Origin of the sequence: Janthinobacterium sp. UMAB-56, assembly GCF_900095265.1 — a bacterium.
Lineage (GTDB): Bacteria > Pseudomonadota > Gammaproteobacteria > Burkholderiales > Burkholderiaceae_D > Janthinobacterium.
This window is the reverse complement of the sequence record NZ_LT607652.1, coordinates 415,822-473,492: the sequence shown is the minus strand read 5'-3', so window position 1 is coordinate 473,492 and position 57,671 is coordinate 415,822. Positions and strand designations below refer to the sequence as shown.

Annotated in this window: 46 protein-coding genes (1 of these 46 running past the window's edge); 20 read left to right on the top strand and 26 right to left on the bottom strand. The window is 61.7% G+C overall.

Annotated features, from left to right (window positions below):
• From K0F85_RS05195 to K0F85_RS05175, 5 genes are all read left to right on the top strand, one after another.
• Positions 1 to 353: the 3' portion of an EAL domain-containing protein gene (locus K0F85_RS05195; RefSeq protein ID WP_257572535.1), read on the top strand. Its footprint begins 2,794 nt before the window's first position; the window shows 353 of its 3,147 coding nt (coding positions 2,795-3,147); the start codon falls outside the window, past its left edge; its stop codon occupies positions 351 to 353.
• Between the two features lie 225 nt (positions 354 to 578).
• Positions 579 to 3,263, top strand: a complete 2,685-nt coding sequence (locus K0F85_RS05190; protein WP_219114843.1) for a TonB-dependent receptor — start codon at positions 579 to 581, stop codon at positions 3,261 to 3,263.
• A 163-nt stretch (positions 3,264 to 3,426) separates the two neighbouring features.
• Entirely contained in the window at positions 3,427 to 3,711 is a 285-nt protein-coding gene (locus K0F85_RS05185) for a hypothetical protein (RefSeq protein ID WP_219114842.1), read from the top strand.
• Positions 3,712 to 3,756: 45 nt separating this feature from the next.
• A complete protein-coding gene (locus K0F85_RS05180) occupies positions 3,757 to 4,656 on the top strand; it encodes a MurR/RpiR family transcriptional regulator (RefSeq protein ID WP_219114841.1) in 900 nt (299 codons plus the stop codon).
• Between the two features lie 78 nt (positions 4,657 to 4,734).
• On the top strand, positions 4,735 to 6,057 hold the full coding sequence (locus tag K0F85_RS05175; RefSeq protein WP_219114840.1) for an aspartate aminotransferase family protein: 1,323 nt from the start codon (positions 4,735 to 4,737) through the stop codon (positions 6,055 to 6,057).
• Here the strand turns inward: K0F85_RS05175 and K0F85_RS05170 are convergent.
• From K0F85_RS05170 to tssF, 6 genes are all read right to left on the bottom strand, one after another.
• Positions 6,054 to 6,317, bottom strand: a complete 264-nt coding sequence (locus K0F85_RS05170) for a PAAR domain-containing protein (RefSeq protein WP_219114839.1) — start codon at positions 6,315 to 6,317, stop codon at positions 6,054 to 6,056. The two genes, K0F85_RS05175 and K0F85_RS05170, sit on opposite strands and share 4 nt — an antisense overlap.
• 28 nt (positions 6,318 to 6,345) lie before the next feature.
• A complete protein-coding gene (locus K0F85_RS05165; protein WP_257572534.1) occupies positions 6,346 to 7,548 on the bottom strand; it encodes a hypothetical protein in 1,203 nt (400 codons plus the stop codon).
• Between the two features lie 216 nt (positions 7,549 to 7,764).
• Positions 7,765 to 10,014 carry a DUF3274 domain-containing protein gene (locus K0F85_RS05160; protein ID WP_219114838.1) on the bottom strand — a complete coding sequence of 750 codons (2,250 nt, stop codon included), beginning with the start codon at positions 10,012 to 10,014 and terminating at the stop codon, positions 7,765 to 7,767.
• A 23-nt stretch (positions 10,015 to 10,037) separates the two neighbouring features.
• A complete protein-coding gene (locus tag K0F85_RS05155) occupies positions 10,038 to 12,782 on the bottom strand; it encodes a type VI secretion system Vgr family protein (protein WP_219114837.1) in 2,745 nt (914 codons plus the stop codon).
• 48 nt (positions 12,783 to 12,830) lie between these two features.
• Positions 12,831 to 13,859, bottom strand: a complete 1,029-nt coding sequence (gene tssG / locus K0F85_RS05150; protein ID WP_219114836.1) for a type VI secretion system baseplate subunit TssG — start codon at positions 13,857 to 13,859, stop codon at positions 12,831 to 12,833.
• Positions 13,820 to 15,661, bottom strand: a complete 1,842-nt coding sequence (tssF, locus tag K0F85_RS05145) for a type VI secretion system baseplate subunit TssF (protein WP_219114835.1) — start codon at positions 15,659 to 15,661, stop codon at positions 13,820 to 13,822. The genes tssG and tssF overlap by 40 nt, the downstream gene beginning before the upstream one ends.
• Before the next feature lie 292 nt (positions 15,662 to 15,953).
• On the opposite strand from tssF, the gene K0F85_RS05140 reads away from it, so the two are divergent.
• From K0F85_RS05140 to K0F85_RS05125, 4 genes are all read left to right on the top strand, one after another.
• Positions 15,954 to 18,194, top strand: coding sequence for a serine/threonine-protein kinase (locus K0F85_RS05140; RefSeq protein WP_219114834.1), 2,241 nt, complete (start codon positions 15,954 to 15,956; stop codon positions 18,192 to 18,194).
• Positions 18,191 to 18,751, top strand: a complete 561-nt coding sequence (locus K0F85_RS05135; protein ID WP_219114833.1) for a hypothetical protein — start codon at positions 18,191 to 18,193, stop codon at positions 18,749 to 18,751. Before K0F85_RS05140 ends, K0F85_RS05135 begins: the two co-directional genes overlap by 4 nt.
• Before the next feature lie 342 nt (positions 18,752 to 19,093).
• Positions 19,094 to 21,784, top strand: a complete 2,691-nt coding sequence (gene mutS, locus K0F85_RS05130; RefSeq protein ID WP_219114832.1) for a DNA mismatch repair protein MutS — start codon at positions 19,094 to 19,096, stop codon at positions 21,782 to 21,784.
• Entirely contained in the window at positions 21,781 to 22,824 is a 1,044-nt protein-coding gene (locus tag K0F85_RS05125; protein ID WP_219114831.1) for a hypothetical protein, read from the top strand. Before mutS ends, K0F85_RS05125 begins: the two co-directional genes overlap by 4 nt.
• Before the next feature lie 54 nt (positions 22,825 to 22,878).
• Here the strand turns inward: K0F85_RS05125 and K0F85_RS05120 are convergent, their stop codons facing one another.
• Entirely contained in the window at positions 22,879 to 23,430 is a 552-nt protein-coding gene (locus K0F85_RS05120; RefSeq protein WP_219114830.1) for a peptidylprolyl isomerase, read from the bottom strand.
• A 93-nt stretch (positions 23,431 to 23,523) separates the two neighbouring features.
• Here K0F85_RS05120 and K0F85_RS05115 point away from each other — a divergent pair, with 93 nt between their 5' ends.
• Together K0F85_RS05115 and K0F85_RS05110 are read left to right on the top strand one after the other, a co-directional pair.
• Complete coding sequence (locus K0F85_RS05115; RefSeq protein ID WP_219114829.1) at positions 23,524 to 24,645, top strand: cupin domain-containing protein; 1,122 nt, start codon at positions 23,524 to 23,526, stop codon at positions 24,643 to 24,645.
• A gap of 353 nt (positions 24,646 to 24,998) precedes the next feature.
• The gene (locus K0F85_RS05110; RefSeq protein ID WP_219114828.1) at positions 24,999 to 25,253 is read left to right on the top strand and encodes a hypothetical protein; all 255 of its coding nucleotides are present in this window, start codon (positions 24,999 to 25,001) and stop codon (positions 25,251 to 25,253) included.
• Between the two features lie 171 nt (positions 25,254 to 25,424).
• Here K0F85_RS05110 and bamC read toward each other — a convergent pair whose 3' ends face one another.
• The 8 genes from bamC to K0F85_RS05070 all read right to left on the bottom strand — a co-directional run bounded on the left by bamC (position 25,425) and on the right by K0F85_RS05070 (position 32,481).
• Positions 25,425 to 26,618, bottom strand: coding sequence for an outer membrane protein assembly factor BamC (gene bamC / locus K0F85_RS05105; RefSeq protein ID WP_219114827.1), 1,194 nt, complete (start codon positions 26,616 to 26,618; stop codon positions 25,425 to 25,427).
• Positions 26,619 to 26,699: 81 nt separating this feature from the next.
• Entirely contained in the window at positions 26,700 to 27,578 is an 879-nt protein-coding gene (gene dapA / locus K0F85_RS05100) for a 4-hydroxy-tetrahydrodipicolinate synthase (protein WP_219114826.1), read from the bottom strand.
• Between the two features lie 84 nt (positions 27,579 to 27,662).
• The gene (locus K0F85_RS05095) at positions 27,663 to 28,235 is read right to left on the bottom strand and encodes a bifunctional 2-polyprenyl-6-hydroxyphenol methylase/3-demethylubiquinol 3-O-methyltransferase UbiG (protein WP_219114825.1); all 573 of its coding nucleotides are present in this window, start codon (positions 28,233 to 28,235) and stop codon (positions 27,663 to 27,665) included.
• Positions 28,236 to 28,277: 42 nt separating this feature from the next.
• The gene (locus tag K0F85_RS05090; RefSeq protein WP_219114824.1) at positions 28,278 to 28,955 is read right to left on the bottom strand and encodes a site-2 protease family protein; all 678 of its coding nucleotides are present in this window, start codon (positions 28,953 to 28,955) and stop codon (positions 28,278 to 28,280) included.
• Between the two features lie 83 nt (positions 28,956 to 29,038).
• On the bottom strand, positions 29,039 to 29,662 hold the full coding sequence (locus tag K0F85_RS05085) for an L-threonylcarbamoyladenylate synthase (RefSeq protein WP_219114823.1): 624 nt from the start codon (positions 29,660 to 29,662) through the stop codon (positions 29,039 to 29,041).
• A 38-nt stretch (positions 29,663 to 29,700) separates the two neighbouring features.
• A complete protein-coding gene (htpX, locus tag K0F85_RS05080) occupies positions 29,701 to 30,588 on the bottom strand; it encodes a protease HtpX (protein WP_219114822.1) in 888 nt (295 codons plus the stop codon).
• A gap of 93 nt (positions 30,589 to 30,681) precedes the next feature.
• A complete protein-coding gene (locus K0F85_RS05075; RefSeq protein ID WP_219114821.1) occupies positions 30,682 to 31,515 on the bottom strand; it encodes a 3',5'-nucleoside bisphosphate phosphatase in 834 nt (277 codons plus the stop codon).
• A 90-nt stretch (positions 31,516 to 31,605) separates the two neighbouring features.
• Complete coding sequence (locus K0F85_RS05070; protein WP_219114820.1) at positions 31,606 to 32,481, bottom strand: alpha/beta fold hydrolase; 876 nt, start codon at positions 32,479 to 32,481, stop codon at positions 31,606 to 31,608.
• Between the two features lie 227 nt (positions 32,482 to 32,708).
• Here K0F85_RS05070 and K0F85_RS05065 point away from each other — a divergent pair, with 227 nt between their 5' ends.
• From K0F85_RS05065 to K0F85_RS05045, 5 genes are all read left to right on the top strand, one after another.
• Complete coding sequence (locus tag K0F85_RS05065) at positions 32,709 to 33,233, top strand: gamma carbonic anhydrase family protein (protein WP_219114819.1); 525 nt, start codon at positions 32,709 to 32,711, stop codon at positions 33,231 to 33,233.
• A 4-nt stretch (positions 33,234 to 33,237) separates the two neighbouring features.
• The gene (gene hslO / locus K0F85_RS05060; RefSeq protein WP_219114818.1) at positions 33,238 to 34,218 is read left to right on the top strand and encodes an Hsp33 family molecular chaperone HslO; all 981 of its coding nucleotides are present in this window, start codon (positions 33,238 to 33,240) and stop codon (positions 34,216 to 34,218) included.
• Positions 34,219 to 34,358: 140 nt separating this feature from the next.
• Positions 34,359 to 36,785 carry a TonB-dependent receptor gene (locus K0F85_RS05055; protein ID WP_257572530.1) on the top strand — a complete coding sequence of 809 codons (2,427 nt, stop codon included), beginning with the start codon at positions 34,359 to 34,361 and terminating at the stop codon, positions 36,783 to 36,785.
• Entirely contained in the window at positions 36,785 to 37,915 is a 1,131-nt protein-coding gene (locus tag K0F85_RS05050; RefSeq protein WP_219114817.1) for a glycerophosphodiester phosphodiesterase, read from the top strand. The genes K0F85_RS05055 and K0F85_RS05050 overlap by 1 nt, the downstream gene beginning before the upstream one ends.
• A gap of 152 nt (positions 37,916 to 38,067) precedes the next feature.
• Positions 38,068 to 38,346, top strand: coding sequence for a hypothetical protein (locus K0F85_RS05045; RefSeq protein WP_219114816.1), 279 nt, complete (start codon positions 38,068 to 38,070; stop codon positions 38,344 to 38,346).
• 344 nt (positions 38,347 to 38,690) lie between these two features.
• Here the strand turns inward: K0F85_RS05045 and ftsB are convergent, their stop codons facing one another.
• The 3 genes from ftsB to K0F85_RS05030 all read right to left on the bottom strand — a co-directional run bounded on the left by ftsB (position 38,691) and on the right by K0F85_RS05030 (position 42,152).
• Positions 38,691 to 39,014 carry a cell division protein FtsB gene (ftsB, locus tag K0F85_RS05040; RefSeq protein WP_010400534.1) on the bottom strand — a complete coding sequence of 108 codons (324 nt, stop codon included), beginning with the start codon at positions 39,012 to 39,014 and terminating at the stop codon, positions 38,691 to 38,693.
• 61 nt (positions 39,015 to 39,075) lie between these two features.
• Positions 39,076 to 40,359, bottom strand: coding sequence for a phosphopyruvate hydratase (gene eno, locus K0F85_RS05035; protein ID WP_070221437.1), 1,284 nt, complete (start codon positions 40,357 to 40,359; stop codon positions 39,076 to 39,078).
• 140 nt (positions 40,360 to 40,499) lie between these two features.
• A complete protein-coding gene (locus tag K0F85_RS05030) occupies positions 40,500 to 42,152 on the bottom strand; it encodes a CTP synthase (RefSeq protein ID WP_219114815.1) in 1,653 nt (550 codons plus the stop codon).
• Between the two features lie 244 nt (positions 42,153 to 42,396).
• Between K0F85_RS05030 and K0F85_RS05025 the strand changes: the two genes are divergently transcribed.
• Positions 42,397 to 42,804 (top strand): PRC-barrel domain-containing protein, encoded by a 408-nt coding sequence (locus K0F85_RS05025; RefSeq protein ID WP_219114814.1) that lies wholly within the window; start codon positions 42,397 to 42,399, stop codon positions 42,802 to 42,804.
• 30 nt (positions 42,805 to 42,834) lie between these two features.
• On the opposite strand, the gene K0F85_RS05020 is transcribed toward K0F85_RS05025, so the two are convergent.
• From K0F85_RS05020 to K0F85_RS05000, 5 genes are all read right to left on the bottom strand, one after another.
• Positions 42,835 to 45,090 (bottom strand): TonB-dependent receptor domain-containing protein, encoded by a 2,256-nt coding sequence (locus K0F85_RS05020; protein ID WP_219114813.1) that lies wholly within the window; start codon positions 45,088 to 45,090, stop codon positions 42,835 to 42,837.
• A 50-nt stretch (positions 45,091 to 45,140) separates the two neighbouring features.
• A complete protein-coding gene (locus tag K0F85_RS05015) occupies positions 45,141 to 45,932 on the bottom strand; it encodes an energy transducer TonB (RefSeq protein WP_219114812.1) in 792 nt (263 codons plus the stop codon).
• The gene (gene exbD / locus K0F85_RS05010) at positions 45,929 to 46,354 is read right to left on the bottom strand and encodes a TonB system transport protein ExbD (protein ID WP_219114811.1); all 426 of its coding nucleotides are present in this window, start codon (positions 46,352 to 46,354) and stop codon (positions 45,929 to 45,931) included. The genes K0F85_RS05015 and exbD overlap by 4 nt, the downstream gene beginning before the upstream one ends.
• A gap of 3 nt (positions 46,355 to 46,357) precedes the next feature.
• On the bottom strand, positions 46,358 to 47,104 hold the full coding sequence (gene exbB, locus K0F85_RS05005) for a tonB-system energizer ExbB (RefSeq protein ID WP_219114810.1): 747 nt from the start codon (positions 47,102 to 47,104) through the stop codon (positions 46,358 to 46,360).
• 118 nt (positions 47,105 to 47,222) lie between these two features.
• Positions 47,223 to 48,131 carry a ChaN family lipoprotein gene (locus tag K0F85_RS05000; protein ID WP_219114809.1) on the bottom strand — a complete coding sequence of 303 codons (909 nt, stop codon included), beginning with the start codon at positions 48,129 to 48,131 and terminating at the stop codon, positions 47,223 to 47,225.
• 184 nt (positions 48,132 to 48,315) lie between these two features.
• On the opposite strand from K0F85_RS05000, the gene K0F85_RS04995 reads away from it, so the two are divergent.
• Positions 48,316 to 49,725, top strand: coding sequence for an FAD-linked oxidase C-terminal domain-containing protein (locus K0F85_RS04995; RefSeq protein WP_219114808.1), 1,410 nt, complete (start codon positions 48,316 to 48,318; stop codon positions 49,723 to 49,725).
• A 69-nt stretch (positions 49,726 to 49,794) separates the two neighbouring features.
• Here the strand turns inward: K0F85_RS04995 and K0F85_RS04990 are convergent, their stop codons facing one another.
• Both K0F85_RS04990 and K0F85_RS04985 read right to left on the bottom strand, forming a co-directional pair.
• Complete coding sequence (locus K0F85_RS04990) at positions 49,795 to 50,268, bottom strand: GNAT family N-acetyltransferase (protein ID WP_257572529.1); 474 nt, start codon at positions 50,266 to 50,268, stop codon at positions 49,795 to 49,797.
• A gap of 39 nt (positions 50,269 to 50,307) precedes the next feature.
• On the bottom strand, positions 50,308 to 53,448 hold the full coding sequence (locus tag K0F85_RS04985) for an error-prone DNA polymerase (RefSeq protein ID WP_219114807.1): 3,141 nt from the start codon (positions 53,446 to 53,448) through the stop codon (positions 50,308 to 50,310).
• A 97-nt stretch (positions 53,449 to 53,545) separates the two neighbouring features.
• Here K0F85_RS04985 and K0F85_RS04980 point away from each other — a divergent pair, with 97 nt between their 5' ends.
• Together K0F85_RS04980 and K0F85_RS04975 are read left to right on the top strand one after the other, a co-directional pair.
• On the top strand, positions 53,546 to 54,331 hold the full coding sequence (locus tag K0F85_RS04980; protein ID WP_219114806.1) for a PhzF family phenazine biosynthesis protein: 786 nt from the start codon (positions 53,546 to 53,548) through the stop codon (positions 54,329 to 54,331).
• Positions 54,332 to 54,496: 165 nt separating this feature from the next.
• Positions 54,497 to 56,899: a TonB-dependent siderophore receptor gene (locus K0F85_RS04975; protein ID WP_219114805.1), complete on the top strand. Its 2,403-nt coding sequence runs from the start codon at positions 54,497 to 54,499 to the stop codon at positions 56,897 to 56,899.
• 74 nt (positions 56,900 to 56,973) lie between these two features.
• Here the strand turns inward: K0F85_RS04975 and K0F85_RS04970 are convergent, their stop codons facing one another.
• The gene (locus K0F85_RS04970) at positions 56,974 to 57,363 is read right to left on the bottom strand and encodes a GNAT family N-acetyltransferase (protein WP_219114804.1); all 390 of its coding nucleotides are present in this window, start codon (positions 57,361 to 57,363) and stop codon (positions 56,974 to 56,976) included.
• Positions 57,364 to 57,671: the final 308 nt, after the last annotated feature.

The window sequence follows — 57,671 nt, the reverse complement described above, 5'->3', positions numbered from 1 at the left end:
TGCACGCCATCAAGGCGCTGGGTTTTGCACTCTCCATCGACGATTTCGGCACCGGTTATTCGAGCCTGAATTACCTGTGCCGCTTCCCGCTCGACAAGCTGAAAATCGACATGAGCTTCGTGCAGGACATCCACGGTTCGCCGCAAAACCTGGCGGTGACGAAAGCCATCATCGGCCTTGGCCATGCCCTGGGCCTGACGGTCACCGCCGAGGGCGTGGAAAGCGCGGCCGATGCCGACGTGCTGCGCCACGCCGGCTGCGATGAGCTGCAGGGCTACTATTTTGCCCGCCCCATGCCGCAGGCGCAATTCCTGGCCTGGCTGGCGCAAAGCGCCGTGTCCTGCGCCGCCTGACGCCTGCTGTGGAGCGCGCGCAACGCGCGCGCCGGATTCGACAACGCGCGCTGCACCGCCAGGGCGCATGAATGCGGCAGGGATACCGGAAACGGTATTGACATCGCAAAAGAAGTCATTTGTGGGGCAAAGTCATTCCCCATACCATGTTTCTTGAGCAAGTTCCAGCTCTGGCGGCGACTGCCGCAGCGTTCTCAACATAACTAAAATACAGGTGGAGACAAGATGAAGCAATTGATGGCCCCGGGCACCCGCACGCCCAAGCAAAATACACGGTTGACCTTGAAGAGCACGGTGGCCGCGCTGGCCGGCGCCGGCCTGCTGAGCAGCGCCTCCGTCTGGGCACAACAGGCACCCGCCGTGGAGACACCTGCGGCGGAAGCGGTGGAAACGGCACCGACAACACCCGCGCAAGCGACGGCGCCAGCCGACAATGGCGGCATCGCCGTGGTCGCCGTCACGGGCGTGCGCCGCGCAGCACAGAGCGCGCAGACGATCAAGAAAAACAATGACCAGGTGGTCGACTCCATCGTCGCCGATGAAATCGGCAAATTCCCCGACAAGAACGTGGCCGAAATCCTCGGCCGCGTGACGGGCGTACAAATCCGCCGCGAAGGCGGCGAGGCGGGTTCCGTCATCATCCGCGGCTTGCCCGGCGTGGTGACCTTGCTCAATGGCCGCGAGATGTTCACGTCCGTGGGTCGCAGCCTGTACCTGGCCGACATTCCGACTGCCATGCTGCAGCGCGTGGACGTGTATAAATCGCAGGGCGCCGACATGGTCGAAGGCGGCACGGCCGGCGTGGTTGACGTACGCACCAACCGCCCGTTCGACTTCAAGGGCTACACGGCATCGGGCAATGTGCGCGCCGAGCACCGCGACAAGTCCGGCTCGACGGACCCGAACGTCAGCGGCATGGTCTCGAACCGCTGGAAGACCCAATACGGCGAATTCGGCGCCCTGCTCGGCCTGTCCTATCAGCGCAGCAAATACTATGACGAGACGATCTGGAACGCCGAACCGGTGAAGCGCCCGGAAGCGGGCAATATCACGGGCCCCGATTCGGTCGGCATGATCCCGACCGTGGGTGACCGCAAGCGCTATGCGGCCAATGCCGCCTTCCAGTGGCGCCCGAACTCGCAGGTGGAAGTGTATGCAGAAGGCATGTCGACCCTGATCAAGCACGCCTTCGACAGCCAGTTCTTCGTCGGTTCGCTGCCCTGGGGCCAGAACCCGGACATCACCCTGATTCCCGGCACCAGCCAGGCGGCCACGGTGGGCAAGATCGATGGCCCATGGTCGCCATTCACGCTCGGTTCGACCCAGGCGCGGCGCGATCGCTCGATCGGTTCACAAGGCGCCATCGGCGCGCGCTGGGATATCACGCCGCAGCTGCGCGCCACCACGGAACTGGCGCGCACGGTCAGCAACTTCGAGCGCGAATTTCCCATCCTCGACTTCCTCGCCCATCCGACCAGCATCATCGGCAGCACGAATGTCAACGGCGGCGCGCAGATCAGCTATCCCGGCTACAACATGACGGATCCGAAGAACTACACCCTGCTCGGCTTCTACGACAACCACAGCCACGACGAAGGCAGCTCCACCGACTGGCGCGCCGATGCCACCTACGACATGGACAGCACGGGCTTCTTCCGCGAATTTTCGGGCGGCGTGCGCATGGCCAAGCGCAAGGCAGAATCGATCCGCGAAAAGAATGGCCAGGGTGGGCTGACGTCGACCATGTATGCCGATGCCATCCCCGGCCTGGCATGCACCTCGCACCAGAATACGGGCAACTTCGGCCTGCAAAGCTGGCTCACGCCATGCCGCGACTTCATGCTCAACAACACGGCCGTGCTGCGCCAGCTGTTTACGGGCAGCAGCGAACGCAGCCCGGACGATCCGATGACCCACTACAAGGATGTGGAAAAAACCAACGCCGTCTACGGCAAGACGCGCATCGGTTTTGACGTGGCGCAAATACCGGTCGACGGTACGCTCGGCGTGCGCGTGGTGCAGACGAAACAGGACTTGCAGGGCAACTCCTCGCAAAATGGCGTCATCACGCCGGTGCGCGTGAACACCTCGGACACGGATGTGCTGCCCAGCATGACCCTGAAAGCCATGCTGCGCCAGGACTTGATCGCCCGTCTGACTGCCGGCAAGGCCGTGCAGCGTCCCAACTTCGCCGACTTCAATCCCGGCGTGAGCCTGGGTCAGAGCCTGGAAATGGTGCGCCCGACGGGCAGCGGCGGCAATCCCGACCTCAAACCCGTGGAAGGCAAGAACCTCGATGTGGCGCTGGAATGGTATTTCGCACAGACGGGCTCCGTCACGGCCACCGTGTTCCGCCACAACTTCAAGAATTACATTTTGACGGGTTCTGCCAAGGAAACGTATGGCGGCATCGAGTACGACATCACGCGTCCGCGCAACACCTCGAACGGCCATCTGCAAGGCATGGAAATGGCTTACCAGCAGTTCTACGACAAACTGCCCGGCTGGATGAGCGGCCTGGGTCTGCAAGCGAACGCCACCTACATGACGGGCGAGCTGGAAGAATTGAATGGCGGCGTGCATCCATTCACCGGCATGTCGAAGTGGTCGGCCAATATCGTCGGCCTGTACGAACAGGGGCCGTGGTCGGCGCGCCTGGCCTACAGCTGGCGCGACAAGTATGTCGACGACTACAACTATCGCGGCAAGGGCATCCACCTGACCGTGGCGCCCACCAAGACCCTGGACGCGTCGGTGTCGTACAAGCTCAACGCACACACCACGCTGACCCTGGACGCCAACAACCTGCTCGACTCGACCTACCGCGACTACCACGACACGCCGGACTATGTGCGCGATGTGCGGCGCTATGACAAGGTCGTCGGTTTGTCCGTCCGTTGGAGTTACTAGCCGCCCCACTTTCTTCCTTGCGAGGATTTCAGCGCCAGCCGGCAACGGTTGGCGTTTTTTTGCTTTGTGGAATCTATCCGACAGTGGAATGATCTGGCGCAAAGTGGCGCCATCGGGGCGCTTTTATGCTGGCAGCTTGACTAGCGAACCCGGCGGGGACAGCATGCGCAATGCACGGCCCATCGACACACAGTTATTTCAACCCGACATCCCGGTGCGGCTCGACATGCGCACGGCGGCGCTGGTCGAGCATGCGCTGGCCTTGCAGGAAATGGCCGGCACCGCCGCCGCCGCCCTGTTCCTGCATTGCCACGACGTGCCGCTGCCCACCGCCTTGCGCGTGCTGACGACGGGACCGCGCCGCCAGTCGGCCGGCCCGCACCTGTTTGCCCGCCTGCGTCCGCGCACGGCTGCGCTGGCGCAAGGCTTGCCGCTACCGGCGCGCTGACGAATCCTGTACCATCGCCGCAACCTATTTATCTGAGGCACGGCGATGCAGGCAGCGACACCCCACGACTCCTATGCGGCACTGATGGACCTGATCAAGGCGCGCCATGCGGAACTGAGCCCGCAATTCCAGGCCGGCGCCCGCTACCTGGCCGACCATCCGGACGAAGTGGCCGTGTCATCGATGCGCAGCATTGCCGCGCGGGCGCAGGTGCAGTCGGCCGCCCTGGTGCGCCTGGCGCAGCAACTGGGCTTTGCCGGCTGGCCGGAGCTGAAAGCCATCTTCGTGGAACGCCTGCGCGCGGGGCCAAGCGGCTACGCGGCAAAGGCCGGTGCGCTGGCCGGCAAAGAGGGGAAAGAGCGCGACCTGGTCACCGAAGTATTTGCGGTGCAGCAGCGCAACCTGGCCGCCACGGAAAGCGCCAACCACGCCGCCCTGGATGCGGCCGCCAGCCTGCTGCAGGCGGCGCCCCGCGTGCACGTGGCGGGCTTTCGCGCCGCCCACCCGATCGCCTACACCCTGCACTACCTGTATCGGCTGCTGCGCCCCAGCGTGCAGCTGCTGAGCGGCCAGGGCGGCACCCTGGAAATGGACTTGCGCGCCCTGCAGGCCGGGGAGGCCGTCGTCGTCGTCAGCTTCGCGCCGTATTCCAGCGAGACGTTGCTGGTGGCGCAGGCGGCGCGCCAGGCCGGTTGCTCGGTGGTCGCCATCAGCGACAGCGCCATGTCGCCGCTGGCCCTGCAGGCCGACGCCAGTATCGTCATCGCCGTCGACAGTCCCTCGTTCTTCCCCTCCATCGTGGCCGGCATCGCAGCCGTGGAAAGCCTGGTCGCATTGCTGGTGGCGCGCGCAGGGCCGGACGCCGTGCAAGCCATCGGCGCGGCGGAAAAGCAGTTGCGGGCGCTGGGCGCCTACGCAAAAACATCAAATGATGTAAATACATAGTAAATACATCAAACGTTGCATTGCGGCGCAGCGCATCCTATAATCGGCCATCTTCCTTGCCGACAAGAAAGCGATGCCATGAGCCATGTCTTCCACCGCAGCCTGACCGCCACTTACCCTGTCGCCACGGGCGGCGACGGCCCTTACCTGATCGACAGCGACGGCAAGCGCTACCTGGATGCCTGCGGCGGCGCCGCCGTCTCTTGCCTCGGCCATTCGGATGCCGCCGTGATCGCGGCCGTGCAGCAGCAGATTGCCACGCTGGCATACGCGCACAGCTCGTTTTTCACCACCGAGCCGATGGAGCAGCTGGCCGATTTCCTTGTCGAGCGGGCGCCTGCCGGCATCGACAGCGTGTATTTCGTCTCGGGTGGTTCGGAAGCGGTGGAAAGCGCGTTGAAAATGGCGCGCCAGTATTTCGTGGAGCGGGGCCAGCCGCAGCGCCGCCACGTCATCGCGCGCCGCCAGAGCTATCACGGCAACACCCTGGGCGCGCTGGCCACGGGCGGCAATGCCTGGCGCCGCCAGCAGTTCGAGCCGCTGCTAGTCGACGTGACGCATGTGTCGCCATGCTACGCCTGGCGCGACCAGCCAGCCCATGAAACAGATGGCGACTACGTGGCGCGCCTGGGCCAGGAGCTGGAAGACAATATCGCCGCACTGGGCGCGGACAAGGTCATGGCGTTCATTGCCGAGCCCGTTGTCGGCGCCACGGCCGGCGCCCTGCCCGCCGTCACCGGCTATTTTGCGCGCATGCGCGACATCTGCCAGCGCCACGGCATCCTCTTGATCCTCGACGAAGTCATGTGCGGAATGGGGCGCACGGGCAGCCTGTTCGCCTGCGAGCAAGAAGCCATCACGGCCGACCTGATCTGCGTCGCCAAGGGCCTGGGCGCCGGCTACCAGCCCATCGGCGCCGTGATGGTATCGAAGGACATCCGCGACACGATCCGCGCCGGCACCGGCTTCTTCCAGCATGGCCACACGTATATCGGCCACGCCACGGCCTGCGCCGCCGCCCTCGCCGTACAGCGGCAGATCGAGGAACGCGATTTATTGGCCAATGTGCGCGCCATGGGCGACTTGCTGCAAGAGCGGCTGCATGCACGTTTCGGCGACCATCCGCACGTGGGCGACATCCGCGGACGCGGCCTGTTCCTGGGCCTGGAACTAGTGCAGGAGCGCGCCAGCAAGCAGGCGTTCGACCCGTCCCGCCGCCTGCACGCGCGCATCAAGGCGCACGCCATGCAAAACGGACTGATGTGCTACCCCATGGGCGGCACCATCGACGGCCTGCACGGCGACCACATCCTGCTGGCGCCGCCCTACATCATAGCCGCCTGCCACGTCGATGAAATCGTCGACAAGCTGGGCATGGCTATCGACGCCAGCCTGCGCTAACCGCGCCCGCTGTTGCCTACGGTGGACATCAGGCTGGCGCCGCAGCTGGTCTTGTGCCCGTCAAAGGCCAGGGGTACGCCATCGATCAGCACCTGCGGATCGCCCTCGGCGATCACGCAGCGCACGTGGCCCTTGATCGGACACACGCAAGGGTCCCCCTTGCGCGCCACGGCCACGCCCAGCACCGTACTGCTCGGCGCCGCACCCACCACCTTGCCGCCATGGGTGGTGGGGTCGTTCAAACGGATCACGCCGCGCATGCTCTTCTCCTTGAATAGGTAAAACGCCTCATTGCGAAAACCCCTGGTAATACTCGCGCGCATCGTGGCGCAAGCCCCACCAGGGCAAATACGCATGGTTGCCGCTGCGCGCGCGGAACCACGGCTTGTCGGGCCGGATCGGCCGCACGACAGCGGGCGGCGCCACCACCAGCGCCACGGGGGCAAGCAGGTCGCTGGTGCCAGCCACCAGCACGGGTTTACCGAAATGGTGCGCGTAGGCGATGCCCAGCGCCACGTTCGTCAGGGCCGTACCCGCGCCCGTCTCGCCCAGCACGGCCGTCAGATTGAAGCTTTGCTTGAGAAAGTCAAATTCCGGCAATTGCAGAGTGAGCGTCTGCGCCAGCGCACCGAGTCGTGCGGACGAATCCTGCTGCGTATTGCCGGCGTCGTGGATGACGTAACCGATCCCGGTCTCCGCTTGATTGGCCTTAGCTGCAGCCTCTTCGATGGCCGCCGTCCACGCCTGCACCAGGCGCGGTGGTTCGCCCTTTTTGACTTCGAAATCGGCGACCTGTTTGGTACTCGGATAGCCTAGCCACGCCAGCGGCGCCCGCTCCGTTTTAAAGTCGGGGCCGGCCAGCACCAGCAGCACCAGGTTTTCGTTGATCTGTCTGTCCAGCGGTCTACTGGGCGCATCCCAGTTCATGGCCCAGACAGTTTCCTTGGGGTGGCTTTGCAGATAGTCGAGCGCGGCGGAAAGTGACGTAAAACCGGCGTTGGGACCGCCCGTGGTGATGCGGACGTCAGGTGGGGTGGAGCGGGTCCAGAGGGTGGGAGAGTGGATGTTGCCGATGCTAAAAGTCCTTGCAACTCTTTTGCGCACAAATGCTATCGTTTCTACCGGATCGAGCTTACCTTCTGGCAGGGCATACTCGATATGGATACCAGCCAACTCTCGCCAGCGTGACTTGTCCTCGGCTGAATGAACATTGTAAAAATATTCTGGATCAGAGTAATACACATCATGGTACAAGTTCATTAATTCATTAATGTATTTTTCATGGTATCCATCGAAAGTTTCGGTGCCTTCATTGCCTATGGCAATGGAGGCAATACTTTGCAACTTAGAGTATTTTTCAGGTTTTTCTTTTACCATGTCATCGTTCGGATTCGGTCGTGCCAAGCCGAGGGTCCAAAGTAACTGCCACTCAGTTGGATAGTCTCTACGCTGCAAAGGATTTAGCCATTGCAAACCAACGACTTGGGCCATGAATGGCCGCGCCACTGGCATAGGAGTATTTGGGGTTACAGATACCACCTTTGTGCTTGTAGGCGTACGCAAGCGTACACAGGCTGACAGAATCAAGACAATCAAAAACGTACCGAGCGCATAGAAAAGTATAGATCTAACCACGGTATAGCCTCCAAAAAATTGGAACAACTCTGCAATACACTAAAAATTCAATATCCAGCTACGAAATGGGCTTTAGTTAAATGCTCGCTCACCGGAATTGGGATGCGAATCAGGAGCAGGGTTTTCTCTCACGTCAACTATGGATGCAGGAAGACTCCACTCCCCACCAGTCTGCTGAGACCATTGAGTGATGGTCAAACCATGCAATTTCCCATCATTAAAATATTCTTCGAACAATTTAGCGGATTCAGTATTATTTAGCGCTCTCAACAACCGCCAATCCGCCGCCACCCTCAACTTGCGCAACTGCTCCGGCTTGATGCGGCACACGCCTATCGCCACGTCATACGCGAGCGCCCGCTCTGCGTGCATGGGGTTGGTCATGATCGTGGAATGGTCGGTGGCATAGGCGCCGGCCTGGCTGGACATCATTTCCTCGATCCGATTGCTGCGCCATGCTTGGTATTCGGCGTCGGGCGTGGCGTTGGGCATTTCCTGCTGGACTTTCTGGCCTGCGGGACTTTTTCCTTCCCGTACGGCTTGCGCGCGTATCACCGCGCGCTGCTCGAATCGCAGGCGCGCCTCGTCATCGGCCGTGCCCCTGGCGCTGTCCATGCGTTTGGCTACACTTTTCCCCGCCTGCCCCTGCAGGCCGCCGGGCGGAATCTCATGATTGGCAAGGTAATCGTCGCCGGCAGCGCGCTGCTTGCCCGCCTGGCGCGATTCGCCGGGCGGCGCGTAGCCTTCGTCGAATTCTTCGCTTGTCTGGCCAAAGCGCAAGGACTGCGGCTGGAAGGGCGGCAGCAGGTCGGGCGCGTTCAGTTCGATTTTCCAGTCTTTGTGGGGCGAGGCATTGCAGGGGCTTTGAGCCAGGCCCGTTGCCACGATAAACAAAGGCGCCAATCCCACCGTCAGGATGGTGGAAAAGGCGCCCTGGCTGGCCTCGACGCCTTGTTTGATGGAATACGACGCATATTTCTGCGCCGGAAACCAGAAGTCCTTGCCGCCCGGCGCAGGTTTGCGCCAGTGATCGCTCCAGTAGTGATAGCTGCCCTGTTTGCCCACCTCAAAACCCTGGGCAAACACGCGCTGCACGCACACGCCTGCGGCCCCCGTGGCCGCCAGCTCGCCGCCGTCCTTGCTATCCTTGGCCAGCGAGCCCGACAAGCCGCGCCAGCCGATGCCAGCAATGGCGACGGACGACACCACCACATCGTGCGGATTGCAATAGATGGTCACCCTGCCATATGATGATTTCTTTCCCCCGCGCGCGGCGCCGGCAATCCCGTATTGCTCGCGGTCCGCCGCAGCCGAAAAACCGTGCTGCGCGTTGGCCATGCAGCGGTCGATTTCCTCGTCTGTCTGCGCCTCGCCCAGGCTGGCGCGCTGGCCGATGATGGCAAAGAAGTTTTTCAAGGTGTCTATGCGCGCCTGCACCGTCACCCTGCCCGTGCTGCCATCCGCCGCGCGCAGATTGCTGGCCACCCAGTTCTCGGAGCCATTGCTTTTCGCTAGGCTGTACGGCGAATTGCAAATGACATAGTTGTCGGCCACGCAGGGAAAATTGTCCTGCACCTTGGGCAGGCGCGCGCCGAGAAAAGCGGCCGCCATCGCCACCATCGTGCCCTGGCTGTGGCACACGATGGTGACGGGCACGTCGGCCTGCTGCTGGCGGATGGCTTCGACCAGCCGGGCCAGACGATAGGCGGCCAGCACGAAATACGGGCGCGGCGGGCAGCTGTACACCTGCCGTTCCGGGAAGGGATTCATGTGCTGGATGGTGTTCCACAAGAACAGATCCTCGCTCAGCCCTTCCTTCCACAAGTCGGCCAGCGCGCTGCAGCCGTTGGCAAACGGGCCGCCGCCCCAGTAATCCTGTTCGTTCAGGTAGATGCCTTTGCCATACTTTTGCAGTTCTTCGCCGGAAGCCTTGTAGCCCCAGCGAAAGCGGATCACGGGAGAAAAAGTGCCGGCATCGCGGATCAAGGTGTCGGCCGACATCTCCGGATGGAGAAAGCCTTCGGCCGTGATCTCGGCGCCATAATTGACCGCTTTCAGTTCGCCGCCTTCCACGCCACGGTGCTGCAAATGATGGCAGCAACGCTTGAGACGCTCATTGAGGCCATTGCACAATCCCTCTTCCGCCGCCGCGTACCACTCGCCATCGGAATTGACGCCGTGCACGAAGATAATGACGCCGGGCAGCGGCAACTGTTGCAGCGTGTCCCGGTCGCTGCTCTGGAAATTGGCGCTGCAGGAAAATTGACCGAGGATATCGATTTCGGGGTCGTCGCACAGCGGTGGATGGGGATCGAACAACATGGTGTGGTCTCCGATGTCGGGATTCAGGAACGGCGGCGGAAGAAAAAGCCCTTCAGCCGCTGCAGATGATCGGTCGCCACCTTCGGTCCGCGCCCGTCGGCACCGCTGACGCCCGTCATGGGACTGTCGCCTTCGCGCTCGATGTGCACTTCCACGCCTTCGACGGGCAGGCCGTCGGTGGGACGCAACAAGCGCGGCACGCGGCCCAGCTCGCCCTCGCCGAAGGTGGGCAGCTCGCCTTTCATGCTGGCCGGGCCGTTCCAGTGGTGACCGTCGGTTTTGACCGTCAGCGCGCCCGGGCCGCCCAGTTCCACAGCGCCGCCGGACAGTTTCAGGTAGGCGCCGCCAGCCGTCATGAAGGTGATTTCATCCTGCGCCACGCCGACCAGGCGCGTGCCGGCCGTCAGGCGGATGTCCTTGGCGGCGTCCGCCTGCAGCAGGTCGTGCTGGCTTTGCAGCAAAAATTTACCGAAATGTGCCACCTGCACGATGCCGTCCTTGTGCGCGAACAGGGAAATGCCCTTGCCCGCGTTGACGTTGCAGCGCTGGGCCGCGCTCAGTTGCAGATGCTGCTGCGCCACCAGGTCGATATTCGTGCCTGCATTGCCGACGATGGTCTTGGGCGTGCTCAGCGCTACGCCCTCGGGCGCCGTGATGCTGACGGCGGGCTGGTCGGCGGCAATGGCCGCCCCCAGCGCCTTGCTGCCAGCCGCGTCCAGCGCCAGCGCCTGGTGCTGGGCGGCAAACTCGCCCAGGGAGGTCAACAATTCCAGGCACTCCTGCAGCACGGCGGCATGCTCGCTGCCATCGAGTTGCTTGCCGCTGGCGCCCAGCTGTTTCCAGGCCGAAATCAGCAGCGAGCGGGCCGTACGCACGCTGCCGCTGGCGTCGCTGCGCAATTCAAAGCCGTCGCCGCGCTGCTGCCCGGCGCCATCACTGCGCGGTTCGGCCAGATAGCCGAGGTTCAATTGCGTGACCGCCTGGTCGCTGGCCAGTTGCGCGCTGATCTGCGCCGGGGTGTCGTCAAAGCACAGCTGGTTGCCGCGCCCACCGCGCACTTCGCGGCTGCGCATGCCGGACAGATAACGGTTACCCGGCAAAACGCCGTGCGCGCTCAAGCCCGGCGGTGCACCCACCGCGTTGTACAGCTGGCCGACGATGATGGGCCGGTCCGGGTCGCCGCCAAGAAAATCGATCAGCACTTCCGCGCCGATGCGCGGCAAGCTCAAGGTGCCGCATTGTTTGCCGCTGCCCGGGCCATTGCCGCTCCAGCTCGATGCCACGCGCACCCAGGCTGAGTCGCGCTCCGTATCGGAAGCGCCGGAGCCGTTGGCATGCGCGTGGTCCGGCGCGCGCGTGGCGCCAAAACGCACCTTGACGCGCCCCTGCGCATCGCAATGCACTTCTTCGCCGGCAGGCCCGACGACCAGCGCGCTTTGCAGGCGGACGACGGGGAAGTCGCTGCGCGGATCAAAGGAGGGCACGATGGCGATGCCGCGCCGCACGCAGGTAAAACGGTTACGGTAGCGCAAAACCGGCGAGCCGTCCGCGCCTGTGCCTTGCTCAGACCCGGCATCGCACTGCCAGCCGCTCTGCGCAAACAGGCGTTCGACCCGGGCATCCAGGCCTGTGGGCAAATTATTGCTGGCCGCCACGCTCAAGGCCGTGACGACGAAGCTGCGCTCGGCCACCGGGTGGCTGTCGATCTCGGCATGCCCTTGCAGGCTGAACCACTGGCCCGCGCAAAAGTCGCGCACGCAGCCTTCCCCCTGGAAACACTTGCTGTCCATATCGTGGCGCGCCATCGCCAGCTGGCCCAGTTGCCGCAATGCGTCGTGGCTGGCAGCGGCCAGCGGCGGCTCCACGATATAGTCGTCGAGGCTGGCCGCCAGGCGATTCCCATTACCGCCCTGATCCACGCCGCCGTGTGACTGCGTGGCCATGAATTGCGAACTGTGCGGGTGGCCATCGTCCCAGCTGTAGCGTTCGGACTTTCCGGGTTGCAAGCGGCGCACGGCACTCCAGGCCGTCACGGCATCCCTTTCCTCGGTGGCGTCATCGCGGTGATAGCGCACCGTGCCGGCCGCGTTTTGCGCCAGACGGCCGGCGTCGTCGAATAGCAGCAGGGTATGCACGGGCACGTCCACGGCGTTCGGGCTGGCCGGTGCTCCCGCCTGGAAACACCAGGCGATGCCGCAGCGCCTGAGCAGGCGGCGGATAAAGGCGGCATCAGACTCATTATGCTGCATCGTGCATTCGCGCACGGGCAAGCTGCGCGCGGCCAGCGCCGCATCGATGGTCAAATCCAGGCTGGCCGCGAGTACGCTATTGCCCTGCCGCCATTCGTCAAACAAGAGCTGGACGATCTGCAACTCATTTTTATTGCGAAACACGCGCGTGTTGATGCGTTTTTCCATCAAGGCCAGGCCGTCGCGCAGCAGCAGCTGATAAGTGGCCAGGCCGCCATCGCTCTGCCCGGCGCTCGCTTCGGCGACGATGCCGCAGACCCTGCGCAACTGTCCCTGGTCGGTCACTATTTGCAATTCGGCTGGCACGGCGATGAACTGTTTCAGCGGCAACTGCGCCTCGGTGGCCACGCACAGTATGCGGTACTCGATCCCGCTGCAGATGGCCTCGCTGCCGCTGATGCGCTGAGGCAGCAAGATATCCTCATTGATGCCTTCCGGGTAAGCGAGGCGCAGCCGCAAGGCGCGATTGCCTGCAGTCAAGACCTTGTCCACGACCAGCCATTGCGTGTAGTCTTCCATGATTTTCTTCCTTCCAACAGTCAGCGGGGGCCATCATTCAAGGCGGTCTCAGGCGGAACCATCGAATCGAATGTCGTAATGCATGTCGTCACGCTCACGGCTCGGCAACTTGTCGGCCAAAAAGGCATCCTCCGCCAGGCTGGCGCCCATGCCCAGGATGCAGGTGTGCACGTCTTCCCGGCGCAGCACCAGGCGTATCTCAAAACTCATGCAGGGCAAGCCAAACAGCGCCAGCATCTGGCGCAGGGCCAGCGCGCCTGGCCGGCCGGGCAAAAAATCCTCGTAGACATGGCGCGCCAGCGGCCCCAGCACCAGGCGCACGCGCAAGTCGGCGCGCCGGCAGCGCTCGCCCAGCATAGCGCCCTGCCCCAGCCGTGCATGCGCGTTGGCCAGCAAGGTGCGCTCTTGCGCCGCGCGCCAAAACCAGGCGCCAATAAAACGCTGCATACGCACGGGCACGCCAAAATATTCGGCCAGCAGCGCCTGCATCACGTCGGCCGACACGGGCCGATGCCGCAACAAGGCCGCGTAATGGGCCAGCACATGCGCAGGCAAGCCATCCTCCTGCCTGGCCACCTCGGCAGGCCAGGCGCCCGCCAGTGCCAGTTGCAAGGGCAGGAAATCGCCGCCGTCGGCGTCTTGCTGGCATTCGATACGGTAGCGGGCCCAGGCTTGATAAAACAAGGCCAGCGCGCGGTGCGAGAGCATATCGAGCCAGGCACGGGCACCGCCATCGCCCGTTTGCCGCTCGTGGCGGGCGAGCGTTTCCGTGTAATGCAGCGGCAAGCTGCCATGCACGCCTAAAAAACCCAGCATGGCCGCCTGTACATGCACCTGCGTTTCGCCGTCCGCCTGCGGTTCCAGCCACAGCTGTTCGATTTCGCCCGGCGCAAACGACAGCGATGCGCTGCCGTGCAGGCGCAGGCAATCCTCAAACACCTGCTCCTGCGAAATGCCCTGCTGCATCAGCCAGGCAGACAGCAGGCGCACCGCCTGAAAGAAGCCGGTGCCGGATGGATCGGCCAGCAGGCGCGCGACTACACCAGCGTCTGGTTTCCATTGCGCGGCAGGCAGCACAGCAACTCCTTTCCAGTCTTCTGCGACAAGACGATCAGGCGGGTAAACGCGGCCAGGTGCACATACAGCCCAAGAAAACGTTCGATGACCTGGGCAAAGGCATGCAAGCCGCTGCCGACATAGGCTTCTTCATCGACGAACAGCAGGACGTCGATGCCGAAGACCAGGCTGCCGCCCGCCTCATCGTGCAGCCAGGTGCTGGCGGCGCGCTGGCGCAATCCGGTCATGCCCGCGATCTGGCGCGCCGCGCTGGCCGAACCGGGCAAGTTGTACAGCTCGAGTATTTGCTTGAAGAGCGGCAAGCCCTGTTCATTCAGCGACTGATGGTTCAGGGACAATTGCGCGATCAGCCGCCAATGCGACGCCGCGCCCGCAGGAAAGCGGCAGGCCGCGCTGGGTTTGCGCAGCAGGCGCACCGGCAAGGCGTTGGCCACGCCGTCATGGTGCAGGTCGCCCGTGGCATTGCCGAACACCAAACGGCTTGGCAAGTCGCGGTTGCTGCAGGTCAGCATGATGGAGACCGTTTGCGTCGCGTCGTGCAGCGGCTGCATGACGCCGTCGACAAAGGCGATGCGCATGTCATAACCAGGATTGCTCAACGCCATGTCTTCGTCGCGCCGCGTCACCCAATAGCGCCCCTGGCGCCCGCCCGCTTCGCCATGGCGCATCGAATAGAAGGGGTGAAACGCATCGAGTGCGCCACCGCTCTGCGTTTCACTGAGGACATGCACGCTATCGACCTTATAAATATCGTAGCAATGCGCCTGCCGCACCGATGGCAGCAGCACATGCTCGGCACTCGCGTGCGTCAGGCGAATGGGATTGGCCGCCTGGCGGAACAGGTTGACGACGGGCGTGCATCCCGTCAGCAGATGCCTGGCGGACAGGGGCCGCAAGATGCGCGCGATATCCGCATCGGCCTGCACGTCGGCCAGCAGCAGGTGCACGGTGCAGCGCCGGCAGGCCAGCGGCAACTGCGGGCATAGCGCGGCCAGGTCCAGGTCGACGAAATTGAACTTGTCCGGAAAGGCAAACCATTCGCCCAGCAAGCGGTAAGCGGGATGCGAGGCGGCCATGGCCGGCAGCAAGGCATCCTCGGCGGCAAAGCCGACCGGATGCAAGGGCACTGCGTCCAACGCCTGCCAGACGCCATCGACTTCCACATAGGCACAACGCGCACGCAGGAACAGGCTGTCGCGCAAGGTGGCGCAAAACGAAGGCTCGCCGTCGAGGAACAGGCGCAGCGCCGGCAGCGGCAGCCCGTCCAGCGTGGACGTGGCGCCCGTCGCTTCGAGCGTGATGCTGATCGCCGCCCCCAAGTCCGGCGCCAGGCGCACTGTGGGCGGCGCCGCCACGATGGACTGGAAGCGCACCTCGGACAGGCGCAGCGGCGCCACGGCGACATCGTAGGCGGTCGTGAACTTGCAGGTGACGCCCTGATGCTCGGCCGCCTGCATGAGCGTCCCGCGCAGGATCATGGACAACTCGGTTACCGTGGCCGCGTCGTTATCGATGCGGGCAATGGCGCAGGCAGGAAACGGGCGCAAATAATGAGGAAAGTTCACTTCCAGCAAGGTTTCGCTGAAAGTGCCGAAGCCATCGGCCAGGCGCTTGGCCGTGCGTGCATTGAACATGGCAAACGCCTGCAACATGCGCGCCAGGTGCGGATCGTCGGTGGTACCCAGGTCACCGCCCACGATGCCCAAGGCGCCGGCGATGGCCGGATAGCGCCAGGCAAACGCCTGATTGTGCGCATGCAAGGTGCCCAGTTCGCGCTCGTAGTATTGCAGCAACTCATCCATGCCAGCCTCCTTCGCCTGATCAGCACATGCCGGTACAGCCTCGTCTGCATTATTAAGGAAGCGGGAACGAAGAAAGTTGAGTTTGAACAAGATTGCATGCATCAGCAAGGAATGCCATCCCGGCGCTGGCATGGCAACTTTTGTTCACTCCTTGCCAATATTAATTGACTTATTCGAAACAATCGTTTTAAATCAGGAAGTTACTCAAAATCAATCATCTTGGGCACTCAAGCATCGCATTGACCCTCTCGATGCTTGACGTCCACGCTGATGCACTCTGAAGCCAAGGTATATGGAACTGCTCGACTCCCTGCGTCAGACCCCGTCGCACGACGACACGATCAGCGGGCACTATGAAGTGCGCCGCTTGCTGGGCGAAGGCGGTTTCGGCCATGTATTCGAAGCCTGGGATGCCAAGCTGTGCCGCAGCGTGGCGCTGAAGCGGCTGAAGCCGCAAGCCGACGTGCTGCATCCCGAAAAACTCATCAATGAAGCGCGCCTGGCCGCCTCGCTCAAGCATGCAGCCTTCGTGCGCATTTTCGCCATCGAGGGCCAGGGCACAAGCCAGTCCATCGTCATGGAACTGGTCGAAGGCCAAACTCTGGGGCAATTCATGCACAGCGGCAAAGCTGACCTGCAGGCCGCGCTCGACATCGCCTACCAGATCGCCGACGCCATGGACGAGGCGCACGCCATGGACCTCGTGCACGGCGACTTGAAACCGTCGAACCTGATGCTGGAGGCAAGCGGCAAGGTGCGCATCCTCGACTTCGGCCTGGCGCGCCACATCGACCCGCAAGCGACGCAAACGACCACCCTGTGCGACTTGCAGGGCACGATCGCCTACATGGCGCCCGAGCGCCTGATGGGCCGCCTGCCCGACACGCGCGGCGACGTCTACGCGCTGGGCGCCATGCTGTACGAAATGCTGGCTGGCCAGCGCCACTTCGCCCACCTGAACGGCCTGGCCCTGGCCGCCGCCCACATGCAGGCGACGGAACCGTGGCCCGACCTGCCGGACTCGGTGCCGCCCGCCATCAACGCCCTCGTGCGCGCGATGACGGCGCACGAACCGGCCGAGCGGCCACGCACCATGCGCGATGTGCGCGAGGCGCTAGGGACGCAGCGCGGCGAACCGCTCAACTTGGCCAAGCCCCTTGCGGACGAGATACCCGCGAAGGAAGAACCGCCCGCCAGCGTCTCCATCCGCCTGCCCCTACCCCGCAAGCGCACCCTGAAATGGGGCGCGGGCGTGGCGCTGCTGGCAGTACTGGCGGGATGGCAGCTACCCAATATCATTCCGGCCGTCAAATCGTTCGTCACGGGCGAGAAAGCACCTGCGCCGTATTCGGAAATGGCCAGCATGGCGGCGGGGATGGAGGCGTTGCGGGTGTTTGATCGAGATAGCAGCCAGGAACAGGCGATCAAACATTTCAGTACAGTATTGCAACACAATGCATCCAATGCGGCAGCATCAGCCGGGCTGTCGTTGGCATACGCCCTGCGCTATATAGGCAATGGCCGCGATATGGTCTGGCTGAAGCGTGCGGACGCCAGCGCCCAACAGGCAATCGCATTGGATAATCAATTAGCGCTCGCCCATGTGGCACATTCCTGGGTCCTGGAGTTCCAAGGAAAACAGGAAGATGCTCAAATTGCAGTGTCCAAGGCATTGAATCTGGATCCGCAAAACGTACTGGGCCTATACGGAAAAGCAAGGTCACTGGTCTTTACACAAAAATTTGAACTGGCAAAAAAATTACTCGATAGCGCAATAACCCTGCATCCCAAAGAGCGACTTTTTCCTATCATGCAGGGAATCATGATGTATAAGCAGGCCGATTATGCAGGTGCAGAAAAGGCATATCGAAAAAGCATTGAACTTGATCCGCAATCGGTGAACGGATATGCCTATCTAAATGCCGTACTGCTGCGTCAAGATCGCAATGACGAAGCGTTACGCGTGCTTCAACAGGGCCTGCAATTCCAGCCGCATTGGGAGTTGTACACAAATCTAGGCACGTCACTATTCGCCAAAGGCGATTATTTAGGTGCAGTGCAGGCATTTGAGAAATCGGTTGGTTCGGCCAAGGGTAATCCGGGCACCTATCAGCTATGGGCGAATCTTGCAGATGCACAACGCTGGATACCAGCGCAGGCCGCAGCGTCGCAGCGCTCGTACCGGCGGGCCATTGAATTGCTGACCCCACTCTTGGCCCTCATGCCGGAAGACGCCACCCTCAATTCACGCATGGCAATGTACCTCGCTTATGTAGGTGAAAAAAAAGCGGCAACGATGAGGATAGAAAAGGCCCTTGGCATCGCCCCAAAACTATCCGACCTACAATTTAGAGCGGCCCTGACATATGAGTTAACGGGAAACCGCGACGCAGCCTTGGCGGCATTACTAGAAGCGAGCAAGCTCGGCTACCCTATCAACCTGATCGAGTCCGCGCCCGATTTATTGAACCTCAAACGAGATGCTCGCTATCAGCAATTTATTATCCACTTGAAAAGAGACCTTAAGACATGACGCCTGTCAGCCCTTGGATGAAGTTATCCGTACATTTTGATGCAGACCAGATTACCAATCAGCTCGACTATAATTTCACTTCCTGTGACGGTACGGCCGATCCCCGCCATGGGCCCTACATGGGCGGTGTGCACTTCCAGAAAGGCCAGCATGTATACTTGGATGTCACTTGCTGCGGCTCCAAGGAAAGCGGTTTCACGTCGTTCCAGATCGTTGATTGCTGCATCATCACCGTACCGCAATTGACGCAGATTGGCCCCAAAGTACCCACGATTTATTCGCCGCCATCGCCGTTCTTGCAAGCCGTGGGCGCTACTTACCATTTACCGTTGGACTTCGAGATCCAACAGCTGTTGGGTGAACCAGATCAAGCTCCGCTGCACCGCATCCGCCAGGAATGGAAACACAACCTGGACGTAGGCTATGCTGCTGGCCGTTGGGAATTGTCTTTCGTCATGACCGTGCGCATCATGCGCGGTGAAGATGTGCAGCCAGAATTGCGCGTCTTCTCTTTCGATCCGGAAAGCTCAGTTGGCGGAACGTCGACCTACGGCTAATATTGCCTTTCCTTACATCCAAGGCACGACTCGATTCGTCATTCGGCTTTCATCGGCATTTATATCGATAGCGTGAATTCATGACGACATACCTGGCCAGTACGGCGTTCTGGCGAGAGCTAGCTTGCCATTACCTGCCGCCGGTAAGTAACCCAAGCCGCGCCCCCACCGGCGCGGCTTTTTCACATCCGCACGCAATACGCCGCCCCGCCTGCCGAAAGCGGTAAAATGACGGCCTTGGACTCAAGCATCGCCTGACAGCGCGGCCTTGAACGCACACAGCACCACACACAGCCCGGCAGGCACGCCTTTCCCTGCCGCCGGACCAACGACAAAGAACACATGACCACCGTCCCAAAAGAAATCAACGCCGCCGCGGCAAAGAAAAATTCGGCTGAAAAGCTTACTCCCATGATGCAGCAATATTTAGGCATCAAGGAAAATCACCCGACGATGTTGGTCTTCTACCGCATGGGCGATTTCTACGAGCTGTTTTTTGAGGATGCGGAAAAAGCCTCGCGCCTGCTGGGCATTACCCTGACGGCGCGCGGCGTGGCCAGCGGCAATCCCATCAAGATGTGCGGCGTGCCGTTTCATTCGCTCGATGGCTATCTGGCCAAGCTGGTCAAGCTGGGTGAGTCGGTGGCCATTTGCGAACAGATTGGCGATCCGGCCACCAGCAAGGGGCCTGTCGAGCGCAAGGTCATGCGCGTGGTCACACCCGGCACCCTGACGGATGCGGACTTGCTGCCCGAGAAGGCCGAGCGCCCGCTGCTGGCCATGTGCAGCATCACGCAGCGCAAGACGGTCACCACGGGCCTGGCCTGGCTGTCGCTGGCCAGCGGTGCCTTGAAACTGCTGGAGTTTTCCGGCGACAGCAGCACCGTGGCGGCGCGCTTGCAGCAGGAACTGGAACGCATCGTGCCGGCTGAAATCTTGAGCGGCGACAATGGCAACCTGTTTGACGACTATGCGGGCACGCACATCAACCGCGTGCCGGACTGGCATTTCGATGTAGTGGGTGGCCACAAGGCCCTGCTCGATCAACTGGGCGTGGCGACCTTGACGGGATTTGGCGCCGATGGCCTCGGCGCCGCGTTCGGCGCGGCCGGCGCGCTGCTGCGCTATGCGCAATCGACGCAGGGACGCGGTCTGCAGCATGTGCGCTCTTTGATCACGGAAACGGAAAGCGAATTCATCGGCCTGGACGCGGCCACGCGGCGCAACCTGGAGCTGACGGAAACCATCCGCGGCCAGGAATCGCCTACGCTGTTCTCCTTGCTGGATCATTGCCGCACGGCCATGGGTTCGCGCATGCTGCGCCACTGGCTGCACCATGCGCGGCGCGACCAGAACGTGGCGCGCGCGCGCCATGAAGCGATCGCCGCGCTGGCGCAAAGCGAAGCGGCCGGTCCGCTCGCCGCCACCCTGGCGCAAGTGCCCGACATCGAACGCATTACCACGCGCATCGCGCTGCTGTCGGCGCGTCCGCGCGACCTCGCTGCCCTGCGCGACGGCCTGCTGCAACTGCCGGCCCTGCGCGGCGACGTCGTGCGCTGCTATGGTCCTGGCCAGGGCGGCGAAACCGGTTTGCTGGCCGCCATCCACGCGGCTCTGGCCACGCCAACGGCCTGCCTGGACTTGCTGGTGCGCGCGGTGGCGCAGGAGCCGGCTGCCATGGTGCGCGACGGCGGCGTGTTTGCCACCGGCTTCGACGCCGAACTCGACGAACTGCGCGCCCTGTCGGAAAACGCGGGCCAGTTCCTGCTCGACCTGGAAACGCGCGAACGCGCACGCACCGGCATCGCCAACCTGCGCGTCGAATACAACAAGGTGCACGGCTTCTATATTGAAGTCACGCACGGCCAGACGGACAAGGTGCCGGACGACTACCGCCGCCGCCAGACCCTGAAAAACGCCGAACGCTACATCACGCCTGAACTCAAGGTATTCGAAGACAAGGCCCTGTCGGCGCAAGACAAGGCTCTGGTGCGCGAAAAACTGCTGTACGACCTGCTGCTGGCCGAACTGGCGCCGCACATCGGCACCTTGCAGACCATTTCGCAGGGACTGGCCCAGCTTGACACCCTGAACGCGCTGACGGAACACGCGCAGCAGCACAACTGGGCCGCGCCGCAACTGGTCGACGAGCCGTGCATCAACATCATCGAAGGCCGCCACCCGGTGGTGGAAAAGCAGATCGAACGCTTCATCGCCAACGATTGCCGCCTCGTCAACGAACGCCGTTTGCTGCTGATTACCGGCCCAAACATGGGCGGTAAATCGACCTTCATGCGCCAGGTGGCCTTGATCACCTTGCTGGCTTACGTGGGCAGCTACGTGCCGGCCGCGTCCGCCACCATCGGCCCCATCGACCGCATCTTTACGCGCATCGGCGCCACCGATGACCTGGCGGGCGGACGCTCGACCTTCATGGTGGAAATGACGGAATCGGCGGCCATTTTGAACGGCGCCACCGAGCATTCGCTGGTACTGATGGATGAAGTGGGCCGCGGCACCTCGACCTTCGACGGCCTGGCCCTGGCCTGGGCCATCGCGCGCCATCTGATCGACAGCAGCCGCAGTTTCACCCTGTTTGCCACGCACTACTTCGAGCTGACGCAATTGCCGGACAGTCACCCTAGCGCCGCCAACGTGCATCTGTCCGCCGTCGAACACAAGGACAGCATCGTCTTCCTGCACGCCGTGCAAGCCGGTCCCGCCTCGCAAAGCTATGGCTTGCAGGTGGCGCAACTGGCCGGCGTGCCGCAGCCCGTGATCAAGGCAGCGCGCAAGCACCTGGCGCGCCTGGAAGCGCAGGCGCTGGATGCCACGCCGCAGCGCGACCTGTTCGCGCTGCCCTCCGCCGATCCGTATGCGCAGGAGGAAGAAGAGGAAGCCGCGCCACTGGCCGCGCTGAACGCGGCGCAGCAAGCCTTGCTCGACGCCATCGCCGAGCTCGACCCCGATGCGCTCACGCCGCGCGACGCGCTGGAACAGTTGTATCAGTTGAAACGGCTGGCCGCCGCATGACCATACGGCGCAGCATCGCCAGCCTGCACCTGCTGGCTGCCGGCCTGCTGGCTGCCAGCCTGCCATGGCAAGCGGCCCTGGCCGCACCAAGCGAACAGGCCGGCTTCGAGTTTGCCGTGCTGGGCCATTCATTCAACGCGGGGCCGGACGATGCTCCCCTGAAAAAAGCCATCGCCGACACCAGCGCCTTCAATGCTTCCTTCGTGGTTGCCACCGGCATCAAGGCCACCAGCGAGTCCTGCAGCGACAAGTTGTACAGCCAGCGCAAGGATGTGCTGGACGCCAGCGGGCCGCCGCTGATCGTCTCGCTGTCGGCCAGCGACTGGGCCAACTGCCGCAATTCGCGCGGCAGAGTCAACGCCATCGAACGCCTTAACCGCTTGCGCGACGTGTATTTTGCCGACAATCAGAGCCTGGGCCAGCGCAAACTGACCCTGTCGCGGCTGTCATCGACGGCGAAGTTCCGCAGCTATGCGGAAAACGCCCACTGGGAATATGGCGGCGTGCTGTTTGCCACCGTCAACTTGCCCGCGAATAACAACCATTTTTTACCGGAAGCGGGACGCAACAGCGAATTCGAAGACCGCCTGGTGGCCAACCGTTCCTGGCTGCAGCGCCTGTTCGCCATGGCGCAGCGCAAGAAGCTCGACGGCATCGTGCTGTTTTCCGATGGCGACGCGGGTGTGCTGAACGAAGACGACCATTCGCTGCTGCCCAGCTTTAGTTCGAAACAGGACGGCTTTGCCGGACCGCGCAAGCAGATCCGCACCCTGGCGAAGAAGTTCAGCGGCAAGGTCTTGCTGGTCGATACGCAGCGCACTGTCGAGGCGGATGGCAAGGAAGGCAAGAGCAAGAAGGCCGCAGCCAGCGCCGAGGGGCCAAAAATCCGTTGGAAAGGCAACCTGGGCCACGTCAGCATCGACAACGACTGGTCCGCCATCGCCGTGCGGCCCGGCAAGACGCCATTCTTTGAGGTGCGTCAACGGGCCACGCGGCCATCGGCGCAAGCGCGCGCCAAGGCGTCGACCGTGCGCCGTTAATAACAGAGGCACAAACGAACAGGCCGGCATAGCGCCGGCCTGGAACAAGCAGTATTAATGAATCGGATGCGTGCGGAAGTGATCGCCGTCTTCGCCTTCGCCTTCATCATCTTCATCGCCATGGTCATGGCCGTGTGCGCCATGCACGTGGCCATGGGCGATTTCTTCGTCGGTGGCTTCGCGCACGTCAGCGACGGTCAGCGAGAAGCGCAGCGCGATGCCGGCCAGTGGATGGTTGCCGTCCAGAACGACCTTGTCGTCGGCGATATCGGTGACCGTGAAGATCATCGCTTCTTCGTCCGGCGAATCGCTTTCCGGCATGCCTTCGAACTGCATGCCCACTTCCAGCGGCTCAGGCAGGCGATTGCGCGGCTCGACCTTGACCAGGGCTGGATCGTATTCACCGAAAGCATCATCCGGTTCGATCTGGATCGTGTTGGAATAGCCAACTTCCTTGCCGTCGAGCTCTTCTTCGATCTTCGGCAGGGTGTTTTCATAATCACCGTGCAGATAGACCATAGGCTGGCGGCCGTCTTCGATCAGATTGTCTTGCGCGTCTGACAGTTTGTAGTTGACAGTCACGACCGTATTTTTGGCAATCTTCATTATGCTTCCTTTCATTGTATAAGCTGGCAAATTATACCTTCACGCCGCCAACGGCAGGCGCATTCCTGCATTTCCGGTTGTTATAATGGGCGCATGAAAAAATTAACTCTCCTCGGCGATATCACGCCGGCGCAATTCCTGCGCGACTACTGGCATAAAAAACCCCTGTTGATCCGTCAAGCCGTGCCTGGCTTCAAGGCGCTGTTCGATTTCAAGGCCCTGGCCGAACTGGCCACCCTCGATCACGTCGAGTCGCGCCTGGTCAGCCATGCGGATGGCCACTGGAACATGCAGCAAGGCCCGCTGACCAGCCTGCCCTCGCTGAAACAGAAGGAATGGACCTTGCTGGTGCAGGGCGCCAACCTGCACAGCGCCAAGGCCGACGCCCTGCTGCGCCAGTTCCGCTTCCTGCCGGACGCGCGCCTTGACGACCTGATGGTCAGCTTCGCCACCGATGGCGGCGGCGTGGGCCCGCATTTCGATTCCTACGATGTGTTCCTGCTGCAAGGCCAGGGCAAGCGCCACTGGCGCATCGGCGCGCAGAAAGACCTGAGCCTGATCGACGGCTTGCCGCTGAAAATCCTCAGCAACTTCACGCCCGACGAAGAATTCACTCTGGAGCCGGGCGACATGCTGTACCTGCCGCCCCACTACGCGCACGACGGCGTGGCCATCGGCGACTGCCAGACCTATTCGATCGGCTTCCGCTCGCCCACGTTCCAGGAACTGGGTGAAGCTTTCCTGCAATTTATGGCCGACTCGATCGACTTGCCGGGCATTTACAGCGATCCCGACTTGAAAGCATCGGGCAAGCCGGCGGAGATCCCGCGCGAAATGCTCAGCACCATCACGGAAGAAATGAACAAGGTGCGCTTCACGGAAGAAGACGTGACCATTTTCCTGGGCGAACACCTGTCGGAACCGAAGCACAATGTGTTTTTCACGCCGCTGTCCAAGCCGCTGACGGTGGGCCGCTTCGCGGACGCCGCACAGAAGAAGGGTGTGGTGTTGTCGCGCAAGACGCTGATGCTGTATCGTGGCAAGAATGTCTTCATCAATGGCGAATCGTTTGCCATTGGCAAGGCCGATAAAACGGCCCTGGAAACCCTGGCCAACGAACGCGCTCTCGATGGCGCCGCCGTGGCCCAGGCTTCCGATGACGTGATGGATGCCTTATATACCTGGTATCAGGATGGCTGGATCGAACTGGCCTGAGGGATCGTGGCGTCGCAAAGTGGTATGACAGCAGGTGAAATAGCGGCTTCTGCGCTAGCGCAATAAAACATATTATTTTTATATCGTTTTGTCGCGCTTTCGCAAATCGCTTACACTTGCTTGCAATTTGCTTCGGCAAATATTGCGATATCACAAAATAGTTGCGAATTTGCCTCTTGCTCCTATTGCGACGCACCAAAAATCGCTATAATATTCGGTTAGGAAGTTTCCGTTGTCTGGCAGGCACCACCTGGTACGAAAAGCCTTCGAAGACGACCTAACGAGCGATAATTACCGGTAATTATTCATCGCAACAATATTGGTTTATTTTTTGAAATAATTAAGGAAAACAAATGAAAAAATCCCTGCTGATCGCCTCCCTGATGGTTGTTGCTCTGGCTGCTTGCAGCAAAAAAGAAGAAGCTCCTGCACCAGCACCAGTAGTTGAAGCACCAGCACCAGCACCAGTAGTTGAAGCTGCTCCAGCTGCTGCTGCTGACGCTGCTGCTTCGGCCGCTACCGACGCTGCTGCTGCTGCTTCGGCTGCCGCTTCGGCCGCTACCGACGCTGCTTCGGCTGCTTCGGCTGCTGCATCGGCTGCTAAGTAATTTAGCACCCCGCAGGAAAGAAAGCCGGCCCTCGGGCCGGCTTTTTTGCGTCTGCAGTTTTATCCGCCGGATAAAACTGCGGCAATCAGCATTAAAAAAGGCTGACCCGATTTCCCGGGTCAGCCTTTTTAAATCGCGGCAGGTTTTGAAACCTGCCGCTGTCGCAGCCGTTTATTTCAACTGCTCGTTCAGCAAGCCCAGGATTTTCTCGGCCACTGGCGAGACATCGGGCTGGCCTTCGTTGCTGAGGATGCTGACCAGGCTGGTCGAGCCATTGCCGGCCTTGACCAGGACGCGGTAGCGCTGCGCTTCCTTGTCCTTGTCGGACGACGAACCCCAGCTGAACAGTTTCGAGAAGAAACCATCTTTCTTGACCGCATCAGGATCGACATAACGCACGAAATACGTGCCTTGCGTGCGGTCGCGGTCTTCCACCGTGAAGCCGACGCGATCCAGCGCCAGGCCGACACGGCGCCAGGCGCGGTCGAAACCTTCATCGACTTCGATGGCGCGCGCCGGCGTGGCCGCGTCGCCCACCAGCTTGGCGTGCAGCGGCTGCACGATGGCGGCGTCCACGGCCGTCTTCGCTTGCGCTTCGTCGCTGGCCGCGCCCAGACGCGTCATCAGCTTGGCCAGGAATTGCGCTTCCAGACCCGGGTCGTTCGGACGCGCGGTCCAGGTGGTAGTTTCCTTGTCGCGGCCAGTAACAACCTCTTCCACGCCACGGTGGCTGATATAGATCTCGGTCGAGCCGTCGGCCAGGCGCTCTACGCGGGTGCGGAACTTGTCTTTTTCACCGGTCGAGTACAGCGAATCGAAGGCCTTGCCGATGGTGTTGCGGATGAAGTCTTGCGGCAACTTGGCGCGGTTTTCATTCCACTCGGTTTCCATGATGCCAGCCGTGGGCTGGTCGATGGCGATGCTAAAGCCCGAATCTTCCCAGAACTGCTTGAGCTGTGGCCACAACACTTCAGGCGACTGCTTGACGACCAGCCAGCGCTGGTTGCCCGCGCGCTCAACCTTCACGCCGCCTGCCGTGACAGGCACGACGCCCACCGTGCCGTCAGCAGCTACGACGACGGGCGTGCCGGCCGTTGCATTGCGCTGCGCGTTGTAGCCGGAAGCCGTGGCCACGCCGTTTTTTGCATCCGGCAGGGAGTAGCGGTTGTCCTGCTGCAATTGCGTCAGGTCAGGCGGCACGTCCAGGGTGCTGGCTTTCTTGACCGACTTGTAGTCGACCTTGTCGCCGCCGACTACCGAACTGATCATGCCACAGCCCGCGAGGCTGGCTGCGACGGCGCCGATGACGATGCCGCGGACGGCGATGGTGGCAGGCGCCGGTTGGGTTTTCTTGCAATTAGTCATGTCGTAACTGGATAAGAAGCTAAGTAGCAGCTGGAATCAGGGAAGGTCCGGACTGGTCGAGTCCGGGCTTGAAGTTCGGCCTTAAGACAGGAGGCCGGCGTCGCGCAAGGCATCGCGCACGGTGGCATGGCAATTTTCAGCCAGTGGCACCAGTGGCAAGCGTATGCCGGCCGGCATCAGGCCCATTTCGGCCAGCGCCCATTTGACGGGCACCGGGTTGGGCTCGACAAACAATTTCTGGTGCAGCGGAAAAACTTTGTTATTGATGGCGATCGCCGTGGCGCGCTCGCCCGCCATGGCTGCCACGCACAGTTCGTGCATGGCGCGCGGCGCCACGTTGGCCGTCACGGAGATATTGCCGTGTCCGCCGCAGAACATCAGCGCCATGGCCGTCGGATCATCGCCCGAGTACACGGCGAAATCGGCTGGCACGAGGCGCAGCAAGTCGACGCCGCGGCCGATATTGCCGGTCGCATCTTTCACGCCCACGATATTCGGGATGGCGGACAAGCGCACGATGGTCTCGTTGCTCATGTCGGCAACCGTGCGACCAGGCACGTTGTACAGGATGACGGGAATGTCGACGGCTTCGGCGATGGCCTTGAAGTGCTGGTACATGCCTTCCTGGGTAGGACGGTTGTAGTACGGCACCACTTGCAGGACAGCATCGGCGCCCGCTTCTTTCGCATAACGCGTCAGTTTGATGGCCTCGGCCGTGGAGTTGCCTCCGGCGCCGGCGATGATAGGAATGCGTCCCTTGGCGTGCTCAACGGTCAATTGGATCAGTTCGCAGTGTTCTTCCACGCTGACTGTTGCCGATTCGCCCGTGGTGCCAACGATGACGATGCCGTCCGTACCCTCGGCGATATGCCAGTCGATCAGCTTGCGCAGACCTGGAAAGTCCAGACTGCCGTCTGCGTGCATCGGGGTGACGATTGCTACAATGCTGCCCTTGATCATAGTAAGTTTATAGCGCCGATAAATAAAACAACGATTGTAGCGGATAGCCCGCGCCTGTGGTGCATTCTGACATAGTATGGCCGCTCAAAACGTCGGCAGCAGGGCTGCCAACCGTGGAAAATCCGGCCGCACGGCGCAAATTCGTTGCACCAGAGCAGCTTTTGGCTGTTCCACTCTTCCATCCTCATACGCTACCACACGCAAGCCCTGCTGCACCGCCCAGGTCAGCATTTCGCCTTCCTGCAGCAGGAATTTCGGGTTCGATGGCTTGCCGAACTGCTCATTGCCTTCGGCAAACGTTTCATACAGCAGCACGCCATCGGGCGCCAGGCTGGCAATCATGGCGTCCAGCAAGGGCCGGTGCAGATAATTGGTGACGACGATGCCGGCAAAGCGGCCGGGAGCGAAGGGCCATACGGCGCCCGGCGCTTCCAGGTCCACCAGCGACGTGGTGATGCCCGTGCCGGCCGCCTTTTCCAGCATTTCCGGATCATGGTCGAGCGCGATCACGGGGTGGCCCAGGCTCACCATGTGACGCGCGTGGCGGCCTGCGCCGCAGGCCAGGTCCAGCACTTCGCCGCCCGGGATCAGGGGCGCCCAGCGGCGCAGCCAGCCAGAAATCGCTTCAGTTTCTACTATTGGTTCAGTTACTTGCATCGGTACTTCCATCAATTATTTGCGACCATCAAGGTGCGGGCATCAAGTGAGCAGAGCCGTCAGGGGCGTGACCAGGGTGAGGAAAATGCCGATGACAAATTCGATCGCCGCCAGCAAGGCGCGGTTCAGGATGCCCGTGTACATCAGAAGCACCAGGGCGCCGAAGACATACAGGCTGTAGCGCTCGATGCTGGCATAAGGACGCGCCAGTTGCATCGGCAACAAGCCTGTCATGATGCGTCCGCCATCGAGGGGCGGCACGGGTATCAGGTTAAAGACAAACATGGCCGCATTCACGCTGACGCCGGCGCCTGCCATCTTGCGGAAAAACATGCCCATTTCCGTCGGCGGCAGGACGCTGAGGACGACAAAGGCAATCATCCAGCCCAGCCCCATGACAAAATTGGCGCCAGGCCCGGCAAACGCCACCCAGGCCATCTGCTTCTTCGGATTGCGCAGGCGGCTGAAATCGACGGGCACCGGCTTGGCATAGCCGAACGGCACCTGGATCGTGAAATACAGCATCAAGGGCAGCAATATCGTGCCGAAAGGATCGATATGGCGGATGGGGTTGAGGCTCAGCCTGCCCTCGTTCGAGGCCGTGGGGTCGCCGAAATAGCGGGCGGCGTAGCCGTGCGCCGCCTCATGCAGGGAAATGGCAAACAGCACCGGCACCAGGTACACCGCAACGGTCTGGACTATTGTATTGAAATCGCTCATGACCGCGATTCTACCAGAGGCGTCCCAGCCCCTTTCTTACGTTGTCATTAAAGATAGGTAAATCCCGCGCCCTGCGCCAACCTCTACAAGCCCAGCACGGCCGGGTCGCCGCGTCCCAAGCGTACCACTTCCGGTTCCTCCCCTGTCAGGTCGATCACGGTGCTGGGGCCATGCGCGCAGACGCCGCCGTCGATGATCAGGTCGACCAGTTTCTCCAGGCGTTCGCGGATGGTGTCGGCATCCGTCAGGCTGTCTTCTTCGCCGGGCAGGGTCAGGGTGGCGCCCAGCAAAGGCTGGCCCAGCTCTTCCAGCAGGCATTGCACGATACGGTGCTGGGGCACGCGCAGGCCGATGGTCTTGCGCGAAGGATGACTGAGGCGGCGCGGCACTTCCTTGGTCGCTTCCAGGATGAAGGTGTAGGCGCCCGGCGTGGCCGCCTTGAGCAGACGGAACTGGCGGTTGTCAACGCGGGCGTACACGCCCAGCTCGCTCAAGTCGCGGCAAAGCAGGGTTAAATGGTGCTTTTCATCCACGCCACGGATGCGGCGCAGACGCTCGACGGCGCCCTTGTCGTCGAGCTGGCACACCAGCGCATAGCAGGAATCGGTGGGCAAGGCCACAACGCCGCCGGACTGGATGATTTGCGCCGCTTGCTTGATCAGGCGCAATTGCGGATTCTCAGGGTGAATATGGAAAAATTGACTCATGTGTAAGCGTTCTGGCGAACCAGCTTGTTAAGTTATCATTATTGTACGCTGCCGCGCAGCGCGGCGATGCGTTGTTCGAGAGGCGGATGCGTGGCGAACAACGCACCCCAGCCACCATTGCCGCCGCTGATGCCCAGCGCCTGCATCGACTGGGGCAGCTCGCCCGGCGGCACGCCGCCCAGGCGGGCCAGCGCATGCATCATCGGCGTGGGGCTGCCCAGCAACTTGGCGGAACCGGCGTCGGCGCGAAATTCACGCTGGCGCGAGAACCAGGCAACGATGATGGAAGCGAGCAAGCCGAAGATGACTTCGCACACCATCACGGTGACGAAATAGCCGATGCCGCGCCCGCCGCCTTCGCGGTTATTATTTTTCAACAGCACATTGTCGACAAAGAAACCCACCACGCGGGCCATGAAGACGACAAAGGTATTCACCACGCCCTGAATCAAGGTGAGTGTCACCATGTCGCCATTGGCGACGTGGGCGATCTCGTGCCCCAGCACGGCTTCGACTTCATCGCGATTCATGCTTTGCAGCAAGCCGGTGGAGACGGCCACCAGCGCCGAATTTTTAAAGGCACCCGTGGCAAACGCATTCGCATCGCCGTCGTACACGGCCACTTCCGGCATGCCGATGCCGGCCCGCTCGGACAGGGCGCGCACGGTATTGACCAGCCACAACTCGGTCGACGAGGTCGGGTTGTCGATGACGCGCGCGCCCGTGCTCCACTTGGCCATCGGTTTGCTGATCAAGAGCGAAAAAATCGATCCCGTGAAACCAACCACCAGCGAAAACACCAGCAGGCTGCCCAGGTTCAGGGTGCTGCCGCGTGCCGGATTGCCCACGCCGAGCAAACTGAGCACGAGCGACAGCACCAGCATCACGGCCAGGTTGGTGGCGATAAAGAGGACGATACGTTTCATGGACGATGGCTCCGGAAAACAGAAGTAGCTAAAAGATAAGTGTACGGTCGCGACTTTTCAAGCCCCGCGCGGCAGGCGCAGGCCAGCCGTGCCTTAGAACCAGTCGTGCCAGATGGGGGTCACGTTGGCAGGCAGCGGCGGCAGCTTGGCAAAATCCACGCGCGACTCGCCCGGCGCATGGAAATCCGTGCCGCGCGAGGCGAGGAAGCCGTAGGCGTTGGCCAGCTGCGCGTATTCGGGATACTGGTCCGGACTGTGGCTGCCCGTGACGACTTCGATGGCCACGCCGCCAAGCTGCTTGAATTCATCGAACAGCACGCCTTGCGCCATGTCGCTGAAGCGGTAGCGGCCCGGATGGGCGATGACGGCTACGCCGCCCGCGCCGCGTATCCAGCCCACCGCCTCGGCCAGGGTGGCCCAGCGGTGCTCGACGTAGCCCGGCTTGCCTTCCGACAGATATTTCTTGAACACGTCGGGGATATTCGCACATGCCCCCGTTTCCACGATGTAGCGGGCAAAATGCGTGCGCGACATCAGGTCAGGGTTGCCGACAAATTTCAAGGCTCCTTCATAGGCATCGGGGATGCCGGCCAGGTCCAGCTGGCGGGCGATTTCGCGGCCGCGCGCGTCGCGCCCCGAGCGCGTCTGGTGCAAGCCCTGCACGAGACCCGGATTGTTTTCATCGACTTGCAAGCCCACGATGTGCACGGTCTGGCCGGCCCAGGTGATGGAAATTTCCACGCCGGCCACGAAACGCATGCCCAGCTCCAGCGCGGCCGTGCGCGCGGCGGCGACGCCGGACACTTCATCGTGGTCCGTCAGCGCCCACACATCGACGCCGGCCTTGTGCGCGTACGCAGCCACGGCGGCGGGCGCGAGCACACCGTCGGAAATATTCGAATGACAATGCAGGTCAACTTTAAGCATGTGAAAACAATACCCTGCACGGGCTCAACATGGAAGAAGTTTTTATTGTACGCTGCTTGTCAAATAGCGCTGCGGCGTTCCCGACACACATCATGCCAAAAATGTTTCCACCAGGCGCGCCAATGCTTGCGGCTGGTCATGGTGCAACATGTGGCCCGCGTCCGTCATCATCTCGCAGCGCACATCCTTGATACAGGCCAAACGCCGGTCGATTTCAATGCGCGCTTCTTCCTTGGGCCCCATCCACTGCCACATATTCGTCTCACTGGCTTCCACCCACAGCACGGGCGCCGTGATGCGGCGCCAGCAAGCCATCACTTCTTCGACTTGATACAGGATGGGATTGACGCGCTTGTGCTGCGGGTCACCCATGATGTCCCACTCACCCGCCTCATTCTGCGCCGACCAGTGTTCGGCCAGAAAAGCGGCGCGCGCGTCTGGCAGGCGCGGATTGGTCTTTTGCAGGCGCTCGGCCACGGCCCTTTGCGTGGGGTAGCTGCGCATGACGGGCGGCTCGCGCAATTCGTCCAGCCACTTGGCGTAGCGGCCCGGCGCCTGCTCCGGCTTCGTTGCCATCATGCCGAAGCCTTCCAGGTTGATGAAACGGGCGATGCGCTCTGGCCGCACGCCTGCGTACAGGCCCGCCACGTTGGCGCCCATGCTGTGACCGAGCAGGTTCACGGGCGCATCCGGCGAATAGTGCAGCAGCATGGCGTCCAGGTCGGCCAGGTAGTCGGGGAACCAGTAGGTGTCGGACTGCGTATAGTCGCTGAGGCCAAAGCCGCGCCAGTCGGGAGCGATCACGTGCCAGTCGCCAGCTAACTCGTCGACGACGAACTGGAACGAGGCAGCCACGTCCATCCAGCCGTGTACCATGAACAGGATGGGTGCGCCTTCGCGGCCCCAGTGGCGCACATGCGTGCGGGCGCCACGGATGTTGATGAATTCGGAACGGGAAAGTTTCATGGGTTTCATCTGATTGCCTGCCTTGAAAGTGGCGCGGATGGCGCCACATGCTGTGTCTGTAGATAGTGCGGGCACAAAAGTACGACCGTTCGATAATTATACCGGATTGGCGCTCAGCGCCAGGACTTGCCCTGCAACAGCGTAAAATAGCGTATATAGCAGGTAAGCCAAGCAAAACTTCCGCGTCCGGCCCCGCCCGGCGCTTCCACCACCGCCACAGGCTAACGATGACACTCTACCAATTGGGCGCCGATGCGCCACAGATTGACGCTTCCGCTTTTGTTGCCGACACGGCCAACGTGATCGGCAAGGTAACGCTGGAAGCGAATACCTCCGTCTGGTTTGGCGCCACCCTACGCGGCGACAATGAACGCATCACCGTGGGCGCCAACAGCAATGTGCAGGAAGGCGCCGTATTGCACACGGACCCGGGCTACCCGCTGGACATCGGCCAGAACGTCACCATCGGCCACCAGGCGATGTTGCATGGATGCACGATTGGCGATGGCGCCCTGATCGGTATCCAGGCCGTGATCCTGAATGGCGCGAAGATCGGCAAGGGATGCCTGGTCGGCGCGGGCGCCCTGGTCACGGAAGGCAAGGAATTTCCCGACAATATGCTGATCCTCGGTTCACCGGCGAAAGCCGTGCGGGCCCTGACAGCAGACGATATCACCAAGCTACAAGGCAACGCCGTGACCTATGTGCAACGCGGCCAGCTATTTAATACGCAACTCAAGAAGATAGGATAAAAGAATGACGACTGAAACCACGGGCGCCGTCGGCGCAGCCCTTACCGGCCAGGATACCCTGCAAAAATTTATTTTCGACAACGCCGCCGTGCGCGGCCAGTTCATCGACGTTTCGGGCACCTGGCAGGAAGTGGTGTCGCGTCACGCCTATCCGACGGCCGTGAAAAAAGTGCTGGGCGAAATGGTGGCCGCTGCCGCCCTGCTGTCGGCCAACCTGAAATTCAATGGCTCCATCATCATGCAAATCCATGGTGACGGTCCCGTGCGTCTGATGGTGGTCGAGTGCGACTCCGACCTGCGCCTGCGCGCCACGGCCAAGCTGGACCCGGACGCCACCATCGCCGAAATCGCCACCGTGCCACAATTGCTCAACGCCACGGGCAAGGGCCGCTTCATCATCACCCTGGACCCGGCCGACAAGGTGCCGGGCCAGCAACCATACCAGGGCATCGTGCCACTGGACGGCGACGACATGGCCACCGTGATCGAAAACTACATGTTGCGCTCGGAACAGCTCGACACGCGTCTGTGGCTGGCCACGGACGACACCGTCTCGCGCGGCCTGCTGCTGCAAAAGCTGCCCCACCATGGCGGCAAGGCTGAAGCGACGCCCATCTCGGAAGAGGACGCACTCGACACCTGGAACCGCGCCGTGATGCTGGCGTCGACACTGAAAGAGGCGGAAATCCTGTCGACCGACATCGAGACCCTGATGCAGCGACTGTTCTGGGAAGAAACGATCCGCGTCTTCGAGCCGCTGCACCCGAGCTTCCATTGCAGCTGCACGCGCGAAAAAGTCGGCAATATGCTCAAGATGCTGGGTGAGGAAGAAGTCAACAGCACGCTCGACGAAGTGGGCCAGGTGGGCGTGAACTGCGATTTCTGCGGCCAGCACTATGCATTCGACAAGGTCGATTGCGCGCAGCTGTTCATCACGGATGCGCCAGCCGAACTCTTGATTCCACCCGCAACAAGCATTAACTAATTGTAATACTCCGCGCGCCGCCCCTCAGGCGGCGCCATTGTTTCTGCTGTCATCTTCCCGTCATCAGTTCGTCATCAGCCCGTCACGCGCCGCCGTTACGCTGCGCAGCTTGTATTACTTCCAATATTTTCCACAGGCTGATGATGAAACCCCACTTGACGCTGGCCCTGCGCCGCCATTCCTTTCATGTTTTGCTGGGCGCTTGCGCCGCAGGTCTCTCCCTGCCGGCGCTGGCCCAAACTGCCGTGGCAGCCGCCGTGGCGTCCGCCGTGGCGTCCGCCGCCACCGACATGGCTGCCGCAGCCGCCCCTGCTGCCGACGACAATGCCCCCATGACCACCGTGGAGATTTCCTCGCGCAAGACGCGTTCTTCGGTCGCCCTGAGCAAGAATGAGATCCAGAAAATCCTGCCCGGCACGAATCCCCTGAAGGCCCTGCAAACCCTGCCTGGCGTCAGCTTCCAGACGGCCGACCCGTGGGGCAACAACGAACAGAATCTGTCGCTGTTCGTGCACGGTTTTTCGGGCCAGCAACTGGGCTACACCATGGATGGCGTGCCGCTCGGTGACCAGCAGTACGGCAACTACAACGGCCTGTCGCCGCAGCGCGCCGTGATCAGTGAAAACGTGCGCAGCGTCGTGCTGTCCTCGGGCGCGGGCGACTTGGCCACGGCCTCGACCAGCAACCTCGGTGGCACCATCGAAACCTATTCCAGCGATCCGCTGGCCACGCAAGGGGCCAGCCTGCAGCAAACCGTGGGCAGCCACCGCACCTCGCGCACGTTTGCCCGCTACGACACGGGCGCCTTCGGCGATGGCAGCAGCGCCTATTTTTCCATCCTGCACCACGAAGCGCGCGCTTGGGATTTCGATGCGCGCCAGGGCGGCGACCAGTTCAACGCCAAATACGTCAACCGCAGCGAGGCAGGCAAGCTGACCCTGTTCTTCAATTACTCGGACAAGATCGAGCCGAACGAAGACAGCACCGTGCACGTGAAAGGCGAAACGAGCGCGCCGTACACGCGCCCCTTCCTGTACCCGGACTTCAAGGCGGCCCTCAATTACCTGTCGCCGACGGGCGCCACGCCTGCCGCCGACGGCAACAATTACCGCAATTACTACAGCGATGCACAGCGCACCGATTACCTGGCCTACGCCAAGTTCGACGCCAAGCTGTCCGAAGGCACGAACTGGGCCAACCAGGTGTATTACCACAAGGATGACGGCGTCGGCGTGGTCGCTGGCCCCATCGGCGTGGCCGGCTTGCCTGGCCTGTTCAGCGTGTACTACCCGAACCAGAATCTGAAGCAGGTGTTCGGCAACTCGGGCTACGCCGTGCGCACGACGGAATACGACATCAAGCGCGGTGGCTTCATTTCCACATTGCGCAAGGAAATGGGCGAGCACCAGCTCGAAGCGGGCCTGTGGCTGGAACAGAACCGCTCGTCCGCCTATCGCCGCTGGTATGCGCTGGACGTCAACAAGCCGACTTCGCCATACGACCGCCCCGGCAATCCTTTGATTACGCAGTACGGCAGCGAGATCGACAACAAGGTGGTACAGCTGCATTTGCAGGATGAATGGCGCATCCGTCCCGATATCGCCCTGCAGGCCGGCTTCAAGTCCAGCCTGCAGTTTGCCGATGGCCAATTCCCCGTGCAGCCGGCCAAGGGCGCCATTTCCGGTGGTTCGACGGCCTTGCCGGTTGGCACCATCAACACGAAAAAATGGTTCTTGCCACAGGTGGGCGCGCGCTGGGACTTCTCGCCGCAAGACCAGCTGTACTTCAATATCCAGAAAAACATGCGCCAGTTCGTCACCTATGGCGGCGGCGGCGCTTCGCCATGGAGCTTGTCGAGCCAGGCCGCCTTCGACCTGTTCAAGCGCGAGGCCAAGCCGGAAACGGCGCTCACCTATGAAGTGGGCGTGCGCGGCAGCCATGCACTGAACCTCGGTGCCATCACGGCCATCGATGGCCAGGTCAATGTGTACCACGTCGATTTCAGCAACCGCTTGCTGCAGATCAGCCCGACGCCGGTGATTTCCTCCATCATCGGCGGCAATCCCGTGCTGGCCAATGTGGGCAGCGTGCGCACGGACGGCATCGATATCGCGGGTACCGTTCACTTCGGCAACAATTTCTCGTTCTACAATGCCCTGTCGTACAACCGCTCGCAGTATGCGGACAATTACAACAATGGCGCCGCGCTGGTATTGACGGCGGGCAAGAACGTACCGGGCTCGCCTGAATGGCTGAACAAGTTCGTGGCCTCGGCCACGGTGGGCGATATCGAAGTCCAGCTGACGGGAGACTATGTGGGCAAGCGCTACGCGACGTACACCAACGATCTGTCGGTTTCCAGCTATTTCCTGATGGGCCTGGGGGTGTCGGGCAAACTGCCTGCCATGGCCAGCTGGCTGAAAAACCCGCGCTGGCGCTTGAACGTCAGCAACCTGGCCAACCGCGCAGGTTCGCTGAACGTGGTGGTGGGCGCCGCCGACAAGACCTACAACACCTTCCCCATCGCCCCGCGCCAGGGCTTCCTGACCCTGACGGCGGACTTCTGATGCGCGCCCCCGCTTTGCCCCGGCGTCACTTTTCGCGCCGCAACTTCGTCCAGGCTGCCGTCGGCGGCCTGGCCCTGGCGGCGGCCCCCGGCTTTGCCGCCGGCCTGCTGGCTACACCACCGGCCCGCCCGCTGGTATTCGCCCACCGTGGCGCCAGCGCCCTGCGTCCAGAGCATACGCTGGCGGCGTATGCCAAGGCCATCCTCGATGGCGCCGACTACGTGGAGCCGGACCTGGTCGCCACGCGCGACGGCATCCTCGTGGCGCGCCACGAAAGCAATCTGATCGACACCACCGACGTGGCGCGCCGGCCCGAATTTGCCAGCCGGCGCGGCAAGAAGATGGTCGATGGCGAATGGCACGAGGGCTGGTTCGTCGACGACTTCACCCTGGCGGAACTGAAGACGCTGCGCGCCATCGAACGGTTGCCGAAAGTACGCACCGGCAACACCTTGTACGATGGACAATTCCAGATCCCCACCTGGGAAGAAATCATCGATTTTGTTGCGGCGCAATCGGCCGCCAGCGGACGCATCATCGGCCTCGTGCCGGAGCTGAAAAGTTCCACCTATTTCCGCGATGCGGGACTGGCGCTGGAAGACCGTTTCCTGTCGACCATGCTGGCGCACGAATATACGCGCCGCGCACCGATCGAAATCCAGTCCTTCGAGGTGGCGAACCTGCAGTACTTGCGCGAGAAGCTGGGACGGCGCGCCAATGTGCGCCTGATGCAGCTGGTGGTGGGCGGCGACCTCCGCCCCATGGACGTGGCCAAGGCCGGTGGCAAGCTGACCTTCGGGCACATGACGACGCCGGCCGGCCTGCGCGACATCGCCGCCTATGCGGACGTGGTGGCGCCGCCCACGCGTGGCGTCATCCCGCTGGGCGCCGACCAGCGCCTGGCGGCGCCGAGCAGCATCGTCGACGATGCACACCAGGCGGGTTTGCTGTTGCACACCTGGACCTTCCGCCCGGAAAACCGTTTCCTGGCGGCCGATTTCCGCGATGGCAATGGTGAGAATGCGCGCAACGAAGCCGGCTCGGTGGCGGAAATGCGACGTTACATCGAAACGGGACTGGACGGCTTTTTCAGCGATGATCCGGGTTTGGGACGCATCGCCGCCGGATAAACATTTCGTAACAACTTTAATTTCAGGGCGTGGCCGTCGGCTACGCCCTTATTATGCGTTTCTTGAATTTCTGAAATTGGAATTTGGAATTGGACGCATATCGCAAACTCCATTATTGTGCAATGCAACAACAGACCATTCATGGAGGGCATATGTCCACTTTTACCAACACCTACAGTAACGACGACAACTATTTCAGCAACCTGGGCCGCGCCACGCGCGCCTTCCTGGGCGCCCTGCTCGCTTCCAAGCCGTACAGCGAACTGGCGCAAAAGGAAGTCATCGCCAGCGCCACCAGCAGCACCGATGACACACGCTATGTGCGCCCAAGCAAGCACGATTTCGCCCTGCTGAACTCGGAAGCGAACCGCTACGAAAAGCTGATGCCGAACTTGGCCTCGGAACTGCGCTTCCTGGCGTCGCGCGGCTAAAAAAACGCCCAGGGCGGCGCTGCCTGCGCCTTGCCGTACGTTCGTACTGTCTTCGGCTAGTCGCCTGGCCCTGGACGTTTTTTTAAGATAACTATTTACCAACAAGGATTTTTATATGATATTTCTCGAAACCGTACTGGTGAGCGTGGCCGTCGTGGTCACCGGCATCCATTTCTACCTGATCACGACCGGCAAGGCCCGTTTCTGATCAGCAAGCAGCAAGGCAGTAACACCGCGCCGCGCCATGCGGCCAGTCATGTGCAGCAATACAAGGTAGCAAGGTAGCAATGTGATAGGTCAGCCTGGCAATCGGTCCAGGCTGGCAAGCGGGAAGTAGTTAGTACTCAGTGTGGCGCAGCAGCGTCCACCGGCGTTTCCAGCAGTGGCGGGGTTTGCCCCTTGCGCACGATCTGCACGAAAATCTCATTCTGTTTGACCATGCCCAGTTCATAGCGGGCACGCTCTTCGACGGCGCCCGTACCATCTTTCAGGTCGCGCACTTCGGATTCGAGCTTGGCGTTGCGCGCCTTCAATTCCACGTTCTTCTTGTTGGCCACCGCCACTTGGGCTTCCATGTCGGCAACACGCAGCCAGCCGCCTTTACCCAGCCAGAGGGGAAATTGGATCAACAGCAGCAGTGCTGCCAGGGCGAGCGTAATCAGGCGCATGGGGCATTCAGTTAAAAAACCGGCCGGATATCTCCGGCCGGCCAGTGGGTTTTACATCAGCTTACTTCAGATTATAGAACGCATCGCGGCCAGGGTAGCTGGCGATATCGCCCAGGTCTTCTTCGATGCGCAGCAGCTGGTTGTACTTGGCCATGCGGTCCGAACGCGACATCGAGCCGGTCTTGATCTGCAGGGCGTTCGTGGCCACGGCGATATCGGCGATGGTCGAGTCTTCCGTTTCGCCCGAGCGGTGCGAAATGACGGCCGTATAGCCGGCGCGCTTGGCCATTTCGATGGCGGCGAAGGTTTCCGTCAGGGTGCCGATCTGGTTGATCTTGATCAGGATCGAGTTGGCGATGCCTTTCGAGATGCCTTCTTTCAGGATCTTGGTGTTGGTGACATACAGGTCGTCGCCGACCAGTTGCACTTTCTTGCCCAGTTCCTGTGTGAGGATCGCCCAGCCGTCCCAGTCGCCTTCATGCATCGCGTCTTCGATCGAGATGATCGGGTACTTGTCGCACCAGGTCGCCAGCAGGTTGGTGAACTCGGTGGCCGTCAGGCTCAGGCCTTCGCCTTCCATTTCGTACTTGCCGTTCTTGTAGAACTCGGACGCGGCGCAATCGAGGCCGATGGCGATCTGCGTGCCTGGCTCGTAGCCCGCTTCTTCGATAGCCTGGATGATCAGCTTGATGGCTTCTTCATGGTTGGCCAGCGATGGCGCGAAACCGCCTTCGTCGCCCACGTTGGTATTCAGGCCCTTCTTGTGCAGGATCTTTTTCAGCGTGTGGAATACTTCCGCGCCGTAGCGGACCGCTTCCTTGAACGATGGCGCGCCCACGGGAATGATCATGAATTCCTGGATGTCCAGGTTGTTGTCGGCGTGTGCGCCGCCGTTGATGACGTTCATCATCGGCACTGGCATCTGCATGGCGCCCGAACCGCCGAAATAGCGGTACAGCGGCAAGCCCGCTTCTTCAGCGGCAGCCTTGGCGACGGCCATCGAGACGGCCAGGATGGCGTTGGCGCCCAGGCGCGATTTGTTTTCCGTGCCGTCCAGGTCGATCAGGGTACGATCGAGGAAAGCCTGTTCATTGGCGTCCAGGCCCATGATGGCTTCGGAGATTTCGGTATTGATGTTTTCGCATGCTTGCAGCACGCCCTTGCCGAAGTAGCGCTTGGCGTCGCCATCGCGCAATTCCACGGCTTCGCGCGAACCGGTCGAGGCACCCGACGGCACGGCGGCACGGCCCATCACGCCCGATTCCAGCAACACATCGCATTCGACGGTCGGGTTGCCGCGCGAGTCCAGGATCTCGCGACCGATAATATCAACAATAGCACTCATGTCATTCTCCAAAGTTAAGCGTAACAGGGGCTGCACACTGCGTTCTGATGCGCAATTGCACAAAGGGGGCAAAGAAACTCCCGGCGGGAACGATCTGGCCGGGAGCTGTCTTACGGGTAATACTGTCGCAATCGACCGCCTTATTCCGCAGCGGCGTTGGCTTCTTTGTGCGCCAGCGCTGCCTTGATGAACGAGGTAAACAAAGGATGGCCGGTGCGTGGCGTCGACTTGAACTCAGGATGGTATTGCACGCCCATATACCATGGGTGGGAATTTTCACCCGTGCGTGGCAATTCCATGATTTCGCACAAATCTTCGCTCGGCGTGCGGGCCGAGACGATCAGGCCAGCCGCTTCAACACGGGCCAAGTAGTGATTATTGGCTTCGTAGCGATGGCGGTGACGCTCGGTCACCACGCTGCCGTAGATCTCGGCAGCGAGGGTGCCCGGATTGACGGCGCAGGTTTGCGCGCCCAGGCGCATGGTACCGCCCAGGTCCGAGTTTTCATCGCGCAACTCGACTTTACCATCGTGGTTTTGCCACTCATTGATCAAAGCAACGACAGGTTGATCCGTATCAAGGTCGAACTCGGTCGAATTCGCGTTCGGCATGCCTGCCTTGTTGCGCGCGTATTCGATCAGGGCCACTTGCATGCCCAGGCAGATGCCCAGGTAAGGGATCTTGTGCTCACGGGCGAACTGGGCGGCCTTAATCTTGCCTTCCACGCCGCGCTTGCCGAAGCCGCCCGGTACCAGGATGGCATCGTACTTGGCCAGGTTGTCGCAACCCGTCGTTTCGATTTCTTCCGAATCGATGTACTCGATGTTGACGCGGCTTTCCGTGTGGATGCCGGCGTGGCGCAGCGCTTCGATCAGCGACTTGTACGACTCGGTCAGCTCGACATACTTGCCGACCATGCCGACGGTCACTTCCGCCTTCGGGTGCTCCATCGTGTAGATCAGCTTGCTCCAGATCGACAGGTCGGCCGGTGCAGGATCGAGGTCCAGCGCGTCGCAGATGATCTTGTCGAGGCCCTGGTCGTGCAGCATTTGCGGCACTTTGTAGATGGTGTCGACGTCCCATACGGAAATGACGGCCTGCTCTTCGATATTCGAGAACAGCGAGATTTTCGCGCGTTCGTCTTCCGGAATGGCGCGGTCGGCGCGGCACAGCAGCGCATTCGGCATGATGCCGATTTCGCGCAGCTTTTGCACCGAGTGCTGGGTCGGCTTGGTCTTCAGTTCACCGGCCGAGGCGATATAAGGCACCAGGGTCAGATGGACGAAGGCCGTGTTCTTGCGGCCGGCGCGCAGGCTCAGCTGACGCGCCGCTTCCAGGAAGGGCAGCGATTCGATATCGCCGACGGTGCCGCCGATTTCGCACAGGGCCACGTCGTAGCCTTCGGCGCCACGGCGGATGTAATCCTGGATTTCATTGGTAATATGCGGAATCACCTGCACGGTCTTGCCCAGATATTCACCCCGGCGTTCCTTGCGGATCACCGATTCATAGATCTGGCCAGTGGTGAAGTTATTCACCTTTTTCATGCGGGTGGAGATGAAGCGCTCGTAGTGACCGAGGTCGAGGTCGGTTTCGGCCCCGTCATCGGTAACGAATACTTCACCGTGCTGCATAGGGCTCATCGTGCCAGGATCGACGTTGATATACGGGTCGAGCTTGAGCATGGTGACTTTAAGGCCGCGCGATTCGAGGATCGCGGCGAGGGAGGCGGCGGCAATCCCTTTTCCAAGGGAAGACACAACGCCACCAGTGACGAAGACAAATTTGGTCATTGCAGATGGTGCCGAACGGCACGTGCGGGAAATTGAAATTATACACTAAAGCCCGTCTGCGTCGCTCCCCGCACGCGGAAATTTGCGCCAAATACCGACTATCCCGCCCCTTCCTGCTGCCTACGCACAACAAACGCGCAATGAGAATAATTGAAATATTTCCAATTCCATATGTTGTGTGGGTGAGCGAACAGACCCTGCCGCGCCCAGACGGCAGACTGGCATTTTTAACAGGAGGTACATCATGAGCTACGAAGAACGCGACGCCTACGGCATGTATGTCAACCGCGGCCACAAAGGTCCAGGCCCTGAACTGATGGGCGCCGACACCCTGATCGGCGACCATGTGCACAACGCCAACGATGAACATCTGGGCGAGATCAAGGAAATCATGATCGACATGCGCAGCGGAAAAATCGCCTACGCCGTCATGTCGCACGGCGGTGTGTTTACCATCGGTGAAAAGCTGTTCGCCGTGCCCTGGGAAGCGCTGCTGCTCGACACGGTCAACAAGCGCTTCACCCTCAACGTCGACAAGGAGCGCATCGAGAACGCGCCCGGCTTCGACACCGATAACTGGCCGAACATGGCCGATACCACGTGGGCCAATTCCATCCATAGTTATTATGGTACAACCCCACGCGAGTATTAATTAAGCCAAAGCACGGGGCTGGGGTCTGCTTTAAAAGCGGTACTCCAGCCCCGCCACATATGTCCGCCCTCTCGCCGTACTCATCGGCGTATTGTCGTTCGACTGCGACGGCATCGAATTCAAGCGGTTCAATGCTTCCGAGTAATTCTTGTCCATGGCGTTTTGCACCGACAGGCGCAGGAACAGGTTTTTCGTCACCTGGTAACTGGCGTACAGGTCGATCACGGCCGGGATCTTCGGATTGTCCACCTTCCTCACTTCACCCGTCACTTCATCGGCTTCGTTGTCCGGCGACAGGCGTCGGTTAGCACCCGTGTGCTTGACGATGGCGCCGATCTCCATTTTATTGTCCAGCAGGCGCGTGCCCACGTCGAGGTTGTAGTAGGTGCTGGGCAATTCGCTGATGTCGGAGGCGCCAAACCACGCGCTGGCGATCGAGGTCGGCTGGCTGCTCTTTTCACGCGTGTACGACAGGCGCGCATACGCCGGCCCCAGCTGGTACTGCGCTTCCAGTTCCCAGCCGCGCGTGTGCACGGGGGCGGTGGAGTTGATGTAGATATACATATTCGTCACGTACTCGTCGACGGTTTCCCAGTCCGTGGCGATCACTTCCGACATATTGCACTTGCGCCCCTTATCGCAGACGAGGAAAGACTGACTGGTGATATAGCCGTCGATCTTGCTCTTGAAATACAGCGCCTTGAAGTGCAGCGCATCGTTGGCGCTCAGCAGACCGTGCAGGCTGGAATTAAAGCCCAGCTGATAAGTCGTCGCTTTCTCGCCCTTCAGGAAGGGGTTCATCGACGCCCCGCCGTCATTCGAGAAAAACACTTCCTGCGGATTCGGGCCGCGCATGGTGCGCTCGGCACTGGCAAACGGCTGGAACCACGGCCTCACTTGCGCGGAAACGAGCAGCGAAGGGTTGATGCCATGCTCCTTCAGCGCGATATGCGCCGCCCCTTGCGGGAAGCATTTCACGCGCTCGTCGCAGGCCGGCTTGTAGCCCGTCAGCTCGAAACGCGTGGTGTTCAAGCCCGCATTGAGCTGATACATGCCACGGTTGTACTGCAGGCCCGCATACAGGCTGTCGATCGTTTGCTTGCCGGCGGGGCCAAAGGTATTATTTTCAATCGATTGCTGCTTGGCGTCCGGATTGTCGGGATCATCGACGAGGCTTTCCACGTGCTTGCTGTACTGATTGCGCATCAGCTTGCCGCCCACGGTCAGCAGCACGTCACCGCCGGCCAGCTTGAAACTGCTGGTGTTATTGATATCGAAGGCGTCGGCACGGTTGACCATGCTCGTGTTGACGAAGTTGATCAAGGCTTCCGGCATGTATTTCTGCCTGCCACGGCTGCGGCTGGCGACCACATTGAGGTCGATCAATTCCGAAAACGGCGTGTAGTGATATTTTACGTAGTAATCATCGCTCTGGATATCACGGCGCGTAAACGTATTGCGGTAATCGCGCGCCGACAGTTCCAGCGCATGGAAGTCGCTCAATTTGAGGTCCAGCTTGAGCAATTGCGACTTCGGTTTCTGTTGATAAAAACGGTTGTAGCCAAAGCCGAATTGCTCGCTGTCCGTGCCCTTGCCGTTCTTGTAGTTGTTGCCGGTCACGCTCGCGCTGGTGGCCGCCATGAAACCCACGCTGCCGCCATCGAAGGCGGGGTTTTTCATGCCCACGGCCAGCATGGCGCTGCGTCCCACGCCATTGCTACCGGCGGACATCTTCGTGCGCGCGCCCACCTTGTCACCCGCGAACACCACGTCATCGACACCGATGGTGCGGAAGTTACTGCTGCCACCCAGCGCATTGACGCCGTCGCTGCCCATGGCATTGCCGCGCGACACGTCCACGCCGATGATGAAGTTCGGATCGATCAGGGCGCCGAACTGGCTGCTGGGCACACTCCCATGCGCCACTTCCGACGGAGCGCTGCCATAGTAATTTTGCGTCACGCCATCGATCATGGTGTTGACCCGGCCAAAGCCGGACAGGCCACGGATATTCACGCTGACGGCGCCTTGCGCAGGATCGATCTGGGTAAACGTGCCCGGCATGCCGCGCAGGATCTGGTCGACGGGTTGCAAGCGCGTGTCCGCGCCGCGCGCGCTGACGGCGCCCGGTTTTTCCAGCGCCTGCTGTTCCACGGGAAGCGTTTCGCCCGATACATTCAGCGGCGAAAACGCGACCCTGCCAGCGGTATTTTCCTGAGCTACGGCCTGCTGCGCCAGCAACGCCATGCAAACGCCCACGGCACGTGCCATTGTCTTGATATGCATACACCCTCGATTTGTTATGGTTAAATTTTTAATGAGGACAAGCGGTATCCTCATACCTTGTCCTGTCCCGGCTCCAGCTTGAACGAGACGGGCAAGGTGACGGTCACCGTGCCCTGGTGTAAAACACTGTCGGGCGGGACCGGCAACGGTTGCGCGCGCTCAAGCACTTGCAAGGCTTCGCGGTCGAGCAGCACCGTGCCCGACGAGGTGATCAACTCAGCGGCCAGCAATTGGCCGTCGCGGTCCAGCTGGAAGCGCACCCAGGCGGCGCCAGCCCGCTTGCGCTGGCGCGCGTCGCCCGGATAGCGCTTGAAACGGGCCAGGTGAGCAAGTACGCGGCTTTGCCAATTGGCCGGCGCCGCGCTGGCGGACGGTGTGTCGCTATTCAAGGGCGCCGCCTGCGGCCCGCGCATGGCAGCCGGCGCCGGCGTGGCGCTGCTGCTGGCCTGCGCGGGCAATGAGGCTTCCTTGGCGGCATCCTTGCCCGAGTCAGGCGACGGACTGGTTCCTGCCTGCGTCTCTTTTTCCCCTGCGATGATGTCCGGCGCGGCGGCTGGCGCCAGCACGGGCAGCGCTTCCTGCCGGTTCGTGCTCCTTGGCGGGCGGGCGGCGCTGGACGCTGCCGACTGGCGCGCGCCCACGACGTGCGCGACCTGTGTTTCCGGCGACATGGCTTGCGCGGCAAACACCACCATCACACTGGCCTCCGGATTGGCGGGCGCCACGGCCACGCCATGCCAGCTGGACCACAGCAGCAGCGCCAGCACCATGGCCACCACCAACGACGTGGCGATGCCCCAGCTCAATATCGGACGCAGCGCCAGCGTGTCCAGCCCTTTCACCCAGCCTCCCGTCCGACCAGGCCCACTTTCAGGTAGCCGGCCTGGCGCAAGGCATCCATCACGCCCAGTACGTCTTCATAGGCGGCTTGCTTGTCAGCCTGGAAAAACAGGGTGCGCTGGCGGTCACCGCCCGTCTCGGCATCGAGCTGGCGGCCCAGTTGCTCGCGCGCCACGGGAGTGAGGCCCAGATACAGGCTGCGGTCCGCCTTCAGGGAAACAAACAGGGGCTTGTCGGGACGCGGTTCGGGCTGGGCCGTGGCGGCCGGCAAGTCGATTTTCAAGTCGACGGTAGCCAGCGGCGATACCACCATGAAGATGATCAACAGCACCAGCATCACGTCGATGAAGGGCGTGACATTGATCTCGCAGAGCTCCGGCATGTCGGCCGTGTCGTCGTCCGGCGCAGGAAACAGGGAAGCCATGGCTCAGGCCTGCTTGCGCGTGTCGAGCTCGCGGCTCAGCATCAGCAGCACTTGCGCCGAAGCGGCGCGCAGCTGCGCCTTGTACTGGTTGATGCCACGGCTGAGCACGTTATAAATGACGACGGCGGGAATCGCCGCCACCAGGCCCAGCGCCGTCGCCAGCAAGGCTTCCGCGATGCCCGGCGCGACGGTGGCCAGGTTCGTGCTCTGGCTGGCGGCGATGCCGATGAAACTGTTCATGATGCCCCACACGGTGCCGAACAGGCCAACAAACGGCGCCACGGCGCCGATGCTGGCGAGCAGGCCGATACCTTGCGTCATGGCGCGCACCTCGTGCGCAATGAACTGCTCCTGGCGAAAACCTGCCCGCTCCTTCAAGGCCGCCGCCGGTGCATTCGCGTGCGACAAGTTCAGTTCCTGCTGCACATCATCGAGCAACCGTTGCGCCAGCAATGACGCCCCGCTCTGGACTGCCGCGTCCGGCAAGGACGTGGCCGTCTTCAGCACGGCGACGGCTTGCGCCGCCGCGCGACGCGCTTGCAGCAAGCTGGCGCCCTTCACCAGCAAGACCACCCAGGTGGCCAGCGCGGCGATCAACAAGCCGATGAGCACGCTTTTCACGACCTGGTCAGCGGCGAAAAACATGCCCAGCGGCGACATGTCGTGCGGCAGCGCGGACGCTTGCGCCGTGGCATGGAACAAGGAAAGAACGACACCGCAAAGTGCGGCTTTGACACAAGGGATAGACATGGAAGCTTCAACAGGTAACAGGCATGGCTGCGCCAACGGCGCGCACGCGCATGCAAAATAAATCGGACGAACTACCTGGCTGCTGCGAAGAAGCTTGCTGGGGAAGAGGTGAAACGCCTTACCTTGCGCTGGCGATGGCGGGTGCCGCAAACGGCGTGTACCAGACGAAGTCCGCCTGCGGCGCCAGTACCGTCGCGCCGCGCTGCGCCAGCACCAGCACCAGCGGCGCGGGGCCGCCCGTCAAGTCCTGCACGTGCAGCGGCACGCCCAGGTCCTTGTGCACATGGTAGGCACCGGCGATCAGCAAGGCTGGCGCGGGCGCGGCCAGCAGGCGCTCGGCCATGCGGCGGTCGCGCTGCTGCTGCACCGACAGCATGGCGGCCAGGCGCGGCGCGTCGATCTGGTTGTCATGCATGACGCGGATAATGTCTTTCAATTTGTCATGCACCTTGCCATCGTTGGCCAGGTTGGAATGCTTGCCCTGTACGGCAGGCTGGTCAATAAATAGTTGCTTGATTTCGCTGCGGTCCAGGTTGGCCGACCAGACCGGGTATGGCGCGCGCATCGCGGTCATCACCAGCTCGCCATACTGCTCCCATTTCCAGCTTGGCTGCCAGGCCAGCAGCTCGGCCACGTGCTCGGGGCGCACGACGGGGTCCGTCTGCAGCCAAGGCTTGACCTTGTCCACCCTGGCTTGCTGGTCCGGATTCAGCATTTCCAGCAGCACGCTGCCTTGCGGACGCTGGCCCTGCAGTTGCAACAGCAGCCAATGCTCGATCTGGTGATGGCTGAGCTGGTCATGCTGCTCGCCCACGATGACGCGCGGCGCGCCAGCCAGCTGGGCCAGCAATTGCTCGGCAGTCACGCGCTGGCCGCTGCGCAGGTCGACGATCTCGCCCAGCTGGCGCACGTCTTGCGCAGAAGCAGTCGCCGCGGTCGTGGTGGCCAGCGGTGCGACGCTGCTGCACGCGCTCAGGGCCAGCACGCAGGCGGGCAGGACGGCGGCGAGGGACAGGGGAAATTTCATGGCAGGGCCTTTCGGGTCAACACTGTTGCAAAAACACTCAGGCGGGCATTTTAATGGAAATGATTCTCATTTACAATCAATGAACGACACACCATGCAGATTTTTTTACAACTGGCAAAAAACAATGTGCTGCTTCGGTGAAATCCCCGGGCGCGGAGTAGAATAAAAAAAACGGAGAACTCGCGTGAATCAAACTGACCAGTTGGCGGTACTGAAAAAACCGCTGCCCGCATCCCTTGCTGCCGTACTTTCCCTGATTTTTGCCGACCGCTTTTCCATGACGCAAGCCATGCGCGAACACCATGGCCGCGACGAGTCGAGCTATCCCCCCATGTTACCGGACGCCGTCATCTTCGCCCATTCCACCGAGGAAGTAGCGGCGGCCGTCAAGCTGTGCAGCGCGCACGACGTACCCATCATCGCCTATGGCAGTGGCACCTCGCTCGAAGGCCACGTGTTGGCCCTGCATGGCGGCGTGACGATTGATCTGTCGCAAATGAATCAGATGGTGGCCGTGCATGCTGAAGACTTGACGGCCACCGTGCAGGCGGGTGTGACGCGCAAGCAGCTCAATGAAGAAATCCGCGACACGGGCCTGTTCTTCCCCATCGACCCGGGCGCCAATGCGTCGCTGGGCGGCATGGCCGCCACGCGCGCCTCGGGCACGAACGCCGTGCGCTACGGCACCATGCGCGAAAACGTGCTGGCCCTGACGGTGGTGACGGCCGATGGCCGCATCATCAAGACGGGGACCAGGGCGAAAAAATCCTCGGCCGGCTACGACTTGACGCGCTTGTTCGTCGGTAGCGAGGGAACGTTGGGCATCATCACGGAAGTGACGGTGAAACTGTACCCGCTGCCCGAAGCGATTTCGGCCGCCGTGTGCTCATTTCCCGGCACGGGCGAAGCCGTCAGCGCCGTGATCCAGACCATCCAGATGGACGTGCCCGTGGCGCGTGTCGAGTTTCTCGATGAAAACGGCGTCAAGGCCATTAACGCCTACGACAAGATGGCGCTGCCGGAAAAACCCTTGCTGCTGTTTGAATTCCACGGCTCGCCGGCCAGCGTGGCCGAACAGGCGCAGTTGGTGCAAGCCATCACGGCAGAGCACGGCGCCAGCGATTTCGAATGGGCCAGCCGCCCCGAAGACCGTTCACGCCTGTGGGCTGCGCGCCACAACGCGTATTTCGCCCTGCTGCAGATGCGTCCCGGCAGCCGCGCCATTTCCACCGATTGCTGCGTGCCCATTTCACGCCTGGCCGAATGCATCCTGGCCACCAAGGCCGATTGCGAGGCGCAGGGACTGGTCTACGCCATCATCGGCCACGTCGGTGACGGCAATTTCCACGTACAGATGTTGGTCGACCCCGACGATGCAGCCGACATGGCCCGCGCGGAAAAGGTCAACAGCGACATGGTCACGCGCGCCATCGGCATGGATGGCACATGCACGGGCGAGCACGGCGTGGGCATGCACAAGATGGCCTTCCTGGTGGAAGAACATGGCGAGGGCGCCATCGACACCATGCGCGCCCTGAAACATGCGCTGGACCCGAAGAACCTCATGAATCCGGGCAAGATCGTGCGCTGGTAATCAGGCCGCAAGCAAAAACTGGGGTCAGACCCGCCGGGTCTAACCCCGGCTTTGGCCTCGGGGTTATTTTTACAGCTCCATGCGCATCGGCACAAACGCGATGCCGCCCGTCTCCACCTTCGGTCCCGTAGCGACAAAGCCCAGGCTTTCATACAGGGGCAAGGCGTAGGCCGAGGAATTGACGGTAAATGCCGTCACATCGCCTTTGGCCAACGACGCCTGGCGGGCTGCCTGCCACAAACGGCGCGCCATGCCGCGCCGGTGCAGGGCGCGCGGCACGAACATGTGGAACAGATGCGTGTTGTCGCGCATGGCCACCACGCCGGCCAGTTCGCCGTCGATATGCGCGAGCTGGTAGGCGTAATTGGGCAGCGACAGATAGCCTTCGATGGCCGGCTGGCGGCAATGTTCGATGAACTTTTCCGCCCCCGCGCCATCGGGGTGCAGGGTCAAAAAAGGCATCAAGTCGTCGATCAGGGCGACGATGGCGGGCGCGTCGGCGACCAGGGCGGGACGCAGTGTCGGTTCGGGTAATGTTGTCATATTCAAATAATGCCATGCCCTCCTCCCCGCCGGCAACTCTCAGCAAAAATCGCGGCTGCTGGTCCGCAAGCGTCCCAGTAAATGCGACATATCGACCAGGCGCTTGGCCACCAGGTTGCGCACGATGCCTTCGCGCTGCCACACGCCGTACACGCCCAGCAGCGGCGCGCTCAGCACTTCGCGTCGCTGGCTTTCCACCAGGTCGGGCCAGACGATGACGTTGACCGTGCCCGTCTCATCTTCCAGTGTCATGAAGACGACGCCCTTGGCCGTGCCCGGGCGCTGGCGCACGGTGACGATGCCGCAGGCGCGCGCCAGCTGGCCATCCGTGTAGCTGGCCAGCGTGGCGGCGGGCAGGAAACGCTGTTCCAGCAATTGCTTGCGCAACAGCGCCAGGGGGTGGCGGCCCAGGGTCAGGCCTTGCGCGCGATAGTCGCTGACGATGCTCTCGCCTTCCGTCGGCGCAGCCAGCACGGGCCAGTCTTCCTCTTGCGTGGTGGCGCGCAACAAGTCTCGGTCGGGCACGGCGCCGGCCGCCTGCCATAGCGCCTCGCGCCGGTGGCCGGCCAGCGCGTGCAGCGCATTGCCGGCAGCGAGCACCTGCAAGTCATGACGATCCAGGCCGCCACGCCGGGCCAGGTCGGCCACGTCGACAAAGGCGGCGATGGCGCGCGCATCCTCGATGCGTAGCGCCGCCTCGGCACGCATGCCGAACAGGCTGTTCAAGCCCAGGCGCACGGCTGGCCCTTCGCCCTGCCCTTCTTCCAATGCCGCTTCCCAGCCGCTGACGGCAACGTCGACGGGCAGCACTTGCACGCCATGCCGGCGAGCATCCTGCACCAGTTGCGAAGGACTGTAAAAGCCCATGGGCTGGCTGTTCAGCAAGGCGCACAGGAAGGCGGCCGGTTCGTGGCATTTCAGCCAGGAACTGGCGTACGTCAACAGGGCGAAGCTGGCCGCGTGCGACTCGGGAAAACCGTATTCGCCAAAGCCCTCGATCTGGCTGAAGATGGCCTCGGAAAATTCTTTCTCATAGCCATTGTCCACCATGGCATCGACGATGCGGTCATGGTAATTGTTCATGCCGCCCTTGCGTTTCCAGGCCGCCATGGCGCGCCGCAACTGGTCCGCTTCGCCAGGCGTGAAATCGGCCGCGATGATGGCCACCTGCATCACCTGTTCCTGGAAAATCGGGATGCCCAGGGTACGTCCCAGCGCCTTTTCCAGGCCCTTCGGATAGTCGACCGCCTCCTTTTTCTGGCGCCGCTGCAGATACGGATGCACCATGCCGCCCTGGATGGGGCCGGGGCGCACCAGCGCCACTTCGATGACGAGGTCGTAGAATTCACGGGGGCGCAGGCGCGGCAGCATGCTCATCTGCGCGCGCGACTCGATCTGGAACACGCCGATGGTATCGGCCTGGCACATCATGTCGTAGGTGGCGGGGTCTTCGGCGGGAATATCCTGCATCCGGAATTGCTCGCCGCGCCGCGCACTCACCAATTCCAGGGCGCGGCGCAGGGCCGACAGCATGCCCAGCGCCAGCACGTCGACCTTCATCAAGCCCAGCTCTTCAAGGTCGTTCTTGTCCCATTCGATGACGCTGCGCTCGGCCATGCTGGCGTTTTCAATCGGCACCAGGCGCGACAATTTTCCTTGCGCAATCACAAAGCCGCCCGGATGCTGCGACAAATGGCGGGGAAAGCCCAGCAGCTGCTGCGCCAGACCGGCCCACTGCTGCGACAATGCCGCCTCCGGGTCGAGCCCGCATTCGGCCAGGCGGCTCAATAAATCGCGCTTGCCATCGAACCAGCGATGCGCCTTGGCCACTTTTTCCACGATGGCCAGGTCGATCCCCAGCGCCCTGCCGCTGTCGCGCAAGGCGCTCTTCGGCCGGTAGCTGATCACCACGGCCGCCAGCGCGGCCCGCTCGCGGCCATATTTGCCGTAGATATATTGAATCACTTCTTCGCGCCGCTGATGCTCGAAATCGACGTCGATGTCGGGCGGCTCGTTGCGCTCGCGCGACATGAAGCGCTCGACCAGGCAATTGCCGCGCGCCGGGTCCACTTCCGTGATGTGCAGGCAATAGCAGACGGCCGAATTGGCGGCCGAGCCCCTGCCCTGGCACAAAATGTTTTGCGAACGGGCAAAGCGCACGATGTCGTAGACGGTCAGGAAATACGGCTCGTAAGAAAGTTCCGCAATCAGCGCCAGCTCGTGCTCGATCTGCTGCTGCACATTGGCGGGGATACCGAGCGGAAAGCGCACGCGCGCGCCCGCATACGTTTCCTCGCGCAAATAGCTCGCCGGCGTGTGGCCGTGCGGCACCAGCTCGTCGGGGTAGTCGTAGCGCAGGCTATCGAGGGAAAAGTCGCACATCCTGGCGATGCGCAGGGTTTCCGCCAGCGCCTGCGGCGGATACACATTGGCCAGGCGCAGGCGCGCGCGCAGATGCTGCTCGGCGTTTTGCGCCAGCGCATAGCCGCATTCGCCCACGGGTTTGCCCACGCGTATCGCGCACAGGGTGTCGAGCAAAGGCTTGCGCGAACGCACGTGCATGCACACATGGCCGATGGCCACCACGGGCAAGTCCAGCGTTTGCGCCGCCGCCTGCACCACAAGGCGGTGGCTGTCATCCTGCGCCCGCTGCAGCAAATTCAGGCCCATCCAGCTGCGCTCGCGGCCAAAGGTGGACGCCATCCACGCACCCTGCGTGCGCAGCATTTCGGGCTGCGCCGGATAGCCGGGCAGCAAGATCATCAGGCAGCCGGGCAAGCCCTGCAAATGGGCAAACTCGGGCGAGGGCGCGACAAAATCGTCGGGCGTCAGCAAATAACGCCCCTTGGCCGCCCGCGTGCGCGCCATGGTGATCAGTTCCGACAAGTTGCCGTAACCATCGCGGTCTTGCACCAGCGCCAGCAAGGACAGGGCCGGACTGCCGTCGGCCTGCGTCAAATGAAAATGCGCGCCAATAATCAGGGGAAAACCGGCCCGCTTGGCCGTCGCATGGGCACGCACCACGCCCGCCAGCGAACACTCGTCGGTGATGGCCAGCGCCTGATAACCGAGCTGCACGGAGCGCGCCACCAGCTCTTCCGCATGCGAAGCCCCATGCAAAAAACTGAAATTGCTCAAGCAGTACAACTCAGCATACTCGGGTAAGACTGCGCCCCACATGATCCACCTCAATACTGTATATAAACACAGTATATTATACTTATCTGGGAGACGGCTTATCGTTTATGCTGGTGTCTTACCTTTTTCCTCGACCGCCATGATCGACCACTTATTAAAATGTTTCGGCGCCGCCCCCGGTGGCGGCAATGCGGCGCTGGTGGTGGAAAACGACCACGGCAGCGAAACGGCGCGCCAGCAATTCGCCCGCGCACGCCAGATCAGCGCCTGCGTCTTCCTCGACCGGCAAGCGGACGGCAGCATCGTGCTCGACTATTTTTATCCGCACACGCGCAGCCCCCTGTGCCTGCATGCCACGCTGGCGGCCGCGCATGTGCTGCTGACGGCGCCTGGCGCCCCGGCAACCTTGACGGTGACCACCGCCATGCGCGGGCAAGCCTTGCAGTTGGTGCGCCGCGCGGAAGGGATATTCATCGGCTTGGCGCCGCAGCCGGCGCCAGCCGTCATGGTGGAAAAGTATATTCCGTCGGAACTGATGGGCCAGCATATGCACCTGGCCTCGCCGCCCGTGATTGCCTCCGTCGGCAGCCCGAAGCTGCTGCTGGAGGTGCTAGACCGCACCACCCTGCGCGCACTGCGGCCGAACCTGGAACTGATCGCCGACTGGAGCGCTTTACATAAAATCAGCGGCTGCTATGCGTATTGCCGCACGGGCGAGCACGAGTACGAAGGGCGCAACTTCAACCACCTTGATCCGGCGCTGGAAGACAGCGCCACCGGTGTGGCGGCGGGCGCGCTGTCAGCGCACCGACAACAGTCGCTGCGTCTGCATCAGGGTCACGTGACGCAGCAACCGTGCGTGATCGAGGTGCAATACAGCGCGCAGACAATCTGGGTGGGCGGCTTGGTGCAACGCAGCACCTGAACGGGGCATGCTGCACCAGTACAAGGCAAGCCCGGCAGCGGCGAAAAGATAATCAACCAGGAAACAACAGTTACAGCAGATTTGTAATAACAAAACAAAGTATCGCTGGTGAATGCTGAAATGATGGCACTAGAATCAAGTCACAATACCACTTGGAGATACTGCGTGCCGACCCTCACCACCTTGCGTAAAGCCATCCTCATCAGCCTGTACGGCAGCACCGCCCTGGCCGCCTTCAGTCCCGCCGCCATGGCCCAGAGTAGCGACGCAGCTGCCACGGAAGGTCCCGTGCAAACGGTCAGCGTGGTCGGCTCGCGCCGGGTCGCCAGTTCCGCCACCGACACCATGGTGCCGGTCGATATCATTCCTATTTCACGGGTGGCCGAGCAGGGCGGCCAGTTTGACCTGGCGCAATCACTGCAATACATCTCGCCCTCGTTCAACTCCACGCGCCAGACGGGCGCCGACGGGGCCGACCTGGTCGATTCAGCCGCCCTGCGCGGTCTCGGCTCCGACCAGACCCTGGTACTGGTAAATGGCAAGCGGCGCCACACGACGGCCCTGGTCAACCTGTTCGGCGCGCGCAACCGCGGCAACACGGGCACGGACATGAATGCAATTCCTTTGCTGGCGATCAAAAACGTGCAAGTGCTGCGCGACGGCGCCGCCGCCCAGTACGGCTCGGACGCCATTGCCGGCGTCATCGACATCGAACTGAAGAAAAGCCTGGGTTGCGAAGCCGTGGCCGGCTACAGCCAGTATTCCGCAGGCGACGGCAAGAATTACCTGACCTCCGCCTATTGCGGCATCGCGCTGGGCGACAAGGGCACCCTGGCCATCACGGGCGAATACCTGAACCGGGGCCGCTCGAACCGGGCCGACGCGGACAGCATGCGCATCATCGGCGACACCAAGGCCAAGAACAAGACCCTGTACGTGAATGGCGACTACGCCACCAGCAGCACAGGTAAACTGTACTTCACGGCCGGCGCGCAGACGCGCGATGCATCGAGCGCCGCGTTTGGCAGGGGCGGCATCGGCAGCGACGACATTCCGTCACGCAATTCGGCCGCCATGTACCCGGACGGTTTCGTGCCTTTCATTAACGGCAAGATCGACGACCAGTACGCCACCATCGGCCACCGCAGCCAGATCGGCGAATGGCATGCTGACTTTTCGCAAACCTATGGCTACAACAAGATGCGCTACGACATCAGCCATACCTTGAATGCCTCGATCGCCAACCTCGACTTGATGAACGGCGGCAAGGGCGTCAGCGCCAGCAGCTATGATGCGGGCGGCTTCTCGTTCCAGCAACTGACCAGCAACGCCGATTTCAGCCGTTACTACGACACGGTGATGCGCGGCATGAACGTGGCCTTCGGCGCCGAATACCGCAGCGAGCAATACAAGATCATGGCCGGCGAGCCGGGCTCCTACATCGACGCCGATGGCGTGGGCGTGGGCGGCAATGGACGCAGCCAGGGCTTCCCCGGCTTCCAACCCAGCGACACCACCAAGGCCAAACGCCACAGCATCGCCGCCTACAGCGACGTGGAACTGGACTGGACAGATCGTTTTAAAACGCAAGCGGCCCTGCGCTATGAAAAATTCAGCGACTTCGGCTCCACCGTGACAGGCAAGCTGGCCGCCAGCTATAAAGTGGCGCCCAACGTGCTGCTGCGCGGCGCGGCCAGCACGGGCTTCCGCGCGCCATCCTTGCAGCAAGTGTATTTCTCGTCCACCTTCACCGACTTCGTCGGCGGCGTGCCCACCGATGTGGTGCTGGCGCCGAACGGCGGCGCCGTCGCCAACGCGGCCGGCATCCCCAAGTTGAAAGAGGAAAAATCCACCAGCTTCACGTTTGGCACCACCTGGACGCCGACGCAAGCCATTTCCGTCACGGCCGACCTGTACAACATCAAGATCAAGGACCGCATCGTGCTGTCGGGCCGTTTCAATGCCGACAATTACCCGGACCTGGCGGCGCGCCTGGCCCTGTTGGGCGTGACGGAAGCGCAATTCTTCGTCAACTCCATCGACACGCGCACGCGCGGGCTGGACCTGACGGCCTCGCACAAGGGCGAACTGGCCGGCAACCGCCTGAACACCTTCCTAGCCTTGAATTTGAGCAAAACGGAAGTGACGAAAGTCAAGACGCCTGACTCGCTGAAAGGCTATGAAGATGTGCTGCTGTCCGAGCGCGAACGCCTGTTCATCGAACAAGGTGGCCCGCGCGCGAAAGCCACGCTGGGCTTCGACTACATCACGGGCAAGCTGGAATCGGACTTGCGCATCATCTACTTTGGCCCGCAAACCCTGGGCACCTTCAGCGGCACGGCCGAAGGCGTACCGAACGCCCGCTATGCTGCCAAGACTTCGGCCGACCTGAGCTTTACCTACAGCATCAACAAAAATACCAAGCTGACCTTTGGCGGCAACAACATCTTCAACGTCAAGCCCACCACGCAAAATGCGGACGAGACGGACAACGGCTTCAAGTACGACAGCGTGCAATTCGGCCTGAACGGCGCCTCGTATTTCGGCCGCCTGTGGGTGAAATTCTGATCGCCCTGTCCGCCTAAAGAAACAGCGGCTGCGCCAGCATGGGCAGCCGCTGTTTCTTATGTCGGCATCACCATTCAATGCTCATCGCCTGCATAGATCCACATAGGTTCTGTTTTTCCGGCGCGCACGAAGCCCACGGATTGGTAGAACTCGATGGCCTTGCCATCTGCTGTCAGCATTTGCTGGTGAAACCCCGCGTATTTTTCAAGCATTGCCGCCATCATCCGTCTGCCGACGCCCTGGCCTTGCGCCATCGGATCGACGAGCATGTGCGGGAAGTAGACAACCAGATATCCATCGGAAATGGCATTGCCGATACCAATCAATTTTCCATCTGCGCGGGCCGTCACCAGGCTGTGGGAATTGCGCAGTGCGGCCATCAGTTCTTTTGGCTTGTCTGCGGACGACCAGTGATTGGCCTTGTAGATGGCTATCACTTCTTGCTCAGTGATCACATCATTCATGGAAATCTGCATGGGCACAACCTTCTCTGATTAACGATGCTTAGCTTCGAAATTGAAAGGACTAAGCGTTTCGACAACATCGTTATCTGTATAACGTTGCCAGCATGAATTGTATCGTCCCGGCACACCCAAACCTGCCATTTGAGCAAGGCGCATATGTCGTCTGACGCTCTTTAATGAGTGATTGATAATAGAGTTCAATCCATTGCCCCATTTGCAGCGGCGCTATCCAGGCTGATCGCCTCGCACATTTATCCGTCTGCTGCATGGGGGAACGTGCCCCCTGCCTGCCCTGCCGCCCTGGTCCA

What these genes read in the sequence shown, in the direction of transcription:
- K0F85_RS04970 (WP_219114804.1), bottom strand. Translation starts at nt 57,363, where the DNA reads ATGAATGATGTGATCACTGAGCAAGAAGTGATAGCCATCTACAAGGCC.
- K0F85_RS05020 (WP_219114813.1), bottom strand. Translation starts at nt 45,090, where the DNA reads ATGCATATCAAGACAATGGCACGTGCCGTGGGCGTTTGCATGGCGTTG.
- K0F85_RS05165 (WP_257572534.1), bottom strand. Translation starts at nt 7,548, where the DNA reads ATGGCCCAAGTCGTTGGTTTGCAATGGCTAAATCCTTTGCAGCGTAGA.
- tssF (WP_219114835.1), bottom strand. Translation starts at nt 15,661, where the DNA reads ATGGATGAGTTGCTGCAATACTACGAGCGCGAACTGGGCACCTTGCAT.
- K0F85_RS05135 (WP_219114833.1), top strand. Translation starts at nt 18,191, where the DNA reads ATGACGCCTGTCAGCCCTTGGATGAAGTTATCCGTACATTTTGATGCA.
- K0F85_RS05085 (WP_219114823.1), bottom strand. Translation starts at nt 29,662, where the DNA reads ATGAGTCAATTTTTCCATATTCACCCTGAGAATCCGCAATTGCGCCTG.
- K0F85_RS05155 (WP_219114837.1), bottom strand. Translation starts at nt 12,782, where the DNA reads ATGGAAGACTACACGCAATGGCTGGTCGTGGACAAGGTCTTGACTGCA.
- K0F85_RS05160 (WP_219114838.1), bottom strand. Translation starts at nt 10,014, where the DNA reads ATGTTGTTCGATCCCCATCCACCGCTGTGCGACGACCCCGAAATCGAT.
- K0F85_RS05075 (WP_219114821.1), bottom strand. Translation starts at nt 31,515, where the DNA reads ATGCTTAAAGTTGACCTGCATTGTCATTCGAATATTTCCGACGGTGTG.
- K0F85_RS05090 (WP_219114824.1), bottom strand. Translation starts at nt 28,955, where the DNA reads ATGAGCGATTTCAATACAATAGTCCAGACCGTTGCGGTGTACCTGGTG.
- K0F85_RS05170 (WP_219114839.1), bottom strand. Translation starts at nt 6,317, where the DNA reads ATGCGCGGCGTGATCCGTTTGAACGACCCCACCACCCATGGCGGCAAG.
- K0F85_RS05115 (WP_219114829.1), top strand. Translation starts at nt 23,524, where the DNA reads ATGAAAAAATTAACTCTCCTCGGCGATATCACGCCGGCGCAATTCCTG.
- K0F85_RS05030 (WP_219114815.1), bottom strand. Translation starts at nt 42,152, where the DNA reads ATGACCAAATTTGTCTTCGTCACTGGTGGCGTTGTGTCTTCCCTTGGA.
- K0F85_RS05025 (WP_219114814.1), top strand. Translation starts at nt 42,397, where the DNA reads ATGAGCTACGAAGAACGCGACGCCTACGGCATGTATGTCAACCGCGGC.
- mutS (WP_219114832.1), top strand. Translation starts at nt 19,094, where the DNA reads ATGACCACCGTCCCAAAAGAAATCAACGCCGCCGCGGCAAAGAAAAAT.
- hslO (WP_219114818.1), top strand. Translation starts at nt 33,238, where the DNA reads ATGACGACTGAAACCACGGGCGCCGTCGGCGCAGCCCTTACCGGCCAG.
- dapA (WP_219114826.1), bottom strand. Translation starts at nt 27,578, where the DNA reads ATGATCAAGGGCAGCATTGTAGCAATCGTCACCCCGATGCACGCAGAC.
- htpX (WP_219114822.1), bottom strand. Translation starts at nt 30,588, where the DNA reads ATGAAACGTATCGTCCTCTTTATCGCCACCAACCTGGCCGTGATGCTG.
- ftsB (WP_010400534.1), bottom strand. Translation starts at nt 39,014, where the DNA reads ATGCGCCTGATTACGCTCGCCCTGGCAGCACTGCTGCTGTTGATCCAA.
- K0F85_RS05065 (WP_219114819.1), top strand. Translation starts at nt 32,709, where the DNA reads ATGACACTCTACCAATTGGGCGCCGATGCGCCACAGATTGACGCTTCC.
- K0F85_RS05110 (WP_219114828.1), top strand. Translation starts at nt 24,999, where the DNA reads ATGAAAAAATCCCTGCTGATCGCCTCCCTGATGGTTGTTGCTCTGGCT.
- eno (WP_070221437.1), bottom strand. Translation starts at nt 40,359, where the DNA reads ATGAGTGCTATTGTTGATATTATCGGTCGCGAGATCCTGGACTCGCGC.
- K0F85_RS05190 (WP_219114843.1), top strand. Translation starts at nt 579, where the DNA reads ATGAAGCAATTGATGGCCCCGGGCACCCGCACGCCCAAGCAAAATACA.
- K0F85_RS05070 (WP_219114820.1), bottom strand. Translation starts at nt 32,481, where the DNA reads ATGAAACTTTCCCGTTCCGAATTCATCAACATCCGTGGCGCCCGCACG.
- K0F85_RS05045 (WP_219114816.1), top strand. Translation starts at nt 38,068, where the DNA reads ATGTCCACTTTTACCAACACCTACAGTAACGACGACAACTATTTCAGC.
- K0F85_RS05180 (WP_219114841.1), top strand. Translation starts at nt 3,757, where the DNA reads ATGCAGGCAGCGACACCCCACGACTCCTATGCGGCACTGATGGACCTG.
- exbD (WP_219114811.1), bottom strand. Translation starts at nt 46,354, where the DNA reads ATGGCTTCCCTGTTTCCTGCGCCGGACGACGACACGGCCGACATGCCG.
- K0F85_RS04985 (WP_219114807.1), bottom strand. Translation starts at nt 53,448, where the DNA reads ATGTGGGGCGCAGTCTTACCCGAGTATGCTGAGTTGTACTGCTTGAGC.
- K0F85_RS05050 (WP_219114817.1), top strand. Translation starts at nt 36,785, where the DNA reads ATGCGCGCCCCCGCTTTGCCCCGGCGTCACTTTTCGCGCCGCAACTTC.
- bamC (WP_219114827.1), bottom strand. Translation starts at nt 26,618, where the DNA reads ATGACTAATTGCAAGAAAACCCAACCGGCGCCTGCCACCATCGCCGTC.
- K0F85_RS04990 (WP_257572529.1), bottom strand. Translation starts at nt 50,268, where the DNA reads ATGACAACATTACCCGAACCGACACTGCGTCCCGCCCTGGTCGCCGAC.
- K0F85_RS05140 (WP_219114834.1), top strand. Translation starts at nt 15,954, where the DNA reads ATGGAACTGCTCGACTCCCTGCGTCAGACCCCGTCGCACGACGACACG.
- K0F85_RS05185 (WP_219114842.1), top strand. Translation starts at nt 3,427, where the DNA reads ATGCGCAATGCACGGCCCATCGACACACAGTTATTTCAACCCGACATC.
- K0F85_RS05055 (WP_257572530.1), top strand. Translation starts at nt 34,359, where the DNA reads ATGATGAAACCCCACTTGACGCTGGCCCTGCGCCGCCATTCCTTTCAT.
- K0F85_RS05120 (WP_219114830.1), bottom strand. Translation starts at nt 23,430, where the DNA reads ATGAAGATTGCCAAAAATACGGTCGTGACTGTCAACTACAAACTGTCA.
- K0F85_RS05095 (WP_219114825.1), bottom strand. Translation starts at nt 28,235, where the DNA reads ATGCAAGTAACTGAACCAATAGTAGAAACTGAAGCGATTTCTGGCTGG.
- K0F85_RS04980 (WP_219114806.1), top strand. Translation starts at nt 53,546, where the DNA reads ATGATCGACCACTTATTAAAATGTTTCGGCGCCGCCCCCGGTGGCGGC.
- K0F85_RS05000 (WP_219114809.1), bottom strand. Translation starts at nt 48,131, where the DNA reads ATGAAATTTCCCCTGTCCCTCGCCGCCGTCCTGCCCGCCTGCGTGCTG.
- K0F85_RS05175 (WP_219114840.1), top strand. Translation starts at nt 4,735, where the DNA reads ATGAGCCATGTCTTCCACCGCAGCCTGACCGCCACTTACCCTGTCGCC.
- K0F85_RS05125 (WP_219114831.1), top strand. Translation starts at nt 21,781, where the DNA reads ATGACCATACGGCGCAGCATCGCCAGCCTGCACCTGCTGGCTGCCGGC.
- exbB (WP_219114810.1), bottom strand. Translation starts at nt 47,104, where the DNA reads ATGTCTATCCCTTGTGTCAAAGCCGCACTTTGCGGTGTCGTTCTTTCC.